The sequence below is a fragment of the Actinocorallia sp. B10E7 genome (genome assembly GCF_039871655.1).
In the GTDB taxonomy this organism is placed as follows: domain Bacteria; phylum Actinomycetota; class Actinomycetes; order Streptosporangiales; family Streptosporangiaceae; genus Actinocorallia.
In genome coordinates this window covers 1-55,993 of sequence record NZ_JBDPLZ010000007.1, presented here as the reverse complement: position 1 = coordinate 55,993, position 55,993 = coordinate 1, and the positions used below count along the sequence as shown (strand labels likewise).

At 70.4% G+C, this 55,993-nt stretch carries 53 protein-coding genes and 1 pseudogene (1 of these 54 cut by a window edge); 26 read left to right on the top strand and 28 right to left on the bottom strand.

From position 1 onward, the window contains the following. Positions 1–422, top strand: partial view of an FAD-dependent oxidoreductase gene (locus ABGB12_RS24025; RefSeq protein WP_347681612.1) — the end only. Its footprint begins 982 nt before the window's first position; 422 of the gene's 1,404 nt are visible here — the last part of the coding sequence; its start codon lies off the left edge, out of view; its stop codon occupies positions 420–422. Positions 423–470: 48 nt separating this feature from the next. On the opposite strand, the gene ABGB12_RS24020 is transcribed toward ABGB12_RS24025, so the two are convergent. Further along, complete coding sequence (locus ABGB12_RS24020) at positions 471–1,289, bottom strand: NAD-dependent epimerase/dehydratase family protein (RefSeq protein WP_347681610.1); 819 nt, start codon at positions 1,287–1,289, stop codon at positions 471–473. A gap of 100 nt (positions 1,290–1,389) precedes the next feature. Beyond that, a complete protein-coding gene (locus ABGB12_RS24015) occupies positions 1,390–2,199 on the bottom strand; it encodes a helix-turn-helix domain-containing protein (protein WP_347681608.1) in 810 nt (269 codons plus the stop codon). Positions 2,200–2,234: 35 nt separating this feature from the next. Here ABGB12_RS24015 and ABGB12_RS24010 point away from each other — a divergent pair, with 35 nt between their 5' ends. After that, on the top strand, positions 2,235–2,816 hold the full coding sequence (locus tag ABGB12_RS24010) for a TIGR03086 family metal-binding protein (RefSeq protein WP_347681606.1): 582 nt from the start codon (positions 2,235–2,237) through the stop codon (positions 2,814–2,816). Between the two features lie 32 nt (positions 2,817–2,848). On the opposite strand, the gene ABGB12_RS24005 is transcribed toward ABGB12_RS24010, so the two are convergent. The 3 genes from ABGB12_RS24005 to ABGB12_RS23995 all read right to left on the bottom strand — a co-directional run bounded on the left by ABGB12_RS24005 (position 2,849) and on the right by ABGB12_RS23995 (position 6,117). Then, entirely contained in the window at positions 2,849–3,856 is a 1,008-nt protein-coding gene (locus ABGB12_RS24005) for a polyprenyl synthetase family protein (RefSeq protein WP_347681604.1), read from the bottom strand. Between the two features lie 98 nt (positions 3,857–3,954). Next, complete coding sequence (locus ABGB12_RS24000; RefSeq protein ID WP_347681603.1) at positions 3,955–5,277, bottom strand: site-2 protease family protein; 1,323 nt, start codon at positions 5,275–5,277, stop codon at positions 3,955–3,957. A 3-nt stretch (positions 5,278–5,280) separates the two neighbouring features. Continuing rightward, a complete protein-coding gene (locus ABGB12_RS23995; protein WP_347681602.1) occupies positions 5,281–6,117 on the bottom strand; it encodes a hypothetical protein in 837 nt (278 codons plus the stop codon). A gap of 80 nt (positions 6,118–6,197) precedes the next feature. Here ABGB12_RS23995 and ABGB12_RS23990 point away from each other — a divergent pair, with 80 nt between their 5' ends. Next, positions 6,198–7,268: a PLP-dependent cysteine synthase family protein gene (locus ABGB12_RS23990; protein ID WP_347681601.1), complete on the top strand. Its 1,071-nt coding sequence runs from the start codon at positions 6,198–6,200 to the stop codon at positions 7,266–7,268. A 130-nt stretch (positions 7,269–7,398) separates the two neighbouring features. Next, positions 7,399–8,688, top strand: coding sequence for a site-2 protease family protein (locus ABGB12_RS23985; RefSeq protein WP_347681599.1), 1,290 nt, complete (start codon positions 7,399–7,401; stop codon positions 8,686–8,688). 7 nt (positions 8,689–8,695) lie between these two features. On the opposite strand, the gene ABGB12_RS23980 is transcribed toward ABGB12_RS23985, so the two are convergent. Continuing rightward, complete coding sequence (locus tag ABGB12_RS23980) at positions 8,696–10,201, bottom strand: ATP-dependent DNA ligase (protein WP_347681597.1); 1,506 nt, start codon at positions 10,199–10,201, stop codon at positions 8,696–8,698. Positions 10,202–10,259: 58 nt separating this feature from the next. Here ABGB12_RS23980 and ABGB12_RS23975 point away from each other — a divergent pair, with 58 nt between their 5' ends. Beyond that, positions 10,260–11,069, top strand: a complete 810-nt coding sequence (locus ABGB12_RS23975; protein ID WP_347681595.1) for a hypothetical protein — start codon at positions 10,260–10,262, stop codon at positions 11,067–11,069. A gap of 317 nt (positions 11,070–11,386) precedes the next feature. On the opposite strand, the gene ABGB12_RS23970 is transcribed toward ABGB12_RS23975, so the two are convergent. The 3 genes from ABGB12_RS23970 to ABGB12_RS23960 are packed head-to-tail and all read right to left on the bottom strand — an operon-like array spanning position 11,387 to position 15,614. Next, the gene (locus tag ABGB12_RS23970; RefSeq protein WP_347681593.1) at positions 11,387–12,550 is read right to left on the bottom strand and encodes a PQQ-dependent sugar dehydrogenase; all 1,164 of its coding nucleotides are present in this window, start codon (positions 12,548–12,550) and stop codon (positions 11,387–11,389) included. Positions 12,551–12,567: 17 nt separating this feature from the next. Further along, positions 12,568–14,025 carry an FG-GAP repeat protein gene (locus ABGB12_RS23965; protein ID WP_347681591.1) on the bottom strand — a complete coding sequence of 486 codons (1,458 nt, stop codon included), beginning with the start codon at positions 14,023–14,025 and terminating at the stop codon, positions 12,568–12,570. Then, positions 14,022–15,614 (bottom strand): serine/threonine-protein kinase, encoded by a 1,593-nt coding sequence (locus ABGB12_RS23960; RefSeq protein ID WP_347681589.1) that lies wholly within the window; start codon positions 15,612–15,614, stop codon positions 14,022–14,024. Before ABGB12_RS23960 ends, ABGB12_RS23965 begins: the two co-directional genes overlap by 4 nt. A 70-nt stretch (positions 15,615–15,684) precedes the next feature. Here ABGB12_RS23960 and ABGB12_RS23955 point away from each other — a divergent pair, with 70 nt between their 5' ends. Then, on the top strand, positions 15,685–16,305 hold the full coding sequence (locus tag ABGB12_RS23955) for a 4'-phosphopantetheinyl transferase superfamily protein (protein ID WP_347681587.1): 621 nt from the start codon (positions 15,685–15,687) through the stop codon (positions 16,303–16,305). Between the two features lie 15 nt (positions 16,306–16,320). Here the strand turns inward: ABGB12_RS23955 and ABGB12_RS23950 are convergent, their stop codons facing one another. Both ABGB12_RS23950 and ABGB12_RS23945 read right to left on the bottom strand, forming a co-directional pair. Further along, entirely contained in the window at positions 16,321–17,166 is an 846-nt protein-coding gene (locus ABGB12_RS23950; protein ID WP_347681585.1) for an SDR family NAD(P)-dependent oxidoreductase, read from the bottom strand. A gap of 28 nt (positions 17,167–17,194) precedes the next feature. Beyond that, on the bottom strand, positions 17,195–17,842 hold the full coding sequence (locus ABGB12_RS23945) for a TetR/AcrR family transcriptional regulator (protein ID WP_347681583.1): 648 nt from the start codon (positions 17,840–17,842) through the stop codon (positions 17,195–17,197). Between the two features lie 86 nt (positions 17,843–17,928). Here ABGB12_RS23945 and ABGB12_RS23940 point away from each other — a divergent pair, with 86 nt between their 5' ends. Genes ABGB12_RS23940 through ABGB12_RS23930 form a run of 3 tightly spaced genes read left to right on the top strand, consistent with a single transcriptional unit; the run spans position 17,929 to position 20,986 of the window. Continuing rightward, a complete protein-coding gene (locus tag ABGB12_RS23940; protein ID WP_347681581.1) occupies positions 17,929–19,359 on the top strand; it encodes an NAD(P)/FAD-dependent oxidoreductase in 1,431 nt (476 codons plus the stop codon). A 32-nt stretch (positions 19,360–19,391) separates the two neighbouring features. Beyond that, positions 19,392–20,069: a dienelactone hydrolase family protein gene (locus ABGB12_RS23935; RefSeq protein ID WP_347681579.1), complete on the top strand. Its 678-nt coding sequence runs from the start codon at positions 19,392–19,394 to the stop codon at positions 20,067–20,069. After that, a complete protein-coding gene (locus ABGB12_RS23930; RefSeq protein ID WP_347681577.1) occupies positions 20,066–20,986 on the top strand; it encodes an MBL fold metallo-hydrolase in 921 nt (306 codons plus the stop codon). Before ABGB12_RS23935 ends, ABGB12_RS23930 begins: the two co-directional genes overlap by 4 nt. On the opposite strand, the gene ABGB12_RS23925 is transcribed toward ABGB12_RS23930, so the two are convergent. Then, positions 20,983–21,936: a chlorophyllase gene (locus tag ABGB12_RS23925; RefSeq protein ID WP_347681575.1), complete on the bottom strand. Its 954-nt coding sequence runs from the start codon at positions 21,934–21,936 to the stop codon at positions 20,983–20,985. The genes ABGB12_RS23930 and ABGB12_RS23925 overlap by 4 nt on opposite strands. Positions 21,937–22,077: 141 nt before the next feature. Here ABGB12_RS23925 and ABGB12_RS23920 point away from each other — a divergent pair, with 141 nt between their 5' ends. Next, positions 22,078–22,668 (top strand): helix-turn-helix domain-containing protein, encoded by a 591-nt coding sequence (locus tag ABGB12_RS23920; RefSeq protein WP_347681573.1) that lies wholly within the window; start codon positions 22,078–22,080, stop codon positions 22,666–22,668. Positions 22,669–22,757: 89 nt separating this feature from the next. Here ABGB12_RS23920 and ABGB12_RS23915 read toward each other — a convergent pair whose 3' ends face one another. Further along, a complete protein-coding gene (locus tag ABGB12_RS23915; protein WP_347681571.1) occupies positions 22,758–23,378 on the bottom strand; it encodes a helix-turn-helix domain-containing protein in 621 nt (206 codons plus the stop codon). A 98-nt stretch (positions 23,379–23,476) separates the two neighbouring features. On the opposite strand from ABGB12_RS23915, the gene ABGB12_RS23910 reads away from it, so the two are divergent. Further along, complete coding sequence (locus ABGB12_RS23910; RefSeq protein ID WP_347681569.1) at positions 23,477–24,124, top strand: TetR/AcrR family transcriptional regulator; 648 nt, start codon at positions 23,477–23,479, stop codon at positions 24,122–24,124. 43 nt (positions 24,125–24,167) lie between these two features. Here the strand turns inward: ABGB12_RS23910 and ABGB12_RS23905 are convergent, their stop codons facing one another. Together ABGB12_RS23905 and ABGB12_RS23900 are read right to left on the bottom strand one after the other, a co-directional pair. Beyond that, the gene (locus tag ABGB12_RS23905) at positions 24,168–24,521 is read right to left on the bottom strand and encodes a hypothetical protein (RefSeq protein ID WP_347681567.1); all 354 of its coding nucleotides are present in this window, start codon (positions 24,519–24,521) and stop codon (positions 24,168–24,170) included. Beyond that, entirely contained in the window at positions 24,521–25,528 is a 1,008-nt protein-coding gene (locus tag ABGB12_RS23900) for a carboxymuconolactone decarboxylase family protein (RefSeq protein ID WP_347681565.1), read from the bottom strand. The genes ABGB12_RS23905 and ABGB12_RS23900 overlap by 1 nt, the downstream gene beginning before the upstream one ends. Before the next feature lie 132 nt (positions 25,529–25,660). On the opposite strand from ABGB12_RS23900, the gene ABGB12_RS23895 reads away from it, so the two are divergent. Beyond that, positions 25,661–26,254, top strand: a complete 594-nt coding sequence (locus ABGB12_RS23895) for a TetR/AcrR family transcriptional regulator (protein WP_347681563.1) — start codon at positions 25,661–25,663, stop codon at positions 26,252–26,254. Between the two features lie 41 nt (positions 26,255–26,295). On the opposite strand, the gene ABGB12_RS23890 is transcribed toward ABGB12_RS23895, so the two are convergent. After that, positions 26,296–26,688 carry a hypothetical protein gene (locus tag ABGB12_RS23890; RefSeq protein ID WP_347681561.1) on the bottom strand — a complete coding sequence of 131 codons (393 nt, stop codon included), beginning with the start codon at positions 26,686–26,688 and terminating at the stop codon, positions 26,296–26,298. Positions 26,689–26,707: 19 nt separating this feature from the next. After that, entirely contained in the window at positions 26,708–28,174 is a 1,467-nt protein-coding gene (locus tag ABGB12_RS23885) for an AarF/UbiB family protein (RefSeq protein WP_347681559.1), read from the bottom strand. A 105-nt stretch (positions 28,175–28,279) separates the two neighbouring features. On the opposite strand from ABGB12_RS23885, the gene ABGB12_RS23880 reads away from it, so the two are divergent. Next, positions 28,280–29,680: an AarF/UbiB family protein gene (locus ABGB12_RS23880; RefSeq protein ID WP_347681557.1), complete on the top strand. Its 1,401-nt coding sequence runs from the start codon at positions 28,280–28,282 to the stop codon at positions 29,678–29,680. A 4-nt stretch (positions 29,681–29,684) separates the two neighbouring features. Here the strand turns inward: ABGB12_RS23880 and ABGB12_RS23875 are convergent, their stop codons facing one another. Both ABGB12_RS23875 and ABGB12_RS23870 read right to left on the bottom strand, forming a co-directional pair. After that, a complete protein-coding gene (locus ABGB12_RS23875) occupies positions 29,685–30,341 on the bottom strand; it encodes a lytic transglycosylase domain-containing protein (protein ID WP_347681556.1) in 657 nt (218 codons plus the stop codon). Positions 30,342–30,394: 53 nt separating this feature from the next. Next, entirely contained in the window at positions 30,395–31,588 is a 1,194-nt protein-coding gene (locus tag ABGB12_RS23870; RefSeq protein WP_347681554.1) for a M20 family metallopeptidase, read from the bottom strand. 226 nt (positions 31,589–31,814) lie between these two features. On the opposite strand from ABGB12_RS23870, the gene ABGB12_RS23865 reads away from it, so the two are divergent. From ABGB12_RS23865 to ABGB12_RS23820, 10 genes are all read left to right on the top strand, one after another. Continuing rightward, positions 31,815–32,618, top strand: coding sequence for an ABC transporter permease (locus ABGB12_RS23865; RefSeq protein WP_347681552.1), 804 nt, complete (start codon positions 31,815–31,817; stop codon positions 32,616–32,618). A 19-nt stretch (positions 32,619–32,637) separates the two neighbouring features. Further along, a complete protein-coding gene (locus tag ABGB12_RS23860; protein WP_347681550.1) occupies positions 32,638–33,492 on the top strand; it encodes an ABC transporter permease in 855 nt (284 codons plus the stop codon). Then, the gene (locus ABGB12_RS23855) at positions 33,489–34,565 is read left to right on the top strand and encodes an MlaD family protein (RefSeq protein WP_347681548.1); all 1,077 of its coding nucleotides are present in this window, start codon (positions 33,489–33,491) and stop codon (positions 34,563–34,565) included. Before ABGB12_RS23860 ends, ABGB12_RS23855 begins: the two co-directional genes overlap by 4 nt. Continuing rightward, entirely contained in the window at positions 34,565–35,662 is a 1,098-nt protein-coding gene (locus ABGB12_RS23850) for an MlaD family protein (protein ID WP_347681546.1), read from the top strand. The genes ABGB12_RS23855 and ABGB12_RS23850 overlap by 1 nt, the downstream gene beginning before the upstream one ends. Continuing rightward, positions 35,662–36,720 (top strand): MlaD family protein, encoded by a 1,059-nt coding sequence (locus ABGB12_RS23845; RefSeq protein ID WP_347681544.1) that lies wholly within the window; start codon positions 35,662–35,664, stop codon positions 36,718–36,720. Before ABGB12_RS23850 ends, ABGB12_RS23845 begins: the two co-directional genes overlap by 1 nt. Beyond that, positions 36,717–37,736 carry an MlaD family protein gene (locus ABGB12_RS23840; protein WP_347681542.1) on the top strand — a complete coding sequence of 340 codons (1,020 nt, stop codon included), beginning with the start codon at positions 36,717–36,719 and terminating at the stop codon, positions 37,734–37,736. The genes ABGB12_RS23845 and ABGB12_RS23840 overlap by 4 nt, the downstream gene beginning before the upstream one ends. Further along, on the top strand, positions 37,737–38,750 hold the full coding sequence (locus ABGB12_RS23835) for an MCE family protein (protein WP_347681540.1): 1,014 nt from the start codon (positions 37,737–37,739) through the stop codon (positions 38,748–38,750). Beyond that, entirely contained in the window at positions 38,747–40,072 is a 1,326-nt protein-coding gene (locus ABGB12_RS23830) for an MlaD family protein (RefSeq protein WP_347681538.1), read from the top strand. Before ABGB12_RS23835 ends, ABGB12_RS23830 begins: the two co-directional genes overlap by 4 nt. A gap of 19 nt (positions 40,073–40,091) precedes the next feature. Further along, positions 40,092–40,946, top strand: a complete 855-nt coding sequence (locus ABGB12_RS23825; protein ID WP_347681536.1) for a hypothetical protein — start codon at positions 40,092–40,094, stop codon at positions 40,944–40,946. A 96-nt stretch (positions 40,947–41,042) separates the two neighbouring features. Beyond that, positions 41,043–41,513, top strand: a complete 471-nt coding sequence (locus tag ABGB12_RS23820) for a MarR family transcriptional regulator (protein WP_347681534.1) — start codon at positions 41,043–41,045, stop codon at positions 41,511–41,513. 3 nt (positions 41,514–41,516) lie between these two features. Here ABGB12_RS23820 and ABGB12_RS23815 read toward each other — a convergent pair whose 3' ends face one another. Next, entirely contained in the window at positions 41,517–43,319 is a 1,803-nt protein-coding gene (locus ABGB12_RS23815) for a serine/threonine-protein kinase (protein WP_347681532.1), read from the bottom strand. 30 nt (positions 43,320–43,349) lie between these two features. Further along, on the bottom strand, positions 43,350–43,958 hold the full coding sequence (rpsD, locus tag ABGB12_RS23810; protein WP_347681530.1) for a 30S ribosomal protein S4: 609 nt from the start codon (positions 43,956–43,958) through the stop codon (positions 43,350–43,352). An 87-nt stretch (positions 43,959–44,045) separates the two neighbouring features. Here rpsD and ABGB12_RS23805 point away from each other — a divergent pair, with 87 nt between their 5' ends. After that, complete coding sequence (locus ABGB12_RS23805) at positions 44,046–44,825, top strand: DUF2470 domain-containing protein (RefSeq protein WP_347681528.1); 780 nt, start codon at positions 44,046–44,048, stop codon at positions 44,823–44,825. 32 nt (positions 44,826–44,857) lie between these two features. Here ABGB12_RS23805 and ABGB12_RS23800 read toward each other — a convergent pair whose 3' ends face one another. The 4 genes from ABGB12_RS23800 to ABGB12_RS23785 all read right to left on the bottom strand — a co-directional run bounded on the left by ABGB12_RS23800 (position 44,858) and on the right by ABGB12_RS23785 (position 52,169). Continuing rightward, complete coding sequence (locus tag ABGB12_RS23800; RefSeq protein WP_347681526.1) at positions 44,858–46,564, bottom strand: thiamine pyrophosphate-binding protein; 1,707 nt, start codon at positions 46,562–46,564, stop codon at positions 44,858–44,860. A 26-nt stretch (positions 46,565–46,590) separates the two neighbouring features. Beyond that, the gene (locus ABGB12_RS23795; RefSeq protein WP_347681524.1) at positions 46,591–47,967 is read right to left on the bottom strand and encodes a hypothetical protein; all 1,377 of its coding nucleotides are present in this window, start codon (positions 47,965–47,967) and stop codon (positions 46,591–46,593) included. 14 nt (positions 47,968–47,981) lie between these two features. After that, the gene (locus tag ABGB12_RS23790) at positions 47,982–50,909 is read right to left on the bottom strand and encodes a peroxidase family protein (protein WP_347681522.1); all 2,928 of its coding nucleotides are present in this window, start codon (positions 50,907–50,909) and stop codon (positions 47,982–47,984) included. A 189-nt stretch (positions 50,910–51,098) separates the two neighbouring features. Next, a complete protein-coding gene (locus ABGB12_RS23785) occupies positions 51,099–52,169 on the bottom strand; it encodes a lipase family protein (RefSeq protein ID WP_347681520.1) in 1,071 nt (356 codons plus the stop codon). 257 nt (positions 52,170–52,426) lie between these two features. On the opposite strand from ABGB12_RS23785, the gene ABGB12_RS23780 reads away from it, so the two are divergent. Further along, positions 52,427–52,942: a DUF3592 domain-containing protein gene (locus tag ABGB12_RS23780; protein ID WP_347681518.1), complete on the top strand. Its 516-nt coding sequence runs from the start codon at positions 52,427–52,429 to the stop codon at positions 52,940–52,942. A gap of 34 nt (positions 52,943–52,976) precedes the next feature. On the opposite strand, the gene ABGB12_RS23775 is transcribed toward ABGB12_RS23780, so the two are convergent. After that, positions 52,977–53,291 (bottom strand): chorismate mutase, encoded by a 315-nt coding sequence (locus ABGB12_RS23775; RefSeq protein ID WP_347681516.1) that lies wholly within the window; start codon positions 53,289–53,291, stop codon positions 52,977–52,979. Positions 53,292–53,395: 104 nt separating this feature from the next. On the opposite strand from ABGB12_RS23775, the pseudogene ABGB12_RS23770 reads away from it, so the two are divergent. Further along, positions 53,396–54,574 (top strand): annotated as a pseudogene (locus ABGB12_RS23770) (RNA-guided endonuclease TnpB family protein); the annotation flags it as partial. A 191-nt stretch (positions 54,575–54,765) separates the two neighbouring features. Here ABGB12_RS23770 and ABGB12_RS23765 read toward each other — a convergent pair. After that, a complete protein-coding gene (locus ABGB12_RS23765; protein WP_347681514.1) occupies positions 54,766–54,960 on the bottom strand; it encodes a DUF397 domain-containing protein in 195 nt (64 codons plus the stop codon). Then, positions 54,957–55,760: a helix-turn-helix transcriptional regulator gene (locus ABGB12_RS23760; RefSeq protein ID WP_347681512.1), complete on the bottom strand. Its 804-nt coding sequence runs from the start codon at positions 55,758–55,760 to the stop codon at positions 54,957–54,959. Before ABGB12_RS23760 ends, ABGB12_RS23765 begins: the two co-directional genes overlap by 4 nt. Between the last annotated feature and the right edge of the window lie 233 nt (positions 55,761–55,993).

The following is a 55,993-nucleotide window of genomic DNA, read 5'->3' as shown; positions in this document are numbered from 1 at the left end:
AACTGGACGCCAGGTGCGGAGCGCGGCGCGGCGTCCACAAGGCCGACGACCTGGCGTCGCTGGCGGCCCTGGCGGGGATCTCGCCGGAGGGCCTGGCCGAGGGCGTGGAGAGGTACAACAAGGCGGTGGCCGCCGGCCGCGACGACGACTTCGGGCGCACCCACCTGCCCGCCCCGATCGTCGAGGCGCCCTTCTACGCGATCGAGAACCACCCCGTCACGCTCATCACCTTCGCCGGGCTGGACGTGGACGAGCGGCTGCGCGTCCGGCGCGAGGACGGGCGGGTCATCCCCGGCCTGTACGCGGTCGGCGAGGTCATCGGTTCGGCCGCGGTGAACGGCAACGCGTTCTGCTCGGGGATGTGCCTCACCCCCGCCATGGCGTTCGGCAGGATCGTCGGCAGGAGCCTGGCGGGGGCGTGACCACCCCGCCTGGCCCCCGGTGGGGGTTCGGCGGGGGCGGCTCGGGCTTCAGTGGGCGAACTTGAAGCCCGCCGCGCGCAGCTTGGCCGAGGAGACCGGCATGGTCGGGGTCTTGATCTCGCCGCGGAAGGACAGCGGCGGCAGGCCCTCGGCGGCGCAGATCTCACCGAACGCCTGCTCGTTGGTCGGGGGGACCGTCTCGTCCGGGACGGCGTTGTAGACGCCGGTGAGCTCGTTCTCCACGACGAAGGCCAGTGCGGCGGCGGCGTCGCGGTAATCGATGCGGTACAGCAGCGACTCGGCCGAGAACGGGACGCTGCCGCCCAGCATCTCGTGGGCCATCTTCACGCGGCTCGGGTAGTCGATGTCGCGGGGGTGCCCGTAGACGTCCGGGATGCGCACGACGGCGCCGCGGGCGGTGGACAGGACGGCCTCCTCCCCGGAGGCGAAGTTGCGCGGGGAGGCGTCGTCGTCGTCGGTCGGCGGCGTCGACTCGTCCACGACGTCGCCCGTACCGGCCCCGTACACCGACACGGAGCTGGTGAACACGACCCGCGGGTGCACGGCCGCCGCGGTGGCGGCGCTGGCGGTGAGGGTGTCGGCGTACTCGGCGATCCGCGACTCGGCGTCGAAGGACCGGGAGATCCGCGGGCTCACCGTCAGCACGACGGCGTCGGCGCCCCGCGTGGCCTTCTCCACCGCCTCCCGGTCGCTGCCGCGCAGCACCGCGACATCGGAGCAGACCTCCTGGAGCTCACCCACCCGATCCGGGGTGGTCGTGGTCCCGGTGACCCGGTGCCCGGCCGCCTTCCAGCGCCGGGCCAGCTCCATGCCGACATTTCCACAGCCGATGATCACGTAGTGCACGACCAGAACCCTTCAGATGGAAACAGTGTTTCCACTGTGGCGTACCCGGGGTGCTTCTGCCAAGACCGCGCGGCCTCTGGCCTGCGCGGAGACGGGCCGTTCAGGAACCGGAGTAGCGGCCCGGGGGTTCACCCACGGCCGCGGTGAAGTCGCGGATGAGATGGGACTGGTCGCAGTAGCCGAGCTCCGCGGCGAGGGCCGGCCAGTCGATCCGGTCCCGCGCCTCGGCGCGGGCGGCGACCTCGTGGAGGCGGGCGCGGCGCAGGACCCACTTGGGGGAGGCGCCCACGTACTCGGCGAACAGGCGCTGCAGGGCGCGCACGGACAGGCCCGCGGCGAAGGCGGCCTCGCCGACGCGGAAGAGGGAGGACCCGGTGGTGAACCGGTCGACGATCTCGGCGGCCCGCAGGGCGTCGGGGTCGGGGCGCGGAGGGATTCGGGCGAGGAGGAACGCGTCGGCCAGCGCCGCCATCTCGGCCGGCTCGGCGGCGGCCTGGACCGCCCTGCCGAGGCCGTCGGCCTCGGGGCCGAAGCACTCGGAGGCGGGGACGCGGCGGTCGAGGAGCCCGGCGACGGGCGAGCCGTGGAAGGCGCGGAACGCCCCGGCGCGGAACTTCACGCCCAGGGCGTGGGCGCGGCCCTCCAGCCTGCGGACGAACAGGCCGCGGGGGACGCCGTAGACGAACGTGCCCTCCGGCTCCATCGTCAGGTGGATGTTGGGGTGGCTGAGGACCTTCGCCTCGTAGACCTCGTCGACCCGCCAGCGGACGCACCAGTAGTGCTCGACGTACGGCGCGAGGGGCGCGCTCGGCGCGTGCTGGGTCAGATCGACGTAACGGGCCTGTTCGGCGAGGTGCAGGACGCCCCGGGCCTTCACCGCCGTGTCCGCGTCGCCGTCGCGTTTCTCCAAGACCGTCCCCCGTGTGGAAGGCTAGTTTCGAATGTATGAACGAAACATACAAGGCCATGACCGAGTGCGCAGGGGAAGCGGCGCGGATCGCCGGGAAGGTGCCCGGCCACAGCCTGGACGGGCCCACGACCTGCTCGGACTTCGACCTGCGGACCCTGGTGAACCACTGGGTGCTCTACACCTCCTACGGGCTGGAGCACCGGGCGCTGAAGAAGCAGCTCCCCCAGGAGCTGGTCGAGCGCGACTTCGCCGCCGAGGAGGACTGGCCCGCCGCTTACGCCGCCCAGCTCGACCGCGCCCTGGAGGCCTGGTCGGACCCCGCGGCCTGGGAGGGGGAGGTCTCCTTCGGCGGCGGCCACGCGGCGCCCGCCTCGCAGGTCGCCGAAATGATCGTCAAGGAGATGGCCGTCCACGGCTGGGACGTCGCCCGCTCCATCGGCGAGGACTTCCGCATCGGCGACGAGTCCGCCGCGCTCGTCCTGCGCGTGGTGGAGGAGCACGGTGACCTGTACCGCAGCTATCAGGGCTTCGCCGACCCGGTCGCGCTCCCGGCCTCCGCCTCCCTCTTCGACCGGGCCCTGGCTGCCTCGGGCCGCGACCCTCGCTGGAGCCGCTGACCCGGCCGGCCCAAAGGCCGGTGCGCCGGCGGTCAGCGGGCGTGCTCGACGACGAGGTCCGCGAGGGCGGCGAGTTCGGCGAGGGCGGAGGGGTCGGGGGCGACCGCCTGAAGGGTGGCCAGGGCCTGGTTGCGGAGCTGGGCCAGGCGCTCCACGCTCCAGGCGCGGCCTCCGGCCGCCTCGACGAGGGCGGCGGCCTCGGCCGGGTCGAAGGGGCCGGGGCCGCGGTACAGGTCGTGCAGGGCGCGGGCCTCGGGGGTGCCGGCGGTGAGGGCGGCGACGACCGGGAGGGACTTCTTGCGGTTGATCAGGTCGGAGTAAAGGGGTTTGCCCGTCTCGGCAGGGTCGCCCCAGATGCCCAGGAGGCCGTCCGCGTGTTGGAAGGCCAGGCCCAGATGCTCGCCGAAGAGCGCGAACGCCGCCACCTGCTCGGGGGAGCCGCCGCCCGCGTCGGCGCCCAGGGCGCAGGCGCAGCGCATCAGGGCGCCGGTCTTGCCCACGGCCATCGCGACGCACTCCGACAGGAGCACGTCGTCCCGCGACTCGAAGGACATGTCGAGCTCCTGGCCGTGGAGCAGGTCCAGGACCCCGGTGGTGAGCACCCGGGCGGGGTCGCCGGTGGCGGCCGGCGTCTTCAAGGCCAGGGCCAGCAGCACGTCTCCGGCGAGGATGGCCCGGCCGGTGCCGAAGACCCGCCAGGCGGCGGGCCGGCGCCGCCGGGTCCCGCCTGAGTCCATCACGTCGTCGTGCAGCAGCGAGAAGTCGTGGATCAGCTCGACCGCCACGGCCGCGGGCACCGCGTCCTCGGCCCGCCCGCCGACGGCGCGGGCGGCCAGCAGTGCCAGGGTGGGGCGGAACGCCTCGCCGCCGGAGTCGGCCGGTCTGCCTTCGGCGTCCCACCAGCCCCGGTGGTAGCCGGCGATCAGCCGGACCGTCTCGGGCAGTGAGCCGACGGCCTCGCGGAGCGCGGGTTCGACCAGGGCCCGTCCCCAGTCCAGTGTCGCGGAGGCCGGACGGGATATCTCGTGCAGGACGGTCATGGAGTCTCTCTACGAAAAGTCAGATAATGGCTACGTTGCGTGGCCATCCTAGTTCGCAGAGTCGTTCTCGGGTGCCGAAAGTAATCGGATCGTCTCTCTCAGGTGAACCTGACGGGGTTGATGATGTCGGCGTAGACCAGCAGCGCGCCCATGACGAGCAGGGTGATGCTCATCACGTAGGTGAGGGGCAGCAGCTTGGCCACGTCCACGTAGCCGGGGTCGGGGCGGCGCAGCAGCCGGGCGATGCCGCGCTTGAGGCCCTCCCACAGGGAGCCCGCGATGTGGCCGCCGTCCAGCGGTAGCAGCGGGATCAGGTTGAACATGCCGACCGCGAAGTTGATGGAGGCCAGCAGCGCCACGAACCAGGCGACCTTCTCCATCCCGGGGTTCTCCGAGGCCAGGATCTCGCCGCCCAGGCGGCTGGCGCCGACCACGCCGATCGGCCCCTCCGGGTCGCGTTCCTCGCCGCTGAAGGCGGCGTGCCAGATGCCGACCATCTTCTCCGGCAGGTTGACGAAGGCCTCCAGGGTCCGGGTGGTCATCTCGGACATCTGGGCGGCCACGTCGCCGGGCCCGCCCTGCACCCGGTCGATCAGCGGGCTGATGCCCAGGAAGCCGACCGTGACGATCTTGTCGGAGTCCTTCAGGTCCTGCATCTGGTTGGCGGTGATGTCCAGGGAGACCGGGATCTCCTTGCCGTCCCGCCTGACCACGGCCGGGACCGTCTTGTCGGCCGACTTCCGGATCAGCTGCTGGAGCTGGGGGTAGTCCTCGATCCGCTGCCCGCCGAAGGAGACGAAGGTGTCACCCGGCCGCAGCCCGGCCTTGGCGGCGGGCGTGGAGCGCGCGGTCTCCTCGGGAGTGCACTCGCGCAGGGTGCCGTCGGGGAGGTAGGCCTCCTTGGCCGAGATGGTGCACTTGGAGACGGTGGAGACCGTCGGGGTGGACTGCAGGGTGCCCAGGCCCATGATCAGCACGGCGAAGAACACCACGGCCAGCAGCAGGTTGGCGGCGGGTCCGGCGAACATGATGAGCAGCTTCTGCCACCACTTCTTGGCGTAGAAGACGCGGTCCCCGTCCCCGGGGCCGACCTCTTCGAGCGCGCCCTCCCGGGCGGAGTCGATGAGCATCTGGAAGCGGCCGGTGGAGGAGCTGCGGACCATCCCGTCCGGGTCGCCCTTGCGCGGCGGCAGCATGCCGATCATCCGGATGTAACCGCCGAGCGGGATCCACTTGACGCCGTACTCGGTCTCGCCCCGGCGCCAGGACTTCAGCGTGGGGCCGAACCCCACCATGTACTGGGTGGTGCGGACGCCGAAGAGCTTGGCGAACGACAGATGCCCCAGCTCGTGAAAGGCGATCGAACCCATCAGCAGCACGAAGAACAGCAGCGCGCCACCGAGCACGATCAGTGTTTCCATGTGTCAACGACCCCAGTCCGCCCCTGTGGAGGGCTGCTTCCACCCGTTACCCGGTGCCAGAGTAAGCGATGCGGACGATTCCGGCTCATGATCGAGCAGATCATGTCGCCCCGCGATCAGTTCCTGGAGCCGGATCTTGGCCTGGATCGGCGGGTGGCGCAGCAGGAGTTCCCGGCGGAGCGCCCGGCCCTGCCGGCCCGGGTCGTCCGTGTAGAGCCAGCGGGCCCAGGGCGAGCCGGGCCGGGCGAGCCGGACCGCCCCGACGGCGGGGAGCAGCGGCAGGAACAGCCCGGTCAGCCCGGTCCAGATCTTGCCCTTGAGCAGGCAGACGACGGCCAGGGCCAGGTTGAGGGCCAGGCTCAGCACATACAGCCAGGTCCTGACCTGCTCGGTCCCGGCGAAGACGGCGAGGCCGACCGGCCGCACGCCCAGCAGCAGCAGGCCGGTCAGCGCGATCGCGACGAACACCGCGTCGACGCTGGTCCGGCCCTCCTCCGTCCAGTACACGTCCCGCAGGTGCAGGATCAGCGCGAACTCGTCCAGCACCAGGGCCGCGCCGATGCCGAAGAGGGAGGCGGCGACGGTGTAGGCGGCCCGGTGCTCCTCGGGGATGGAGAAGGAGGCGATGCCCGCGCAGAGCATGAGGACCACGCCGAAGACGACGTGGTGGATGTGCACGTCACCGGCGACGACGTTGCGCAGCCAGCGGCGCCCGTGCTCCGCCCGGATCAGCCTGACGCCGATCCGGGTGAACAAGAAGGTCAGGATGAAGGAGACGAAGAAGCAGAACAGGGGCAGCCTGCCAGGTTCCACCACCCTGCTGTCGAAGAGCTCCCACACGACTCCCCCTGAACCTCACTGGACACTGGCTTAACAGTATTTGCCAGGACATAGCCTTAATTGGACTGAAGGGGGGCGCCATGGATTCCCTGGACCGGTGCGAACCGGCCGGCCGGGCCTGGATCGCCGAGGCGATCCGCAAGGTCGAGGCGGACAGCAACCGGAGCGCGGACACGCACCTGCACGTCTTCCCGCTGCCCCGGGAGTGGGGGATCGACCTCTACCTGAAGGACGAGTCGGTCCACCCGACCGGCTCGCTCAAACACCGGCTTGCCCGCTCCCTCTTCCTCTATGCGCTCTCCAGCGGATGGATCACCGAGGGCACCACGGTCATCGAGGCCTCCAGCGGCTCGACCGCGGTGAGCGAGGCCTACTTCGCCCGGCTGCTGGGGCTGCCGTTCGTCGCGGTCATGCCCAGGACCACCAGCCCCGAGAAGATCGCGCTGATCGAGTTCCAGGGCGGGCGCTGCCACTTCGTGGACGACGGGTCGCAGATCTACGCCGAGGCGGCCCGGCTGGCCGAGCACACCGGCGGCCACTACCTGGACCAGTTCACCTACGCCGAACGCGCCACCGACTGGCGGGCCAACAACAACATCGCCGCCTCGATCTTCGACCAGCTCTCGCTGGAGCCGCACCCCGAGCCGTCCTGGATCGTGGTCAGCGCGGGCACCGGGGGCACCGCCGCGACCATCGGCCGGTACGTGCGCTACCGCAGGCACCAGACGCGGCTGGCGGTCGTCGACCCCGAGGGCTCGGCGTTCTACGACTCCTGGGCGAGCGGCGACACGACGCTGACGGCCCCCGGCTCCCGGATCGAGGGCATCGGACGCCCCCGCGTGGAGCCCTCCTTCCTGCCCTCCGTCATCGACCGCATGTACCGGGTGCCCGACGCGGCCTCGATCGCCTGCATGCGGTGGACGTCCGAGGTGACCGGCCGCAGCGTCGGCGCCTCCACCGGGACCAACGTCTGGGGCGCCCTGCAGGTCATCGAGGAGATGCGGGAACGCGGCGAGAAGGGCAGCGTCGTCACGCTGATCTGCGACGGCGGGGAGCGCTACGCCCACACCTACCTCTGCGACGACTGGGTGGCGGAACAGGGCATGGACCCGGCACCCCACCTGGCCGAGCTGCGGGCCATGCTGGAATAGGCCGCGTCAAAACTTCCGCCCCCGGAACGCCCAAGACCGGCGTCCGGCCGCGTGGCGCGCCGCCGCGGGGGTAGACCCGAGCCCGTCCGCGCCCGTCCACCGCGGTGCCCGGACACCGGGAGGGGGCGGCGTGCTCGCGCTGGGTGTGGTGCTGTTCTTCCTGCTGCTCATGGTCTCGATCGCGCTCCACGAGCTGGGGCACCTGCTGCTGGCCAAGCGGTTCGGGGTGCGCTGCCCGCAGTACATGGTCGGGTTCGGGCCGACGATCAGGTCGTGGCGGCGCGGGGAGACCGAGTACGGGTTCAAGTGGATCCCCTTCGGCGGTTACGTGCGGATGATCGGCATGCTGCCGCCGCGCCCCGAGGACCCCGAGGGGAGGCTCCGGCGCTCCTCGACGGGCAGGTTCGGGCAGCTGATCGACTCGGCGCGCAAGGAGGCGCTGGAGGAGGTCGGACCCGAGGACGGCGACCGCGTCTTCTACGCCAAGAAGTGGTGGCAGAAGGCGCTGATCTCCCTCGCGGGCCCGCTGATGAACCTCTTCCTGGCGCTCGTGCTGCTGGGCGCCGCGCTCATGGGCTTCGGCTCCAAGGAGCCGACCATGACGGTCGCGACGGTCGCGAAGTGCGTCGTCCCCGCCGCCCAGGCGGCCCGGGAGTGCGGCCCGGGCGACCCGCCGACGCCCGCCGCGCGGGCAGGGCTGCGGCCCGGCGACGAGATCGTCTCCTTCGACGGCGTGCCGGTAACCCGGTACGAGAGGTTCCAGCGGCTGGTGCGCGACTCCGCGGGTCGTCAGGTACCGCTGGAGGTCCGCCGTGACGGACGGGAGCTCGTGCTCACCCCCACCCTGATCGCCAGCCGGGTGTCCGCGCTGGACGGGCGTTCCGGGACGGTCACCGCGGGTTTCCTGGGCATCACCCCCGTCCAGGAGTACGTCCGGCAGGGTCCGCTCGACGTGCTGGCGCTCATGGGCGACATGACGACCGGCACGCTGGCGGCGTTCGCGACCCTGCCGGGGAAGATGGCGGGGATCTGGGACGCTTCCTTCCGCGGCGCGGAACGGGAGCTCGACAGCCCTGTCGGCGTCGTCGGGGCGAGCCGGATCGGCGGCGAGGTGATGGCCGCCGACGCCGAGGCCGTCGACAAGATCGTCCTGTTCCTGCTGGTGCTGGGCTCGCTGAACTTCGGCCTCGCCGCCTTCAACCTGATCCCGCTGCTGCCCCTGGACGGCGGAAACATCGCGGGCTCCCTGTGGGAGGGCCTCAAACGCGCCTTCGCCCGGCTGGCGGGCAGGCCCGCCCCCGGCCCCGTGGACGTGGCCAAGGCGCTGCCGCTCACCTACGTGGTGGGGGTGTTGCTGCTGGCCATGGGCCTGCTCATCGCCTACGCGGACCTGGTCAACCCGATCCGGCTGCGCGGCTGAGACCGGATCAGGGCCCGAACCCGGCGAGGGCGCGCACGGTGTCGATGGTGTCGGCCTCCTCGGCGCTCTTGTCGGGGCGGTGGCGCAGCACCCGGGCGAACCTCAGCGCCAGGCCCCCGGGGTAGCGCGGGCTGCGCTGCAGGCCGTCGAAGGCGACCTCCACCACCTGGACGGGCCGGACGGTGACCGTCCAGCCGTCGTCGTCGGTCTTCAGTTCGGTGAAACGCTCGGTCTGCCACTGCAGCATGCGGTCGGTCAGGCCCTTGAACGTCTTGCCGAGCATGATGAACCCGCCGGTGCGCGGGTCGCGGGCGCCGAGGTGGAGGTTGGACAGCCACCCGCTGCGGCGTCCGCTGCCGCGCTCGACGGCCAGGACCACCAGGTCGAGGGTGTGGCGGGGCTTGACCTTGATCCAGCCGGCGCCCCTGCGGCCCGCCGTGTAGGGGGAGTCCAGGGACTTCAGCAGCACTCCCTCGTGGCCGCGGGCGAGCGCGTCGGCGAAGAACGCCTCGGCCTCGCCGAGCGCGGAGGTGACGATCCTGGGCATGCGCAGCGGCTCGGGCAGGGCCCGCGCCAGCGCCTCGTGCCGGACGGCGCCCGGCTCGTCCAGGAGGTCCGCGCCGTCGAGGTGCAGGGCGTCGAAGGCGAACAGCGACAGGCCGCCCCCGCCGGAGCGGGTGGCCGCGCGGGCGGAGGTGGTCTGGAAGGGGTGCGGCCGCCCGTCCTCGCGCAGCGCGATCAGCTCGCCGTCCAGGATCGCCGACCGCAGGCCCAGGCCGCGGACCGTCTCGACCACCTCGGGCACCCGGTAGGTGATCTCCTCCAGGGTGCGGGTGAAGACCCGGACCTCCGGGCCCTCCACGTGCAACTGGGCGCGGATGCCGTCCATCTTCCACTCGACGGCCATCTCGCCTTTCAGCGCCTCCTCCAGGGAGGGGGCGGAGACCGCGAGCATCGGCCGGACCGGCCGCCCGACCCGCGGCGTGAACCGGGAGAGCGCCTCGGCCCCGCCCGACAACGCGGCGACGGCGACGGCGGAGAGCGAGCCGCAGAGCATGGCGGCCCTCCGGACGGCGGCGAGCGGCACCCCGGCGGCCTTGGCGACCGCCTCGGCCATCACCCCTTCGAGCGCGCCCTGGCGGAGGTCTCCGGCGAGCAGACGAACGAGGAACCGCTGCTCGGGCTCGGTCGCCTCGGCCAGCAGGGCGCGCAGCAGGCGTCGTTTCCCGGCCGTCGAGCCGGGCCCGGAGACCGCGCCGATCTCACTGAGGGCGGCGTCCACCCGGCCGACGGTGAGGGAGGGGGAGGGGGCAGGGGGAGGCCGGTCACCGAGGGCGGCGGGGCCGACGCCGATCTGGCGTTGCGGCAGTTCACCGGCGAGGTAGTGCACCACCAGGGGGGCCTCGCCGGGCCCGGCGTCGCGCAGGCAGGCGGCGATGAGCGCGGTCTTCTCCCTCCGCGCGGAGGAGGCGGCCACGGATCGCCAGGCGGCGGCGAGATCGGCGAGCAACACACTTTCATCATCGTTCGAGGTACTGACAAACCACCGTCAGGGTCCGTACTTTCGAGGCGTGCGAGCTGATTTCGACCGGGTCTATTCGCCTCCGGAACCGCCGGAGCCGAGCCGCTGGCGGCCGCGTGGCTGGCAGGTGGCGCTCGTCTCCTTCCTGCTGGCGGCGGGGGCCGTGTTCTTCGCGGTTCCGCTGTTCTTCGACGGCTCCCCGCGGGAGGGCGCGATGCCGACCCTGACCTCGGAGCGGGAGGACCCGGCGTCCGGCCCCGCGGAGCCGGACCCCGGGCCGAGCGAGGGGAGCACGGCCGAGCCGAGTGAGACGGCCGCGCCGGAGCCGTCCGCGTCCTCTCCAACGGCGGACTCCGGCGGGGGGCTGCTGACGGAGCTGCCGAAGAAGGTGTGCGAGAGCGTCCCGAAGGCGGTCTTCCTCAAATGGGTGCCCGGGGGAGAGGCGGAGGAGTACGGCGGCTCCCGCGCCGGTTCGTGCGGGTACAGCGGAGGCGGCGGAGACGATTTCCGTTATCTGAGGCTGGAGACGCGGTTGGGGGAGACGACCGGCGATATGGATCCGATCAGTATCGCCAAATGGTCGTTCAATAAGGACTACGAACAGCAGAAAGAAGACAAGATCACAAAAACGCTGCTTCTCGAAAGGGTTCCGGGGCTTGGCGAGGAGGCGTTTAGGCGGGTGTACTCCGATGTCGGGGAACCGCGTATGACGACGGCCCGCGTCGAGGTGCGGGTACGGAATGTGATCATCACCGTCAGTTACAGCAGGACCTATGACGAGAAACCCCAGGAAGAGCAGAGCGCGTGCCTCGAAGGGGCGCGGAAAGTGGCCGAGGAGGCGCTGCGCTCCTACTCCTGACGAGGTCGACCCGGTCGCGGTTACTTATTGGTAGAAAATCAATCGGCCCGATTGGTCGGTTTTGTGGGTAGTATTGAGCCTTACCCCCCGTGATATTGCCGGGCAATCGCCATGTTATGGGTGTTGACCACGCAATGCATGGGTTTGGTTACGCAAGATACTGGTTAGTACGTGATGACCAGTACGTACGAGGAGGCGAAGGGCATGGCCGTCAATGAGGCCGGGGTGTCCTGGGCTTAGGCGCAGGGGGCGACAGGTGAATTCGGCGGCGGCCGGTGATTTCTCGCCGGCCGCCGCCGTTTTGGAGCCGGGAATGTTCAGGCCGGCTCCATCCGGTAGATCTGGCCGTTCAGGCTGAGCACGTAGAGTTCGCCGGAGCCGTCCTGGCCGAACGCCGACACGTTGCTGAGGCCCTCCAGCAGCGTGCGGTGGTCGCGGGCCTTTCCCCCGACCTGCCCGAAGGACTTCACCCAGCCCGCGCAGAAGTCGGCGTAGACGTAGTTCCCCTTCAGCCCCGTCAGCCTTTCGCCCCGGTACACGTAACCGCCGATGACCGAGCACTCGTTGTTCTGGTGAAGCTTGTACTCGTGAATGGGGACGACCCCGGCCCGCTGCCCGGAACGGAACTCGTGGCTGCCCTCGCGCAGCGGCCAGCCGTAGTTCTCCCCGCCCCGGGACGAGGCCGGCTGGAAGTCGACCTCCTCCCAGTCGTCCTGGCCGACGTCGCCGATCCACAGGTCGCCGGTCTCCCGGTCGAAGGAGAACCGCCACGGGTTGCGCAGCCCGTACGCCCAGATCTCGGGCCTCGCCCCGGCCCTGCCGGCGAACGGGTTGTCCGCGGGGACCTTGTAGGGCTCGCCGCCGCGCGGGTCGATCCGCAGGATCTTGCCCAGCAGACTGCCCAGGTTCTGCCCGTTGTCGTCGGGATCGCCCGCTCCGCCCCCGTCCCCGAGGCTGATGTACAGGTGGCCGTCGGGGCCGAAGGCCAGCTGGCCGCCGTTGTGGTTGCTCCGCGGATGCGGCTGCTCCAGCAGCACCCTCCGGCCCGCCGCGCGCACCGAGCCGTCGCCCTGCACGGGGTACTCCACGACGGTGATGGTGCCGTTCTCGGCCGTGTAGTCGAGGTAGACGTACTTGCCGTCGGGGGAGAAGGCGATGCCGAGCAGGCCCCGCTCGCCTCCGCTGCCGACCATCGAGGTGAGGTCCAGGACGGGCTCGGGGGCGAGCTTCCCGTCGCGGATCGTGCGGACCCGCCCGGGCTGCTCGATGACGTACAGGGCCGGGTCGCCCTTGCGGACGGCCATCCCGGTGGGCTGCTCGACCTCGGCCAGCTCGGCGAGCCTCACCTTGCCGGGCCCGGCCTGCCGGGGGCTCGTGGAGACCTCGGACGAGGGGCTCTCGGTCACACGTTCTTCCCCGGAGCAGGCGGCGAGCAGGACGCCCGCCGCCGCCACCGAGACGAACCAGAAGGATCTGTGCATACTCCGATCATCGGCGCTCAGCCGGGTGCGCCCGCCAGTGCCCCGCCGAAATCGGTCTCGTCATTCTCCGAATCAGGGACGATCTGGACGGCGTCGCCGTCCTTCAACGGGCGGACGATCAGCGAGCCGGAGGGCTCCTGACGGTCGTCGGGGACCCCGATCAGCAGCGCGCCGGTGGTGAACGCGACGGACCAGCCGAAGTGCTCGTAGGCTCCCGGGTCGCCCGGAACGTTGGGATCGGCGTTGAGCACGTCGATGAGCAGGGCCTTGTCGGGCCGGGTGAGCGGCACCAGATGGACCCAGCCGGTCTCCGTGTTGCTCCCCGTGCCGGGGCCGTCGTGGGGCACCCCGACCGCGAGGTGGACGCCGTCCCCCGTCACGTCGTTCCCGGCCAGCGCGAGGGCCCAGCCGTAGCGGTCGCCGGCCTCGATGTAGGGCTTCTTGTCGCGGTTCTGCTCGATGACCCGCGGGGACTTCAGCCTGTCGCCGGTGGAGGTGAGCAGGACGACCCTGCCGGCGCGCTCCTTGCCGTCGACGGTCTGCCCGGGGACGCCGACGGCCACATACGAGGTGCCCCCCTCCTGGAGGTGGGCCAGGCTCCAGCCGATGTTCCCGCCCGGGGTGGGCGCGCCGATCCCCAGATTGTCGTAGTGCCAGTGCTCGCCCTTGGACACGCGGCCGGTGAACACGTCCTCGATCACGCTGAAGGAGCCGGCGTCGGTGCTCTGCCCCGCGACGTCCTCGCCGGGCTCGCTGACGATCAGGTCGTGCCGGTCGGCGTCGCCCCGGATCCGGCCGAGGGCCACCGCCCAGCCGAACAGGTCGCCTGCCTCCGCGATGCCCTCGGCTCGCTCGTCGTCCTGGTCGATGACGCTCTGCCGGGCGATCCCGGTCTGCGCGTCGAGGGCGAACAGGTGCACCGCGCCCGCGGACGGCCTGCCCTTGACCTCCTCGTAGGGCGCGCCGACCGCGATGGTGGCGCCGTCCGGGCCGGTTCCGGCCGCGGTGGCCACCGACCAGCCGAAGGTGCGGGTGGCGCGCGAGGGCTTGAGCACCGCCCCCGGGGTGAGGCCCTTGGGCGAGCCGAGGAACAACTGGACGCGGCCCGTGCCCCCGTCCGCCCAGGGGGAGCCGACGACCAGGTCGAGGCATCCGTCGGCGTTGAGGTGCCCGGTCGTGATCGAGTAGCCGAAGCCCGCGCCCGTCTGGGCCTCGTGGGCCAGGGGGACGAGCTCGCCCCGGCCCGGCTTGTCTCCGCCGTAGAGGACGGTCACCTGGCCCGCGGCGACGGCGTCCCCGATGGTGGCCTTGGCGTCGCCGATCGCGAAGTCGTCACGCCCGTCCCCGTTGAAGTCGGCCCGTGCGGCCTGCCCGCAGGAGGCCGCGCCCGCCGGGCTCGCCGGGATCAGGAACGCGGCGGCCAGCAGCGCGCAGCCGCCCAGGGCCCCCGCTCCGGTCAGCTTCCACTTCTTCACAGCTTCACCTCGATGCCCGGGGAGCCGTCGGCCCCGTAAAGCTTCACGGAGACCGGGTCGGCCCCCTTGGGGACGGCGAACAGCAGCTCACCGGCGATCTGGCCGCCCGGCGGCACCGAGGGCGCGTTGTTGAGGAAGCCCCCGCTGATCTCCGTCGTGTCGACCGTGCCCTTCTCGGTCACCAGCACCTGGCTCTTGCGGAACACCCGCTGGGTGTCGTCCTGGAACGACGGATTGCGTATGGTCAGCGGCACCAGGCACAGTTCGGTGTCCTTCGCGGCGGTCGCGCCCTGGTAGGACTCGCCGCCGCAGCGGGGCACGCCGACGGTGAACTCCGCGCCCGCGTCGGTGACGCCGCGGCCCACATCGGTCTCGTCGTCGAGGTCGATCTTCTTGAAACCGGCCTTGTCCAGGGGGTTGGTGATCTTCGGGGGGGCGAAGCCGAGGTCCTTGTCCCCGCCGAGGTCGTCGAGGTCGAACAGGAAGACCAGGGCGGTCGCGACCAGCAGCGTGCCCAGCACCCCCGACAGCGCGACGACCGTGCGGGGGCCCTTCCGGTTCTCGGCCAGGGCGGGCGGCTTCGTCTGCTGGGCTTCCGGATACGGGACCACCGGCGGACCGGGCCGGAACAGGTCCGGCCGCATCTGCTCCTGGAGGCCCGGACCGCCGGACGGGTGGGTCACCGGGGCGGGGCCGGGCGGAGGGGCCTGCCAGTTCTGCTCCACCACCCGGGTGGCCTGGTCGTCCAGGCTCTGGGGGGATCCGCCGGTCAGCGCCAGCAGGAGCTGCTGGGCGGTGGGCCGCTGGAGCGGGTCCTTGTTCAGGGCGGCGCGGACCAGCCCGAGCAGCGGCTCGGGCACCCCGTCGAGCTCCGGCTCACCGTGCAGCATCCGGGAGGCCATCGCGATCGGCTCTCCGCCGCCGAACGGGTGCCGTCCGCGGGCCGCGAAGGCGACGAGGCAGCCCCAGGTGTAGATGTCCACGGCGGTGGTGGTCCGATCGGCCATGAGCTGTTCCGGCGCGATCCAGCCGGGGCTGCCGATGAGCTGGTTGGTGCGGGTGATGCCGGTGCCGGAGTCCTGGGCCCTGGCGATGCCGAAGTCGATGACCCGGGGGCCGGAGACCGACAGGATCACGTTGGAGGGCTTGAGGTCGCGGTGCACCAGCCCCGCCCCGTGGATGGCGTTCAGCGCCATGGCGACGCCGACCGCGAAGCCCTGCAGGGTGCCCGCCGACAGCGGGCCGCGCTCCAGCACCTGGGCGAGCAGCGTGGGGCCCTCGATGTACTCGGTGACGAGGTACGGCTGCCCCTCGTGCGTCCCGTGGTCGAGCACCGCCGCGGTGCAGAACGAGGCGACGCGCTCGGCCGAGGCGACCTCCCGCTCGAAGCGGGCCCGGAATCCCGGGTCCACGCCCAGCTCGTCGCGGATCATCTTGACCGCCACGGGCGCACCGCCGGGGCCGCGGCCCAGGTAGACGGCGCCCATCCCGCCCGCGCCGAGCTTACCGATGATCGTGTACGCGCCCACGGAGCGCGGGTCGGAGGCCGCAAGCGGCTGCGTCCCGCCCGGCGGCTGATCGTTGTGCAACCCGGACTCCCAGAGATAAGTCCCCGATGCGCCGACCTTCGGCATCACGTTATCTCGTATTTTGATGGCCATGGGTGATCCGGAGTTCGGAAACAGTGTCAGGTGGGGGCGCATCGATTCCGCGGAGGCCGCGGCGCTGGAGCTGCTGGACGGGACGGAGCTGGCCCGGCGGGAGCGCTACCTGAGGGAGGACGACCGCAGGCGGTTCACCCTGGGAGTGAACCTCACCAAGGGGGAGGTGGCGCGGCGGACGGGGCTGCCGCCGGAGCGCGTCGTCCTGGACCGCACCTGCCCGGACTGCGGGGCTCCGCACGGGCGGCCGCTCTACCCGGGCCTTCATCTGTCGGTCAGCCACTCGGGCGCGCTGGTGGGGGTGGCCGTCGCCGAGGTCCCGGTCGGGCTGGACGTGGAGGAGCGGGGACGGCCGATGGACGAGCTGGACTCCCATGTGCGTTCGGCGGGGGAGCCGCCCGGCGACCTGCACGTCTACTGGACGCGCAAGGAGGCGCTGCTCAAGGCGACGGGGGACGGCCTGCGGGTGCCCATGACCGACCTGACCGTCTCGGGGGCCGACGAGCCCGCCGCGCTGCTGGACTGGCGCGGCAGGCCGGATCTCGCGGGCCGGGTGAGGCTCCGTGACCTGGAGCCCGACCCGGCCTACGCCGCGGCGATCGCGTTGATCCTGCCCTGAGGGCCGGTCGGACGGTCAGAACGGGGCGGGGGCGCGGGCGATGAGCCGGCCCAGCGAAGGCGACACCCGGGACACCAGGTGGGACAGGTGCCCCTCGAAGTTGATGGAGACCACCGCCTCGTTGCGCTCGATCGCCTTGACGATGCGGGCGGCGACCTTCTCCGGCGGGTAGCGGCGCAGCCGGAGCCCGACCTCGCTCCACCTCTTGATCCTGGCAGCCTTCTCCTCGGAGAGGCCAGAGGCCATCCGGGTGTTCTTCGCGATGTTCGTGCCGCTGAAGCCGGGGCAGATGCAGCTCACCCCGATGCCGTCCCGGGCCAGGTCGGCGCGCATGCACTCGCTGAGCATCCGCACCGCCGCCTTGGTGGTGCAGTAGGAGGGCAGGGAGCGGACCGGCTGGTAGGAGGCGGCCGAGGCGATGTTGACGATGTGCCCGGTGCGCCGGGCCTTGGGCAGGGACCGGTTGCGTTCGGCCATCTGCCGGCCGAAGATCCGGGAGCCGTTGACCACGCCCGTCAGGTTCACCCCGATGATCGCGTCCCAGTCCTCGGCGGTGGTCTCCAGGAACGGGCCCATCACCGCGATGCCCGCGTTGTTGACCACCAGGTCGGGCACGCCGTGGGCCTCGGCGACCGCCGCGGCGAACTCCTCCATGGCGGCGGTGTCGGCCACGTCCACCCGGTAGGCGGACCCGCCTCCGCCCAGCGCCTTGGCCCGGACGGCGGTCCGCTCGGCGCCTTCGAGGTCGATGTCCGCGGCGATGACGTTCATCCCGCGTTCGGCCAGGGCCAGCGACGTCACCAGGCCGAAGCCGCTCGCGGCCCCGGTCACCACCGCGGTCCTGTTCCGGAAGTCCTTCACGCCCGTGCCTCCTCGATGACGGTGTGGGTCAGGAGCCGGAAATGTCATTTTCCGGGTTGATTGTTCCGCTGAGTCCGCTCCAGCAGAGGTCCAGGGTGTACCGGGTCGCCTCTTCGGGGGTGATCTCGGGGCGGCGGGTGCACCACAACGAGATGCGCTCGCACGCGCCGATGATGATCTCGGTGTAGGCCTCGACCTGGACGGGGTCGAGGTGCGGGGCTTGAGAGGCCAGGACCGGGGCGATGAGGCCGTGCTGCTGGCGGCGCACGTCCTCGATCGCCTCGATGGTGGCGTCGGGCAGCGCCATGGGCTCGTGCATGAGCAGGGCGAACGACCGGCTGTGGTCGCGGGTGAAGGAGTAGTAGGCGACCAGGCCGCGGTACAGGACGTCGAGCGGGTCGCGGCCCAAGGCCATCGCCTCGCTGGTGACATGGTGCAGTTCGGCCCTGGCTCGGGCCAGGATGGCCAGGATGGCCAGCAGCAGCCCGTCCTTGGAGCCGAAGTGCTCGTACAGCATCGGCTTGGAGACGCCGCAGCGCTCGGCGATCTCCTCCATGGAGGTGGCGCGGTAGCCCTGCTCGGCGAAGACCTCCTCGGCCACCTCGAGCATCTGGCTCTCCCGCTCGGCGCGGGACATGCGCTTGCGGCGGACGGGGGCCTTGGTGTTCGGCGTCACAGGACCGTACTCTACCATCGGTAACTTACCCGGGGTAACTTACTCGCGGTAACATACGGCGGAGCCAATAAGAGGAGAGCGGGTTCATGAGCCAGATCGTCATCATCGGAGCGGGCTTCGCCGGCCTGTGCATGGGCATCCAGCTCCGCAAGGCCGGATACGACGACTTCGTGATCCTGGAGAAGGACGAGGACCTCGGCGGCACCTGGTGGGAGAACACCTACCCCGGGTGCGCCTGCGACGTGCCGTCCCCGCTGTACTCCTACTCCTTCGAACTCAACAGCAAGTGGACGCGGCTGTTCGCGCCGCAGCCGGAGATCCAGCACTACCTCGTGCACTGCGCCGAGAAGTACGGGATCATGAAGCACATCCGCTTCGGGGTGAAGGTCGAGTCCAGCGAGTACGACGAGAAGACCGAGCGCTGGGCCGTCACCACCTCCGAGGGCGTGCTGCGGCCCCGCGCCGTGGTCTCAGGAGTGGGCGCGCTGCACGTGCCGAGCTTCCCCGAGATCCCCGGCATGGAGACGTTCGAGGGCAGGGCCTTCCACTCCGCGCGGTGGGACCACTCCTACGACCTGAAGGGCAAGCGCGTCGCGGTCATCGGCACCGGCGCCTCGGCGATCCAGTTCGTGCCCGAGGTCGCCAAGGAGGCCGCCCACCTGACGGTCTTCCAGCGCACCCCCGCCTGGATCCAGTCCAAGCCCGACATCGAGATGCCCGCCGCCTACCGGCTGCCGGGCATGCCGCGGCTCGTGCGCGACTTCGTCTACTGGCTGCTGGAGGCCAGGGCCGTCGGCTTCGCGCTCGACCCCCGGCTGTCCGGGCCGCAGAAGTGGCTGGCCATGCGCAACATCAAGCGCCAGATCAAGGACCCGGAGCTGCGCGCCAAGGTCACGCCCGACTACACCATCGGCTGCAAGCGCATCCTGCTGTCCAACGACTGGTACCCGGCGCTGACCCGCGACAACGTCGACCTGGTCACCGACGGCGTCGCCGAGATCCGCCCGCACTCGGTCGTCACCTCCACCGGCGAGGAGATCGAGGTCGACGCGATCATCTACGGCACCGGCTTCCAGGTCGTGGACGCCATGGAGCACTGGAACGTCACGGGACGCGGCGGCCAGAAGATCCAGGAGGCCTGGGCGGACGGCATCGAGGCCCACCACGGCGTCACCGTGCCGGGATTCCCCAACTACTTCATCCTGGTCGGCCCCAACACCGGCCTGGGCCACAGCTCCATCGTCTTCATGATCGAGGTGCAGGTCGCGCACATCCTCAGCTGCCTGCGGCTGCTGTCGGAGAACAAGGCCACCACGATCGAGCCGAGGCCCGAGGCGATGCGCGCCTTCAACGACCGCCTCCAGAAGCGGCTGCGCAAGGCCGTGTGGAACGAGGGCGGCTGCAACTCCTGGTACCTGGACTCCCAGGGCGTCAACCGCACCCTGTGGCCCGGATTCACCTTCGAGTACTGGGCGAGCAGCCGCAAGGCGAACCCGGAGGAGTACATTCTGCGCTAGTCGTCGGCGGCCCGTCCCTCGCAGGAGGCTCCATGCACGAAGGTCATCTGTCGGTCCCGCAGGGGAAGGGCCCCTTCCCGGGCGTGGTCGTCCTCCAGGACGCCTTCGGGCTCACCGCCGAGCTGCGCCGGGTCTGCGACCACCTGGCGGAGAACGGGTACCTGGCCCACGCCCCTTCCCTGTACCGGCGGGGCAGGTGCGTCCAGCAGGTCTTCCGCGGGCTGATGCGCGACGAGGGGCCGGTCTACGACCGGATCCGGCAGGCGCGCGACGAGCTGACGGCCCGTCCGGACTGCACCGGGCGGGTCGGCGTGATGGGCTTCTGCATGGGCGGCAGGTTCGCCCTCGTGGCCGGCGGGCGCGGCGTGTTCGACGCCGCGTCCGTCAACTACGGGGTCCTGCGGGGGATCGAGGAGTTCGAGGATCTCCTCGACGCCCCGTGCCCGGTCGTGGCGAGCTTCGGCGGCAAGGACAAGCTCGTCCCACTCCCGGACGTGGAGAGGTACCGGGAGGCGCTGGAGCGCAAGGGGGCGCCCGTCGACCTCAAGGTCTACCCGGAGGTGTCGCACTCCTTCTTCCAGAACTACACCGGTGTGCGCGGCGCCTACATGAAGGTCTCGGGCATGACCCACGACCCCGAGGCCTCCGCCGACGGCTGGTCCCGGATCCTCGCCTTCTTCGGCGAGCACCTGGCTCCGGCGGCCTCGTGAACCCGCTGACCCCGGCCCGGCACCTGGCCCGGACGCTGGGCTACTACGCGCGGCGGGGCAGCCGGGACCGCGCCGACCACGAGACCGTGGCGAACCTCGTCTGGGAGGGCGAGGGGCTGCCGCACGGGCTGGACGTCTCCTGGCTGGGCACCGCCGGGTTCGTGCTGTCGTACCAGGGGTTCGACCTGCTCATCGACCCGTACGTCACCCGGATGCCCCTGCGCGAGATGCTCTCCCGCCAGGTGGTGCGGCCCTCCGAGGCGGCGCTGGACGCCTGGATCAGGCGGGCGGACGCGGTGCTCGTCGGGCACACGCACTTCGACCACGCCCTGGACGTCCCGGAGATCGCCCGCCGGACGGGCGCGACGGTCTACGGCTCGCGGTCCATGCACCATCTGATGGGCCTGCACGGGCTGGCCGGGCAGTCGGTCGACGCCGAGCCGTACCGCCTCTACGAGGCCGGGCCGTTCCGGTTCTCACTGATCCCCAGCCTGCACTCGAAGATCACGCTGGGCGTGAAGGTGCCGATGGGCGGCGAGCTCACCTGCGAGCACCTGGACGGGTTGTTCCCCCGCGCCTACCGGTGCGGGCGGACCTGGGCCTTCCACATCGAGGTCGCGGGGGTCTCCTTCTACCACCAGGGCTCGGCCGAGATGATCGACGAGGCGGTACGCCACCGCGACGTCGACGTGTTCCTGTGCGGGATCGCCGGCCGCCAGTTCTCCGACCGGTACACGGAGCGGGCACTGACCCTGCTCTCCCCGAAGTGGGTGGTCCCCACCCACTTCGACGACTTCTTCCGCCCGCTGGAGGCGCCCCAGGGCTTCGCCCCGGACGTCGACCTCACCGGGTTCGTCGAGGAGGTGGCCCGGGTGTCGGGGGAGTTCCAGGTGCGCACGCCCCGGCTCGGCGGCTAACTCCGCGACTTGCTCCGCACCCGTCCCAGCGGGTGGGGGTCCTCCTCCAGCGCGGAGCACGCCGCGGGCCAGCTCGGGTCCCCGGGGTAGAGGGCGCTGCGAAGGAAGGCCCAGGTGAGCCGCTGGATCAGAGCGACCCGTTCGGGGCTCTCGTCGGTCGTCTCCGCGACCTCGTATCCGGGGATCCCGCCGAACGCGTGCTCCGCCCCGAACAGGGTCAGCAGGCTCTTGTCCCCCGGGCTCAGGAAGTACGGGTCGGTGAACCAGTCCGGCCCCCGAACGGACAGCATGGACTGGTCCCGGTCCCCCGCGACCACGAGAGCCGGCGTGGTCATGCCGTCGAAGGACGGGTGCATGAAGGGGAGGTGCTCGGCCGCGAACGGGGTCAGGTCGTCTCCGCCCCGGCCGGGCAAGGCGAACAGCACACCCGCCTTGACCCGCGGGTCGGACATGTCCTCCCCCGGTACGCCCTCGGGATCGAGGACCCGCGCGCCCAGCAGCATGCTCGCCGTCTGGGCTCCCCAGGAGTGCCCGGCCACGGCGACGCGGTTCCGGTCGAGGCGCCCGCCGAGGCCCGGCACGGCGGCTTCCAGGAGGTCGACGTGGTCGAGGACGCGCTTCAGGTCGTCGACCCGCCAACGCCAGATCAGCGGCGTGCGGGGATCGTCGGCGGGGAGGCCGAGCGTCCTGGAGTCGAGATGGGTGGGCTGCAGGACCGCGAAGCCGTGAGCGGCCCAGAAGTCCGCCAGCGGGGCGTAGCCGTCCATCGACCAGCCGTGGCCGTGTGAGAAGACGATGACGGGCAGGTCGTGTCCGGTCGCGGGCGCGGACACCCGGACCTGAAGATCCTCGCCGCGGCCCGGGGCGGACAGCACGACCGGCTTCACGGATACGACCGGAGCGGGCGCGCTCGTGATCGACCGGGCGGTCGCCGTGCTCGATTCAGACATACGGGTGCCTCCATCACAGGTGAAGCGTGGCTGGTCATCGTGGTCGCGCTCTGCCATCATGGAGAAGCGGAACCTTGTCCCGTTTCGACGATACGGAACGTTGTCCCGTTTAGCAAGCGTGATCACGGAGGGAACGGCGCGGTGAACGACGGTGACCCGGACGCGGGGCGTACGGCCCGGCCCAGACGGGCTGACGCCCGGCGCAACCAGGAGGCGCTGCTCGACGCGGCCGCAGCGGTCTTCGTCGAGTCGGGCGTGGAGGCGCCGGTGCGCGACATCGCGGCCAGGGCCGGTGTCGGGACGGCGACGATCTACCGCCACTTCCCGACGCGGGCGGATCTCATCATCGCCGTCTACCGGCACCAGATCGAGGCCTGCGCCGAGGCCGGCCCGGCCCTGCTGGAGGCCGGCCCGACCCCTCACGCGGCACTGGGGCGGTGGATCGGCCTCTTCGTGGACTTCCTCGTCACCAAGCACGGGCTCGCCGCCGTGCTGCGGTCCGACGACACCGCCTTCGAGGCGTTGCACGCCTACTTCCTCGACCGGCTCCTGCCCGTGTGCGCCCGGCTCCTCGACGCCGCGGCCGCCTCCGGCGAGATCCGGTCCGATCTGGAGGCCTACGAGCTCATGCGCGGCGTCGGGAACCTCTGCATAGGCGCGGACGACGACCCCCGCTACGACGCGCGCCGGCTGGTCGAGCTCCTCATCGCAGGACTACGCCGACCGCACTGACCCGCAGCGCCGGCGCGGGCCGCGGCGCCTCGGGGCGGACGGCGACGACGCGAGTGGCGACGGCGTCGGACGGCCGAGCGCCGCGCCGGTCAGCGGGCCAGGCGGCCGAGGATGCCGGCGACCTCGTCGATGAGGGCGGCGGCCTCGGCGTCGGACTCGGCGACGGCGACCTCGCGGCCGGCCTCGCCCATGACCGTGGTGAGGATCAGCGCGAGCATGCTGGACTCCTGCTCGCCGAGGAGCTTGGTGTTCTGCTGGATCCACTGGCGGACCCGGCGGCGGCGCATCAGCCCGAACCCGGCCGGGCCCTCGCCGCCGGAGAACAGCCTGCTGGTGTGGCGCTGCTCCCAGCAGACCTCGAGGAAGGCGCGGGCGCCCAGGATGAACAGGGCGATCGGGTCTCCGACCCCCTCGGACCTGGCCCGCTTGACCGCCCGGGTGGCGCGGCGCTCCTGCTCGGCGGTGTAGTCCTCCCACAGCGCCAGGTAGAGCCCGGCCTTGCCGCCGTAGTGGTGGTAGAGGCTGCCGACGCTGATGCCGGACCGCTCGACGATCTCGGCGATGCCCGCCGCCTCGTAACCGCGCTCGGCGAAGACCTCGCGGGCGGCCGTCAGCAGGGCCTGCCGGGTGGCGTCGGCCCTGGCCCACTGGGCGCCCACCCTGGCCCGGCTCGGCGGGGAGGGCGGTGACGCCGCCGATGAATCGGTCATGGAGAAATTCTAGAGCAAGATTCTAGAATCCGGTCCGGTAGTCTGGCGCCTCCGCCCCGGGACCGTCCGGGCCGGGCGGCCACTAAGATGACCGTCAAATGCCTACGTCAACCTGGTTCCGGCTCAACCCGGTCAAGCGCGAGCGCATCCTCGAGGCCGCCCAGCGGGAGTTCGGCACGCACGGGTACTCGACCGGCAGCCTCAACACCATCGCGCGCGAGGCCGACATCGCCAAGGGCTCGCTGTTCCAGTACTTCGAGGACAAGCTGGAGTTCTTCACCTACGTGGCGGAGGAGACCGCGCGCCGGATCCACGACGAGATGGAACGCCGGATCGCGACCAGCGACTTCGACCAGTCCTTCACCCACTGGCTGGGCGACGTGTGCTGCATGTGGGCCGACTACTTCGCCGAGCACCCCCTGGAGCGGGGGGTGACCGCCGCGATCAATCTGGAGATCGACAACGCGGTGCGCGCGCTGGTGCGCAAACCGTCCAACCACTACTACATGCGGACGATACCGCCGCTCACCAAGGTCTGGCGGGAGCGCGGCGAAGTCCGGTCCGACCTCGACGACGACGCGGCGACCGCGCTGCTCATGCTGGTGCTGCCCCATCTGGCGCTCGCCCCCTACTACGACGGGGTCGACCCGATCCTCGGGCTGCGCGGCATGCCGCCCCAGGAGCAGTACCCGATCATCCGTGCGTTCGTGGCCAACCTCGCGCCGCTGTTCGAGCCCAAGCACTGAGCTCTCGCGGGGGTCCGGGGGTCGTCCCCCGGGATTCAAGAACTCAGTCGAAGGTGTTCGACACCATCGAGAGGGTGGCCCTGTTGCCCACGATGAAGCACAGCACGGACAACTGCCGGGGGCTGTAGAAGTCCGAGAGCGCCGACCAGGTGTCGTCGGAGATCATCCGGTCGGCGCACAGCTCGTCCACGGCGGCCAGCAGCAGCCGCTGCCGGTCGTCCAGCCCCTCCTCCTCCCGGAGACCGGCGTACAGGTCGGTGTGGCGTGCGGTGCGCCGCAGGACGAGCGCGACGTCCTCCCGGGGGAGGCCGCCGCGCCGGTAGGTCGGCACCCAGAAGGACAGCCACGGCCACAGCAGCCGGGGGTGCCGGCCGATGACCTCGATGGCGTGGGGCATCAGGACTCCTCGAACTCGGCGACGAGTATCTTCGTCAGGCCCAGGACGCGGCGGGCGCGGCGCGGCACGATCTCCCCCGCGGTGGGGACGTCGGTGACGCGGATCCGGGAGACGCGGTGCAGCCGGCCGAGCCGCTCGACTCCGCCCCTGCCCGTGGCGAGCAGGTTGCGCACCCAGTCCGTCCGGTCGCCGTACGGCAGGGCGACGAAGAGGAAGCGGCCCGAGCGAACGGCCACGACGGGCGTGCGGTACTCCCGGCCGGAGACGCGCCCCCGGTGCACGATCACCGCGTACGGGGGCAGGTAGGGGGCCCACAGTCCCTGGACGCGGTTGGTGAGGCGCTTGTTGAGCGCGGGGAGCCACGGCGGGGCGAGCCGGTCGGAGTCGTCGGGGGAGCGCAGCCAGGAGAACGGCCCGCGCTCCCAGGCGCCCGGCTCGGGCACGGCGCCGGCGGTCTTGAGGAACATGCCGAGCATGTCGTAGTGGCCGACGAGCATGCACAGCTCCACCAGCCGCGACTGGTCGAGGAAGGTGCGCAGTTCGGCGAGGGTGGGCTCGCTGATCGCCCGCCGGGCGTGGAGCTCGTCGGCGGCGCGCAGCAGGGCGACCTGGCGCGGGTTCCAGCCGTCCGCCTCGGGGCCGTCGGCGACCCGCTCCACCGAGTCGATCGACAGGCCGCTCAGCCGGGAGAGCACGATGTGGTGGGAGAACTCGTACCAGGCGCCGATGTTCCAGGCGGTCCGCAGCGTGACGAGTTCGACGTCCGCGCGCTCCAGCCTGCCCAGGAGCACGATCGAGGAGGCGAAGCGCAGGTACCGGCGCATCAGCCGGGGGTCGCGTCCGGGCAGGTCGAACAGCCGGGCCCCCTCGGTTCCGGCGGCCAGCGACATCGCCCTGGCCATCAGCCAGGTGCGCGGGCCGAGTTCGGCGAGGCCGCCGGGAGGGATCCGGGGCGGGACGGCGTGCCGCCAGCGGGGGGAAGCCGCCAGCCGTTCTCCAGCGTTCATCGGCGCTCCTGGCGTCGGGTCCTCCGGGGGTCCGGCGGAGACCGTTACGGGCCACTCAGATCACACACGGTACAACGCAGCAGGTTGCAACAAAGATGTAGCATTGTTGCACTTTGGGAGGGAGTGCTAGGCATGGTGAAGTCAGGGCAGGCGAACCGGACCCCGGGACTTCCGCCCCGACCCTCCCCCGCGCTCGACCCCTACCTGGACGCGGCGGCCCGCTGCTTCACCCGCTACGGCATCGGCCGCACCTCCGTCCAGGACATCGCGCGGGAACTGGGCGTCAACCGCACCACGGTCTACCGGCAGGTCGGCAACGTCGAGCAGGCCACGCGGCTGCTGGTCTCCCGCGAGATGTACCGCATCCTCGCCGGGCTGCCCGCGCGGGTGGTCGGGCTGAGCGGTCCGGAAGCGGCCATCGAGCTGCTGGCGACCGTCGTGGAGGAGGCGCTGGCCCACCCGGTGGTGCACAAGATGCTCACCGACGAGCGCGAACTGCTCGGCGACCTGCTGGCCGACGGCATCCCCCAGTTCTTCCAGGAGATCTCCGACCGCATCGCCCCGCTCATCGGGCTGACCGTCCGGGCCGGGGTCATCGCCGACCGGGATCCGGCGATCCTCGCCGACTGGCTGGCCCGGATCGCCATCACGGTGATGGTCTCCCCGCCCCGCATGCCGCTGCGCGGCTTCCTGGCGGAGCTGCTCGTCCCGGCCCTCACTCCCTGAGCGGGGCGGAGGTCCGGGGGGTGCCCCCCGGACCGGTCGGCTCAGGCGGTGATGGCCTGGATCTTCTTCTGGAAGGCCAGCTGCTCGGGGGTGGGCTCGCCCTGCACGTTGATCATCGACATGACCTGGGCGGAGTCGCCCTCGATGGTGAGCTCGCCGGACATGATCGAGCTCATCACCAGCGACGGGTCGTTCTGGACGTAGAGGCGCTCGGCCACCGGGTAGGGCACCGTCACGGTCGTGGCGGCGTCCGGGTGCAGGCCGCGCTCGACGATGCCGGAGTCGGCGTGCACCCGCACGTCCCCGTCGGGGCCACCGGTGATGATCAGGTTGATCAGAAGGCCCTTGACCTCGGCCGGGGACTCGGGCCATTCAGGCCGCAGGGCCTCCACGGCGTCGAGCCAACCGTTGGACAGGAACACGTGCTTGGCCACTGGGCCTCCTTGAGGGATGTCAGACGACGGTGTCTCGGCGAAGACGTTTGTTGATCTCGCCCAGGCGGGGCAGCAACGGAAGAAGTGCCTGGGCGAACGGCATATCTGGGACAAGATGCCGAGTCAGGGCCCGGTAGGTCAAGAGGGCCCGGAACCATTGCAGCAACCCCGTCGGAACCTGGAGCCCGTGCCGCGCCGCGATGGACAGCAGGACCGGCCCGGCGGCCCCGCCGTCGCGCATCAGCCGCAGCGGGGACAGCTCCGGGGCCGCGCGCAGGTCCTCCTCCAGCTCGGCCAGCGCGACCGGGTCCATGGACCCGGGCACCGCGCCCAGCCGGACCATGGCGTCGACCTGCCCGGCGAAGTCGCCGCCGAACAGGGCGGTGACGTAGTCGAGGAAGGCCAGGCGCAGTTGCCGGTCCAGCCGCCCGGCCGCGCTGCAGCCGACCAGGGACAACGAGCCGTCGGGCAGCACCAGCAGGTGCTCCGGCCGCAGGTCGGCGTGGAAGACGCCGTCGGCCAGCGCGCTCTCCACGATGAGCTTCATCAGGGCGGGGACCGCGGTCCTGCCCTCGATCCGGTCGAGCCCCTCGGCGAGGGGGACGGCGCCCTCGGCGTGCTCGAAGGCGACGGCCTGCTCGGCGGCGAACTCCGGGACCGGGCGGGCGAGCGTGAGCCCCGCGGCCGGCCCGGTCTCCAGCAGCAGGCCGAGTTCGACGGTGTTCAGGGCGTCGTTGCGCAGGTCGGTGTGCTCGATGGTCTGCCGGGCGGTGGAGCGCAGGACGGAGAGCGGGCGGACCGCGCGCAGCCGCGGGACCAGCTCGGCCGGCCCCAGCAGGGTCGCGGCCAGCCGCAGATCGTGCAGGAGGCCCTCGCGCACGCCGGGACGGGCGACGCGGAAGAGCACCTCGCGCCCGTCGTCCAGGGTCGCCTTGTGGAGCTGGCTGAGCGGCGAGACGGCGAACGGCTCGTCCTCCACCGCGTGCACCCGGCCGGGGAAGGCGCGGCCCAGCAGGCGCCACACCTGCGCGGCCGGGATCGGCTGCGGGAGGAGGGGCTCCTTGCGCAGCCGGTCGACCAGGAGGGAGGGGGCGATGCCCTCGCTCTGCTCCACCAGCCGGGCCAGCTCCGCGCCGGAGGGGCCGAGGGACTCGAACTGGTCCCGGACCCAGGCGGTGGCGGCGGCCCTGAGCAGCTCCTCCGGGGGGTCGCGGTACAGCAGCCCGTCCAGCACCATGCCGGGCAGCCGGCGTACCGCCCAGCGCGCCTGCCCGGCCGGGACGGCCAGGGCGTGCCGGGCGAGCCGGGTCAGCGACGGGGGGCCGGGACTGGCCCAGGCGCGGGCGTGCTCGTCGAGGGCGGCGTCGCGGAAGCGCCGGGCGCGGGCCCAGCGTTCGACCTCCTCGACGAGGCCGGGCTGCCCGTTCACCCACGCGGAGCTTCGCGCGGCCGTCACCAGGCTGGGGGCGGGAGTCTCAGAGGCCATGCCATGGACACTAGCCAACGCGCGGAGTGACGTGCAACATATCGACGGTTTTGTCGCAATGAGCTAGCTTTCCAGTGACTTCTCTTACATCTCGTGGAGGCAGGCATGACATTTCGTGGCCCGTACGCAGACGGACCTTCCGCGGCGGACCTACGTGTCGAATCGCCTCCGCTGAAGAAACTCACCTGGCGGGATCCGGGCCGGATGGTGGTGGTCCTGGCGACGCTGACGTTCCATGTGCTCCTGCAGCTGGCGAAATGGCTGGTGCGCCGGGGCGAGAAGAACTGGAAGGCGGCGGCCTCCCGCGGGGTCGTCGACGCCTTCGAGCGGCTCGGCCCCACCTTCGTGAAGCTCGGCCAGGTCATCGCGTCCTCGCCCGGCCTCTTCCCCAAGCCGCTGGCCGACGCCGCCATGCGCTGCCTGTACGCGGTCAAGCCGATCGGCATCGAGCAGGTCCGCCAGGTCATCGTCGAGAGCCTCGGCGCGCCGCCCGAGCAGATCTTCAAGAGCTTCGACCCCGAGCCGCTGTCGGCGGCCTCCATCGGCCAGGTGCACGCCTGCGTGCTGCCCGACGGCCGGGAGGCGGTGCTCAAGGTGCAACGCCCGAACATCAGCCGCACCATGGCGACCGACCTGCGGGTGGCCTACGCCACCATCCGGCTGCTGGAGCGGCTCTTCGAGAACATCCGGGTGATGAAGCCCTCCGCCGCCGTCGCCGATCTGCACTCCGTCACCTTCCAGGAGCTCAACAGCGCGCTGGAGGCCAAGCGCCAGCACGAGTTCCGCGAGCACCTGCACGACTTCGGCGACAACCACGACGTGGCGGTCCCGGAGATCTACTGGGACTACTGCGGACCGCAGGTCATCTGCATGGAGCGCATGTACGGCATCCCGCTGGACGAGTTCGCCGAGATCAAGGAACGCGACGTGGACGGCGCGGAGCTGCTGCGCCGGGGCGTCAAGGTCTGGGTGGAGTCGGCGCTGCTGCGCGGCGTCTTCCACGGCGACCTGCACGCCGGCAACCTCTGGCTGCTGGACGACGGCCGGATGTGCTACCTGGACTTCGGCATCATGGGCGAGGTCGAGGGGCCCTGGCGCGAGCTGATGAAGGACATGTTCTACACCGGCATGTTCGACGCGGACTTCGGCCGGATGGTCCCGCACTACCGGGCCCTGGGCATGATCCCCGAGGGCATCGGCACGGACGAGGAGATCGCGATGCGGCTGCAGCTGATCTTCGGCCCCATCCTCCAGTCCGGCATGGCGGGCATCAGCCTCGGCAAGACCATCGGCCTGGTCCTGGACATGGCCAAGCAGTACCAGGTCGACTCGCCCCAGGAGCTCGTCCTGGTCAGCAAGCAGTTCCTGTACTTCGAGCGGTACTCCAAGGAGCTGGCCCCCGACTGGGTCATCTTCGGGGACGTCGCTCTGGCCAAGAACGTCTTCCCCGAGCGGTACCAGGCCGCGATGGCCGAGCTGGAGGCGGCGGAGCCCGCCTCCCCCTGAGGGGTCAGTACCAGTTGTTGCGCTGCCAGAACGACCAGGCGCCGCACGGGTCCTTGTAGCGGGCCTGGATGTAGGAGAGCCCCCACAACATCTGGGTGGTGGCGTTGGTCTCCCAGTTCGGGCCCGCCGAGGCCATCTTGGAGCCGGGGAGGGCCTGCGGGATGCCGTAGGCGTCACTCCAGGGGTTGTCGGCGCGCTCGTTCCAGTTGCTCTCGTGCTCCCAGAGGGTGAGCAGGGCCGGCCAGCAGTTCTCCCAGCCGCGGGCCGCGTTGAGCTTGCGGCCGGTCTCCTTGTTCTCCGCGGAGCTCGGGTTGGGCATCTTGGCCAGCTTCTCCGCGGCGAGCTTGGCGTCGATCTCCTTCTTGTGCTTCTTGTACCAGGCGGCCTTGCGTCGGGCCTTCTCCTTGGCCGCCTTCTCCTTGAGGAACGCGCGGCGCTTGGCCGCGGCGATGGCGTCGGCGACCACCGGCTCCAGCGGCTGCATGTTGGACTGCTGCACCAGCTGGAGGGCCTCGGCCGCCGAGAGGTCGCCGGTCTCGGCGATGACGGGAGGGTCGGACTCTCCGACGTCGACGTACAGCACGGCGGCGCCGAGACCGAGCATCACGATCAGAACGGTGGCGATGCTGCCGAGGGCGCGGCGGAAGGGGGACTTCTGCATGGACAAGAAGGATGCCTCCTGCGGTGTGTCCACGGAACCGCCGGAGCGGAAAATCACCCGCGGACGAGTCTGCGCAGGGCCAGTTCGGCGTACAGCGCGCTGCCCCGGGCCAGCACCGAGTCGTCGAACTCGGCCTCCGCGGAGTGGTTGCCGGGAGCGGTCAGCGGGTCCCGGCCGGGCGGGCACGCGCCGAGCACCGCCATCGCGCCGGGCACGTCGGCCAGGATGAAGGAGAAGTCCTCGGAGGCCGAGACGGGCTGGGCCACGTTCAGGTACTGGTGCTCGCCGAGCAGGTCGCGGACGGCGTCGCCGAGGAACTCCGCCTCGCCGGGGTCGTTGACCGTCACCGGGTAGTCGACGCGGTATTCGACGTCCACCGACACGTCGTGGGCCGCCGCGACGCCCTCGACGACCCGGCGCAGGCCCGTCTGCACCTTCTTCTGCGACTCGGTGGAGAAGGAGCGGATGGTCGCGGTGAACATCGCGTCGTGGGGGATGACGTTCGGCGCGTCCCCGGCGTGGAAGCTGCCGACCGTCACGACGACGGGGTCGAAGACGTCGAAGGAACGCGTGACGAACGTCTGGAGGGCGGTGACCATCGCGCACGCCGCGGGGATGGGGTCGCGGGTGGTGTAGGGCATGGACGAGTGGCCGCCCTTGCCGCGCACCGTGACCGTGACGGTGTCGGCCGCGGCCATGATGGGCCCGCCCTTGCACAGCACGAACCCGGACGGCAGGAGCGACGACGACACATGGAGCGCGTAGGCGGCCACCGGTTTCTGCCAGGTCGCCTCCAGCACCCCTTCGTCGATCATCATCCGGGCGCCGGCGTAACCCTCCTCGCCCGGCTGGAACATGAAGATGACGCTGCCGGGCAGGTCCTCGCGCCGTGACAGCAGCCGTGCCGCGCCGACCAGCATCGCGGTGTGCAGGTCGTGGCCGCAGGCGTGCATGGCCCCGGTGCGGCGGGAGCGGAACTCGACCCCGGTGTGCTCGTCGAGCGGCAGGGCGTCCATGTCGGCGCGCAGCAGCACGGTGGGGCCGGGGGAGCCGCCGCGCAGGACGGCGGTCACCGAGGAGAGCGCCCTGCCGGTGGTGACCTCCAGGGGGAGCCCTTCCAGGGAGCGCAGCACCTTGTCCTGGGTCGCGGGCAGGTGCAGGCCGAGTTCGGGCTCGGTGTGGATGTCGCGCCGGAGGTCCTGGAGGTCGTCCTGGAGGGCGGCGGCTTCGGCGAGGGTGTGGTTCACGACACGATCCAACCCCCCAGTACCCGGGGGAGCAATTGTGAGTATGTTTCATGTTCAATTCGTGCACGCTCACCAGTGACAACGGGCGGATCGGTTGTTCTCACCAAATCTGGAAACAAGTATTCCCGCGTTGGACCGGATGCCAGTAGAGTCCCCTCATCCGCGATATGTGACCTAGGTCGCCCTCTGTGGTGTAAGTCGCTCTTGGTAATGAAGGGTTCCAGTGATGGCTCTGTTGCTTCAACGGGGACCCGAACTCGTGCTCCGGCAGGCCGGCAAGCTCCTGGACGAGATCGGCGAGCTGTTCGTCACCCTCCTCGAAGGGTTGCGGCGCTCCTGGGACGTCCGGACCTGGTGGGGCGAGTTCATCGAGCAGTGCTGGTTCATGATCCGGGTCACCACCGTGCCGCTGCTGCTCATCGCGATCCCGCTCGGCGCGACGATCTCGCTGCAGGTCGGTGACATCGCGCGCCAGATCGGCGCCCAGTCCAGCACCGGCGCGCTGGTCGTCGCGGGCATGGTGCGCCAGGTCGCGCCGCTGGCCGCGGCCCTGCTGATCGCCGGCTCCGGCGGCAGCGCCATGACCTCCGACATGGGAGCCCGGCGGATCCGCGACGAGCTGTCGGCGCTGGAGGTCATGGGCATCAACCCGACCCACCGGCTGGTCACCCCCCGCCTGTGGGCCGCGAGCATCGTCAGCGTCCTGCTGTGCTCCATGGTGATCCTGTCGGGGACCGCGGGCGGGTTCTACTTCAACGTGATCCAGCAGGGCGTCACCCCCGGGGCGTACTTCGACGGGGCCGCCGCGCTGCTGCAGATCTCCGACCTGCTCGTCACCCTGTTCAAGGCGTGGATGTTCGGGCTCACCGCCGCGGCCGTCGCCTGCATGATGGGCATGAACTGCGAGTACGGGCCGGCCGGCGTGGGGCGCGCGGTCACCCGGGCGACCGTCGCGACCTCCCTGCTGGTCTTCGCCCTGAACTACACCATCGAGACGCTCTACACCGTCCTCGTCCCCCCCAAGTTCTGAAACTGCGAGGAATCCCCCCTTGGCTGCCATCCTTCCCGGGCGCAAACTGGGCGAAGTCGTCCAGAATCGGGTAAAGCGGCTGCCGGAGGCGGCGAATCTGCCCATCTTCCTGGGCAGGGTCGTCTACCACCTGGTGGTCGATCTGATCATTCGCCGTAAGTACGGCAAGGCCGTCGTGCGCCACATGAGCGACATGACCATCGGTGTCAACGCCCTCTTCATCGGCGGCGGCATGGTGTTCGTCATCTTCGCGATGTCGTTCCTCACCGGCGCGCTCGTCGGCGTCCAGGGCTACCCGTCCCTGGAGCGCATCGGCGTCGAGTCCTTCACCGGACTGGTCTCCAGCTTCTCCACGATCCGGGAGATGGGGCCGGTCATCACCGGCATCGCGCTCGTCTCCCAGGTCGGCAGCGCCTGCACAGCCGAGATCGGCGCGATGCGCATCAGCGAGGAGATCGACGCCCTGGAGGTGATGGGCATCAACTCCATCGCCTACCTGGTCTGCACCCGCATCATCGCGACCGTCGTCGCGCTGGTCCCGCTGTACCTGCTGGCGCTGTTCTCCAGCTTCTTCGCGACCAAGTTCATCTCGGTGCAGTTCTTCGGGATGTCCGAAGGCGTCTACGACTACTACTTCCACATCTACCTGCCGCCCCAGGACGTCTTCTACAGCGTCCTGAAGGTGGTCTCCTTCGCGTTCATCATCATGTTCATCCACTGCTACCGCGGCTACTACGCCAGCGGCGGCCCGGTCGGCGTGGGCATCGCCGCGGGCAACGCGATCCGCGAGTCCGGAGTGGCGATCGTCCTGGTGAACCTGCTTCTGTCCTACATCTTCTGGGGCAACGGAGGGACGGTGAGCATCACCGGATGAGCAGCTCAGACCTCTCCCTTTCCAAGGCGTCCAAGACGAGGTTCGCGCTCCTCGGAGGCGGGATCGCGGCCGCGCTCACCGTCGCCGCGGTGGTCGCCGCCACCCCGTCCGACCCGCCGTCGCACTACTTCAACGCCACCTTCAACCGAGCCGGGCAGGGCCTGGACGGGCAGTCGAAGGTCAAGGTCCGCGGCATGACCGTCGGCTCCGTGGTCTCGGTGGCCCTGGACGCCAAGGGCCGGGCCCGGGTGCGGTTCCGGGTCGACGAGGACATCCGGGTGCCCGCCACGGTCTCGGCCGGGGTCGAGCCGACCTCGGTCTTCGGGCCCAAGGACATCACCCTGGACCTCGGCCCGGGCGAGGGCGTCGGCCCCTTCCTGAAGTCGGAGGCCACCATCACCAGGACCGTCGACCCCGCCGAGCTCGCCGACACCGGACGTTCCATCGCCGACCTCACCGAGGCGATCGACCCCGACGACGTCTCCACGGTGGTGCACACCCTCGCCGAGGCGCTGCGCGGCAACGGGGAGAAGCTCCGCCGGACCACCGACAACGGGCAGAAGGTGCTCGACCTCCTGTACCGCAACCGCAAGGGCACCTCGCGGGCGCTGAAGGACGCGACGGCCCTGGCCGAGGTGTTCGGGAGCCGGACCGAGACGATCGACCGGCTGCTGGACGACGCCGACACCCTCAACAAGACCCTCGTCGAGGACCCCGAGGGCTTCGAGAAGACCCTGGACAACGCCGTGGTCCTGGCCGACGCGCTCTCCGGCACGCTCAAGAACAACGGCGACGACCTCGCCCTGCTGATCGACAAGGGCTCGCTGCTCAACAACAGCCTGTACTCCCGGCAGCCGCAGCTGGTCAGCCTGATCAACGGGATCAGCAGCCTCTTCGGCGGGCTGGCCGCGATCATGCAGGTGCCCGGTCCCGAAGGAACCCTGCTGGGCAACACGAACCTGTACGTCTCGCTCAACCTGTGCGACGAGCTGCCCGACCTGTGCCCGCCGGAGTGGACCTACACCGACAAGGACGACCCGAAGAAGAAGACGAAGAAGAAGGGGAACGGCTGATGGCGCGCGGCACTATCGGACGCCACGGGCCCACCCCGGTCGTCCTGGTCAAGGTGGTCGCCTTCACGGTCGTCAGCCTCCTTCTGACCTACTACATCGGCGCGTTGATCGTCGGCAGCAGTTTCAACGAGCGGTACGAGCTGCGCGCCAGCTTCGACGACGTCGGCGGGCTGGTCTCCAACGACCTGGTCAAGGTGTCCGGCGCTCCCGTCGGCAAGGTGACCGAGGTGAAGGTGGTGCGCGGCAGGGCCGAGGTCACCATGCTGGTCGACCGCGAGGTGAAGCTGCCCGACACCAGCACCGCCGAGATCCGCTGGCGCAACCTCATGGGCCAGCGGATGATCTACCTGGTGCCGGGGAGCACGCAGGCCGGCCGGTGGCTGAAGGACGGCTCGCGGATCGAGTCCACCAAGGCCGTGGTCGACCTCGGCGAGATCGTCAACACCCTCGGTCCGCTCACCCGCAACCTCGACCCCGCCCAGCTCAACAAGATCCTCCAGGCGGTCGCCCGGATGCTGGAGGGCAACACCCAGAACATCAACCTGATGACGGTCAACCTGCAGAACGTCGTCCAGACGTTCGCCGACCGCAAGGACCAGCTCACCTCGATCCTGGACAGCTACTCCAGCCTGACCAACGTGGCGGTCCGGCGGGACGGGCAGATCGAGCAGGTCATCGACGACCTGGTGGCCATCAGCGAGGCGTTCGCCGGCAACACCGACCTGCTCGGCTCGGCCAGCGGCGAGCTGGCCCAGGTCAGCCGGACCCTGGACAAGGTGATCAGCGGCAACCAGCGGGAGCTGGACCGCGCGATCTTCAACCTCGACAGGTTCGCCCAGGCCGCGGCGGACGACGTCGAACAGCTGGAAAAGGTCGTCCAGGGCCTGCCGCCGGCGCTGCGCTCCCTGTTCAGCATCATCAACGGCGGCCACTACCTGCGGGTCAACGCGATGTGCCTCAACGTCGTCCAGGGCTCCTGCCCGACCCCGATGCGGCTGCCCGGACCGCAGAACAAGACCACCGACCAGGAGCGGCGCGACGGCACGGCCACGCTCCGGAACCTGCTCGGGCAGCTCTCGGGACAGGGAGGCGACTGATGAAGAACACCCTCTCCCGCCTGGTGACCGTGCGCGGCGGACGGCCGCGCCTGGTCTCCCTGCGCGATCTCGACCGGAAGGTCGTGGCGCTCGTCTCGATGGCGGTCGGTACGGCCATGCTCGCCTTCGCCTTCTTGTACGGGCAGCTCGGCCTGTTCCGCGGCGGCTACGACGTGACCGCCGTGTTCACCGAGACGGGCGGGCTCCAGACGAGGGACGACGTCCGCCTGGCCGGGGTGAAGGTCGGGTCGGTCTCCGGCATCGACCCGAACTTCCAGAAGGGCTATGTCGTCGTCACCATCCGCATGAACAGCGGAGTGGAGCTCGGTCCGCGGACCCGGGCCGACGTGCAGCTGTCCAACCTGCTCGGCGGCCGGTTCCTCAAGCTCACCGGGCCGGTGCAGAAGCCCTACCTGGAGGACCTGCCGGAGGAGAAGCGGCGCATCCCCAAGGAGCGCACCAGCACCCCCTACACGGTCGTGGACGCCCTCAACAAGTCGACGGGCGACCTCGGAACGCTCGACATGGAGTCGCTCACCAAGGTCCTGAAGGAGACCGAGAAGCTCACCCTCCCGTCGCAGAAGAACCTCAACAAGCTGCTCACCAACATCAGCACGCTGAACGCCGCGCTGAACGAGAAGAGCCCGCAGTTCCAGCAGCTCATCGCCGACGCCAACAAGCTGACCGGCACGCTGGCCACCAAGAACGCCGACCTCACCCGGCTGATCGAGGCCTCGCGGACCCTGCTGAAGACGCTCGCCGCGCACAAGGGCGAACTGGCCGACGCGCTCGGCGGCAACAGCCGGACCGTCACGGCGCTGGCGGACGTGGTGGACAAGCGCGGCAAGGAGCTCGACGACCTGCTGGCCAACCTCCACACCATCACCGAGCGGCTGGAGCCGAACATCGGCAACCTGAACACCACCCTGGCCCTGCTCGGCCCGTCCTTCGAGGGGCTGGCCAACGCGGGGGACACCGGCAACCTCGCGTTCATCGCGACGGGCCTGGGCGTGCTCCAGCCCACCAAGACGATCCTTCCCCCGGAGGCGCGGCCGTGATCTCCCGAACGAAACTGGCGGTCCTCGGCCTGGCCGCGGCGCTGGTCCCGGCGGCGGGCTGCTCGGTTCTGGACGACTCGGGGCAGACCCGCCTGACCGTCTACTTCGACCGGGCGACCAGCTTCTACGCCGGCTCGAACGTCAAGGTGATGGGCATCGACGTCGGCACCGTCGAGAAGGTCGAGATCATGGCCGACAAGGTCAGGGTCGAGGCGACCGTGGACGGGGACGTCCCGCTGCCCGCCGAGGTCAAGGCCTCCATCGTGCCGCTGAACCTCGTCGGCGAGCGCAACCTGGTGCTCTACCCCGCCTACACCGGCGGGCCCAAGGCGCCGTCCCGGCACGTCATCGAGCAGAAGGACACCACCCTGCCGATCGAGACGGACGAGGCGCTCGCCTCCTTCACCAAGGTGCTCGACGCCATCGACCCGATGCAGGCCAGGAAGGCCACCCGCAACGCCGCCGAGTCTTTCGAGGGCAACGGGGAGGTCTTCAACCAGGTGCTGCAGGAGAGCGGGCGGCTCACCGAGACCCTCGGCGGGCAGGCCGACTCCCTGGCCGAGCTGGCCGAGAACCTCTCGGTCCTGTCGGACGTGGTGCAGGGCAAGGAGGACGTGCTCGGCGACATGATCGAGCAGCTCTCCGCGGCCACCTCCGTGTTCGCCCAGGAGCGCGACGAGATCGAGAAGCTGGTGAAGTCGCTGGTGCGGCTGGTGCGCAGCGGCGACGTCCTGCTGCAGAAGTACGAGGGCACGCTGGTGGACGACCTGCGCGTCCTCACCCAGGTCACCCTGGTGCTGAAGGGCAACAGCGGGGAGTTGGAGAAGCTGGTCGACTCGCTGCCCAAGGTCGCCAAGGCCTTCCTGGACACCTGGGACCCCAAGTCGCACACCGCCACGCTGAAGGTGTCGCTCGACCCGACGCTGCGCAACCTGGCGCGCGAGCTCGGCATCTCGGACGGGAGCGAGTGCATCCTGCCCCAGCCCGTGTTCGCCAACTGCGAGTGGGAGGAATAGATGAGACGGCTTCTCCCGCTGCTGGCCCTGGTGACGGCGGTCGGGGCCTCCAGCGCCTGCACCCCTTCGACGCTCGGTGCGCCGACCGGGAAACTGACCCTGGTCGCCCGGTTCGGCGACTCGCAGAACCTCGTCGCCGGGCACAGCGTGCAGATGAGCGACATCCAGATCGGCAGCGTCACCGACGTGCGGCTGGTCGGCTACGAGTCCGAGGTCACCATCTCGGTCGAGGACGAGTACCGGATCCCGGCGGGCACGGCGGCGGAGGTCGCGCAGACCTCGCTGCTGGGTGAGAACTACATCAAGCTCACCCTTCCCGAGGGCGGCGACATGACGCGCGGCCCCTACCTGAAGGACGGCGCCCGGATCGAGCGGACCAGCGTCGCCCCGCAGTTCGAGCAGGTGGCCGGCAGCGCCGGCGAGATCCTCAGGGCGATCAGCGGCGACGACGTCGCGACCCTGCTCAACGAGGGCGCGACGGCCCTGGACGGCCAGGGCGACAAGCTCAACGACATGGTCGCCAAGTCCGGTGACCTGGTGTCGCTCTTCGCCGGGCAGCGCGAGGAGCTCGGCGACGCCGTCGACCGGCTCGCCAAGCTCGGCCGGATGCTGGAGAAGCACGAGGACACGTTCGCGTCCGGTGACGTCGAGCGGACCATCGGTCTGATCAACGACAACAAAGAGAAGATCATCAAGACGGTCGACAGGCTGACGGCCACCGCGAAGGAGCTCAACGACAAGGTGTTCGTCGGGCGGGCCGAGAAGATGCGGACGCTGATCGAGCGGCTCGACCCGACGCTGGAGACGATCGGCTCCAGCACCGGGCAGCTGAACCGGCTGGTGGCCAGCCTGGCGGAGTTCCAGGAGGTCGTGCCGAAGGTCGTCTACGACGGGCAGCTGCTGCTGTTCGGCTCGATCCGGGCCGGCTTCCGCAACGACGCCTCCAAGGACGACCCGTCCAGCCTGCTCTTCCCGTTCCTCGACCAGATCATCCAGCAGGAGGGCGGGCGGTGAACGGTCGGCGCATCCTCATCAACGTGGCGGTGTTCGCGGTCCTGTCGATCGTGATGGCGTTCTGGGCCGTGCAGAACGTCGTCAGGTTCGACTTCGTGGACCGGCCTTACACGATCCGCGCGGAGTTCGTCTCCTCCCCGGGGCTGCACGAGGACTTCGAGGTCGCCTACCTCGGCGTCAGCGTCGGCAAGATCAAGTCGATCCGGCTGGACGACAAGGGCCGCAAGGTGGTGACCGAGCTGGCCATCGACCGCGGGGTGAAACTCCCGGCGGCGCTCAAGGCGGCGGCCGGGCGCAAGTCGGCGGTCGGCGAGCCGTACGTCGACCTGTCCCCGCTGCCGGGGGCCGACCTGTCGGAGCCGATGCGGCCCGGCGGGCTGATCCCCAAGGAGAACACCTCGGTCCCGGTGTCCTACGGCGACCTGTTCTCCAAGGTGATCGAAGGGCTCGACGCGGTCGACCCCGAGGCCACGAAGCTCCTGTGGAGCGAGCTGGCCAAGGGCTTCGAGGGCCGTGAGGACTCGCTGCGCCAGATCATCGACGGCGGCGACGAGCTCACCTCGACCTTCGCCGAGCGGACCGAGCTGATCGACGGGCTCACCGAGGACCTCTCGCGGCTGACCCGTTCCCTGGCCGGCCACAAGGACGCGCTGGGCAACACCATCGACGACTCCGCGGCGATCGTCGGGCCGCTGGCCGACCTGCGCGCCGAGATCCGGGAGCTGACGAAGCGCGCGCCCGGATACACCTCCCGGCTGGCCGACTTCGTCGGGCGGACCGACACGATCCTCGGCTGCGGCATCGACGCGCTGGGCGCCGGGACCCTGGGGCCGCTGGGCACGCGGCAGAACCTGCGGGATCTGGAGAGCGCGCTCGGCATGGCCGACCAGCTGATCGTCGCGCTCGACGACATCATCAAGCCGACCGGCGTCGGCGACCAGAAGGCGATCAACCTGGCGGCGATCATCGCGACCAAGAGCGAGGCGCCCAAGGACTTCAAGACGCCGCGGGCGCAGCCCACGGCCCGGGACGTCCCCGCCTGCTCCAACGGCGCCGACCCGTTCCGCGCGCTGCCCGCCCGGAACGCGGACCGTCGGGACGACGGCGGGGAGGGCCGTACGGACGAGCGGGTCGCGGCGCCCGCCGTCTCGCCCGCGGGCACGGCGAGCCCGGTCGTCGCCCGTCCCGTCTCCGCGGAGGAAGCCGGAGGACCGCCCGCCTGGCTGGTCTACCTTCCTCCGGTCCTGGCACTTTTGGTGCTGGCGGGAGTTGCGGTACGTTCTGTCCCCGCCCTGGCCTGGGCTCGGCGCCGTCGCCGGTGAACACCCCGAGGAGAACTGAGTGAGCACCACCACTGGGCCGGACAAGAAGCCCGCACGACGCGTCCGGGTGATCGAGATCCTCGACGACGAGGAGCTCGACGAGACGACCGCGGAACGGGCCGAGGGCGCCGAGGACCCCAAGGGCTCTGAGGATTCCGGGAAGAAGGACGAAGCGGCGGTCACCCTCCTCAAGGCCGAGGACGGCGTCGGGGCGGAAGGCGAGCCGGAGCCGGCGGCGAAGCCGGTCCGGGAGAAGCCCGCGAAGGCGAGGCTTCCGGCGGTGCCGTCCGCCGGGGGCGGCAGGACCACCACCCTGCTGACGGCCGCGGTCGTCGTCCTGGCGCTGCTCGCCGGGTTCGCCCTGTTCCAGTGGCGGTCGGCGGCCGGCGCCGCGGGAGAGCGCAAGGAGCTCATCGCCCGCATCACGGCCTTCGGCAACGTGATGGCCACCTACTCGTATGACGACGTCGAGAGCGCCAACAAGAAGGCGATGACCTATCTGGTCGGCGACGCGCTCGAGGAGCGCAAGAAGGTGGACCTGGGCGCCCTCCGCGAGCAGCTGAAGTCGCAGAAGACCAAGCTGGAGTCCACCACCTACGCCGTCTACGTCGGTTCGGTCGACGGGAACCTGGCGAGCGCCGTCCTGGTGTTCGACCTGCGGGGCGAGTCCTCCGCGCTGAGCGAGCCCCAGACGATCAGCAAGAGCCACCTGACCCTCGGCCTGATCAAGCGGGACGGCGAGTGGATGATCAGCTCGATGGTCCCGGCGGGGAGCGAGAACGCCTCGAACGCGGCCACGGGCGCCGTTCCGAGCGGGGCTACCTCGCCCTCCCCGTCGGAGACGAAGAAGACGGAGAAGGACGAGAAGAACTGACGGCTTTCGATTCCGCTCGGCGAAACCCCCGGATACCTTCTTGTCCGGGGGTTTTTCCATAGGGCGGGACCCGGGTGGACAGAAAGTGGGACCACGGTGGACGCCGACTCGGAGCGCATCCCGGACGAGCAGCTGGTCCGGGAGTTCGGGCTGTTGCTGAGCGCGACGACCCGCCTGGAACGCATCGTGGGCCGGGCGCTGGAGCGGCGCGTGGGCGTCACCCACGTCATGTTCGAGGTGCTGCTGCGGCTGAACGACGGCTGCCGGTCGATGAGCCATCTGGCCCAGGAGATGATCCTCACCAGTGGCGGCATGACCCGCCTGGCCAACCGGATGGAGAAGGCCGGGCTGCTCGTCCGCGAGACCTCTCCCACCGACCGCAGGGTCCAGCACGCCTCCCTCACCGACCGCGGGCGCGAGACGCTGCACCGCGCCATGCTCGTGCACAGCGAGGTGCTGCGGGAGTTCTTCTCCGGGCCGCTCAGCGACGGGCAGCGGGCCGTGCTGAAGGACTCCCTGCTCCTGCTGGAGGCCAGGGGCCGCAGGGAACTGCCCTCCCTGGGGTAGGCGTCAGGAGATCCCCCACAGCAGGAGGGACTGCCCGCTGCCGCCGGTGGCCAGCAGGGAGCCGTCGGGGCTGAAGGCCAGGGCCTCGACCGAGCCGTCGCGGGTGTTCAGGGAGTGCTCCAGCGGGGTGCGGGTCGCCATGTCCCACAGCAGGACCGTTCCCGCCTCGCCGCCTCCGGCCAGGAGCCGCCCGTCGGGGCTGAACGCCAGGGACAGGAGCCAGCCGTCGTGGTCGCGCAGCGGCCTGCCGACGGACGCGAGGGTCGAGGCGTCCCACAGCCGGACGGTCCGGTCGCTGCCGCAGCCGGCGAGCAGCCGCCCGTCGGGGCTGAACGCCACGCAGGCGACCGAGCCCTCGTGGTCGTGGAGGGGGAGGCCGAAGGGGGCGTGGGCGGTCATGTCCCACAGCCGGATGACGCCCTCGCTGCTGCCCGCGGCCAGGAGCCGTCCGTCGGGGCTGAACGCCACCGACAGGACCCAGCCGGAGTGCCGGAACACCGAGACGGGGGTGGGGCTGGTCAGGTCCCACACGCGGACGGTCCCGTCGGTGCCGCCGCTGGCCAGCAGCCGCCCGTCGGGGCTGAAGGCCACCGAGCGGATCGCATGGGTGTGGCCGCGGAGGGGATCGGCGGCGGGGGCGAGGGTCGAGGCGTCCCACAGGCGCACCGCGTCGTCGCCGCTGCTGGCCAGGAGCCGCCCGTCGGGGCTGAAGGCGACCGCGTCGATCACACCGGAGCGGCTGAAGACGGGAGGGGCGGCGGGGCCGCGGCGCTCCACGTCCCACAGGCACATCGTGCCGTCGCTGTCGCCGCTGGCCAGCAGCCGCCCGTTCGGACTGAACGCCACGGCCCGGATCCCGTTGGTGTGGCCTTCCAGCGGAGGCCCGGACGGCTCGGGGGCCAGGACGCAGTGGGCGGTGGGGGCGACGGAGGCCGCGGAGGGGGCGCGGAACACGGTCGGAGAAGAGGCGGGGGAGGGCGTGGCGCTCAGCAGCGCGGCGGCCTCCTGGGCGGTGGGGCGGGCGGCCGGGTCGGGGTTCATCAGGGCCTGCAGCACGGAGGCCAGCGGCCCGGCGTTGCGCGGCGGTTCGGGTTCGGCCCGGCTGATGGCGAAGAGCAGGGCCGCGGTGTTGGGGGCCTGGAAGGGGGCGCGGCCCTCCACGGCGGTGTAGAGGGTGGCGCCCAGCGACCACAGGTCGGAGGCGGGGGTGGCGCCCTCGCCCCTGATCTGCTCGGGCGCGAGGTAGGCGGGGGTGCCCACGATCATGCCGGTGGCGGTCAGCACGGCGGAGGCGTCATCGAGGGTGGCGATGCCGAAGTCGGTGAGGATCGCCTGGCCCTCGTCCAGGAGGATGTTGCCGGGCTTGATGTCGCGGTGGACGACGCCCTCGCGGTGCGCGACGGCCAGGGCCCCGGCGACGTGCGCGCCGATCCGGCCCGCCTCCTCGGGGGAGACGGGCCCGGCGGACTCCAGCACCCCGGCCAGGGACGGGCCGGGCACCAGGTCCATGACGATCCAGGGGAGGTCCTCCTCGTCCCGGAACTGGTCGTAGACCGTGATGATGCCGGGGTGGCGCAGCCTTCCGGCGGCGCGGGCCTCGCGTTCCATGCGGGCGACCAGCACCCCGCGCTGGTGCGCGGCGGCGGCGGGCAGGCGAAGCTGCTTCAGCGCCACGTCACGGCGCATGTACTCGTCGTGGGCGCGCCATGCGGCTCCCATGCTTCCTTCGCCCAGCAGGGCCAGAAGTCGATAGCGTCCCGCGATCAGACGGGCCTTCCCATGCTCCACACCAGTACATAAGCACATGAAGGGGGACTCTGTGGTCGTTGCGGTCCCTCAACGGCTGTAGAACTCCACGACCTGCTGCTCGTCGCAGACGACCGGGATCTCCCGCCGCTCGGGCAGCCGCTCCAGCCGGGCGAGCAGCGCCTCGGTCCGCACGTCCAGATAGGGCGCCGGAACCGCGGGGGTGTAGCCGCCCTGCGCGGCGGTCTGGAAGGGGAGCAGCGCGCGGCTCTTCTCGGCGACGGAGATGAAGTCGCCCGGCCGCAGCCGGTAGGAGGGGCGGTCCACGCGCCTGCCGTTGACCAGGATGTGGCGGTGCACGACGAACTGGCGGGCCTGGTAGATGGTCCGGGCGAAGCCGGCGCGCAGCACCAGGGCGTCCAGTCGCCGCTCGAGGTCGACCAGCAGTGCCTCGCCGGTCTTGCCGTCCACCTTGCGCGCCCGGTCGAAGGCCAGGCGGAGCTGCGCCTCGCGGATGTTGTACTGCGCGCGCAGGCGCTGCTTCTCCAGGAGTTGCGCCTTGTAGGGGGAGTCCTTCTTGCGGCCCCGGCCGTGCACGCCCGGAGGGTAGGGGCGGGCCTCGAAGTACTTCACGCACTTGGGCGTGAGCGGGATGCCGAGCGCGCGGGAGAGCTTCGCCTTCGGCCGGGGGTTGTTCATGTCGCTCCTTTGTGATGAGGTATGCCTAAGTAAGGCTAGCCTAACCTAATTCACTCCCGTCCTGTCCTGCCTCAGAAGGAGCCGATGGTGACCCGCAGACCTGGACCCGCGGAGCGGGCACGCACCCTCGCCTACGGCGTCGCCGGCGGCTCGCTGACCGCACTCGACCTGCCCGAGGAGCTCGTCGCCGCGCACGCGACGGGCCCCGACGGCTCCCCGCTGCTGCTCATGCCCCGCTCCTCCCAGGTGGTGCGGAGCCTGGAGCACGCCCGCGACCTGCCCGTCACCCTGCAGATCACGGACCTGGCGCCGACGCCGCTGCCCGACCGGATGCGCGGCACGGCCTGGCTGCACGGCTGGGTGACCGAGGTCCCGGTGGAGTCCCGGCGCGAGGCCGCCGTCCGCATCTCCCGCCTGCACCCCCGCCCCGACCTGCTCGACATCGGGGTGCGCGTCCCCGTGTCGGGAGAGGAACCGGAGTGGACGATCCTGTCCCTGGAGGTCGCCGAAGTGCACTTGGAGGACATGTGGGGCGAATCCATCATCGAACCGGAGGACTACGCGGAGGCGTCCCCCGACCCGTTCGTCGCGATGGAGCCCGGCCTCGTCTCCCACCTGGACTCCCACCACCGGGACGAACTCCAGTCGCTGCTCCGGCACCGGCTCGGCGACATCACCCCCATGCCCTCCGTCCGGGCCGTGGGCCTGGACCGCTTCGGCCTGCGGGTCCGCTGCTCGGCTCCCGGCGCCTCCACCCCTCCGCCCTTCGACCTGCGCTTCGGCTTCCCCGAAGCCGCGACGGACATGGCCTCGCTCCGCCGCGCCTACCACCGCCTCTTCCACACGGCCCGCCACCCCGCCGCCTGACCCCGCCCGGCCGGGCGGGGAACCGCTTCTCCTCAGCCTCGGAGACGGTCTTCGACGGCCTCGACGAGGCCCGCGATGACGCCTTCGGGGGAGGGGCTGTAGTGGGGGACGGCCCAGCGGGTGATGTGGGCGTCGATGACGGTGGGACGGCCCGAGGACAGGGCGGAGCGGAAGGCGTCCTCGAACTCCTCCAGGGTGCGGACGCTGTGGCCGTCGGCGCCGCAGAGGCGGGCGTAGGCGGCGAAGTCGGGGTTCTGGAAGTCCGTCAGGGCCGACTTCCCGTAGGTGGAGAGCTGGTGGAGCTTGATGAGCTTGAACTCGCCGTCGTTGAAGACGACCCAGATGACGGGGATCCGGTGTTCGACGGCGGTCATCAGCTCGAAACCGGACATCGCGTAGCAGCCGTCGCCGCAGCCGACGACGACGGTCCGGTCCGGGTGGGCGATCTTAGCGCCGATGGCGCCGTTGACATGGCCGGCCATCGCGCCGAACGAGCCCGACTTGCGGAAGTTCTGGCCCTCCTCCAGCTCCACGTAGTAGCCGAGCCAGGGGGCGTGCGCGCCGGCGTCGGCCAGGAGGATCGCGCGGGGCGGCAGCATGCGGCCGATCGCCTGCGCCAGCTCGCCCGGATGGATCTGGCCGGTGAGGTGCACGATGCGCCGGGCCTCCCAGTCCCTGCCGCGGACCTCGGCGGGCGGGACCTCGCCGACCTTGCGCTCCAGCGCCTCGACGAGCGCCGCCACCGCCGGGCGGGCGTCGGACAGCAGGGCGTGGTCCGGCTTGTAGGCCTTGTGGAACTCGGTCTCCGAGATGTTGATGTGGATGAGCAGCTTGCCGTCGAAGAGGTCCTCGCGGTAGTCGAACGTGGCGTGCTGGTTGAGCGAGTTGCCGACGCACAGCACGACGTCGGCATCCCGGAAGGCCTTCCACGCGCTCGCGTGGCCGCTGTCGGCGAAGACGCCCAGCGACAGCGGATGCCCCTCCGAGATGATGCCCTTGCCGTCCAGGGTGGTCAGCAGCGGGAACTGGAAACGTTCGACCAGCCGCTTCACCTCGGCGCCGGCCCCGCTGCGGACGGCGCCGAACCCGGCGAGGACCACGACGCGCTCGCGCCGGGCCACGGCCTGGGCCAGCACGGTGGCGATCTCCTCCACCCGCACCGGGTCGGGCAGGACGGGCGCGACGTCGAGCCGGACGGGCCGGATGCCGGAGACCTCCACGCCCCGCTCGCTCAGATCCCCCGGGACATGGATGTGCACCGGTCCCGGCCGCCCCTCGAACGCGATGTTGACGGCCTCCTCGAGCACGTCGAAGGTGTCCGCGGCGTCGCCGAGCAGGTAGGACTTCTTGGTCGTCGCCGCGAACATCGCCTGCGAGTCGGGTGTCCCGCTCATTCCCGACGTCTCGTTCAGCGAGCCCCACCCCTGCCACCTCCGGTTGGCGTACCCCGACACGGCGAGGACGGGAGTGGAGTCGGCCAGCGCCATGGCCAGGCCGGAGAACAGGTTGAACGCCCCGGGCCCCGACGTGGCGAAGCAGAATCCCAGGTTCCCGCTGTACATCGCGTACCCGCACGCCATGAACGAGGCGGCCTGCTCGTGCCTGGTGATGACCGGCCGGATCCGCTCGGAGTCCTCGAGCGCCAGCATCAGCCCGGAGGCGTTCTCCCCCGCCCCGCCGAAGGCGGCTCCCACTCCGATGTCCTCGAGCCCCTTGACGATGGCCTCGTAAACCTTCATGGCGCTGCTCTCCGTTCCGGTGACGGTCAAATGGCGTGCCACTGGGCGGCGTGGCGTTCGTGGGCGTCGGTCATGCCGCTGGTGAAGAAGCGCTCGTAGTACTCCGTCTCGACGTGGTGGGTCTGGAGCCAGACTCCGGGGACGTGGACGGCCTCGGTGTGGGCCGGGAAGCGGCCGTGGGTCTGGTGGATGTAGACGCAGACGTCTTTCGCGCAGGCGATGACGCGGGGGTCGTACTCGCTGGCCTCGGCCAGGTAGCGCCGCCCGTAGTCGCCCTTGTAGATGCGGGAGAAGACCTCGGGATCGGAGTAGACGCCGCCGGGACCGAACTTCTCGCGTACGACGGCGTCCACGGCCTCGGCCATGGACGGGTGGTTGGGCGGGCAGGCGGCCTTGATGAGGTGTTCGCCGCGGAAGCGGAGCCCGACCGGGTGGGAGCGCAGCGAGGCGTACTTCGGCAGCGGGACGTGCCAGCGCAGGAGGTCCGCCGGCCGCCAGCGCGGGGTGACGAAGTCGAAACCCAGCATGCGGCCGTACTTCCGGGAGAACCTGGGATCCCCCAGCATGATCAGCGGATGGATCGTGGCGTGGATCCAGGCGCCCAGGCCCATCGCGTCGGCCGCCAGCATGAGGTTCTGCAGCAGCAGGTCGGCCTCGATCTGGGTGCGCATCGCGCCGAGCGCCCCGAGCGGGACCTTGATGTCCTGGTTCAGGAAGCCGTTCCGGATCCATTTGCGCACCCCGGCGGGGCGGTAGAGGTTCCGGTCGTCGACGAAGACGGGCCGGGCGCCGTCCGGCTGGGTCAGCAGGTACATCAGCGCGTTGATGTACTGGTGCGACAGGTCCACGACCGGCAGGAAGACCGTGCTGCCCGGAAGGTTGGACAGGAACCGGTTGGAGTCCAGGTAGGCGGGGAAGTCCCGCATGCCCTCGGGGACGTCCAGCCGGCGGTCCAGGATCTTCACCTTGGCCTGCCGCGCCCGTTCCAGCAGGGTGTCGGCGGTGAACGGCAGGTCCGGCGCGGGCGGAAGCTTCCGCAGGTAGTAGGTGCCCGCGTCGTTGATCATGAAGAAGTGGGTGCCCTGCGCGTTGTCGGGGCTGCCCGCGGTCCGCCCCGCCATGGTGAGGTTGGGCTTGGCCATGATCGGCTTGCCGTCGCGCGGGTCCTGGAACGGCCGGTCCGGCATGGTCAGCCCGGAGCAGCCGGTGAGCGCGATGAGCACCGCCTCCTCCAGGTCGTCCAGCGGCATCGGCCGGTGCGGCGAGCGGTAGCCCATCGAGCCCGCCGGGACGTTCGCGCCCCGGCTCACCCGGTGGGTGCGCCGCTTCCAGATGCTCTCCAGCAGCGGCCGGGACAGGAGTTCCTCCAGTCCCCGATGCCGGATCTCCCACTTCACGGACATGCTCACCCTCCAGTTCAGGAGAACTTGGGACCGCCGGCCGCGGGCTCCTCGGGCAGCGTCGGCCGCCAGGGCGCGAAGGCGCTCGCCTCCCTGGGCAGGAAGGACGCCAGTTCCGGGCAGTGCCGGAGCAGCACGCTCTTCATGCCGTTGCGGTCGATCCAGTCCATGCCGAGCGGCGTGTAGATCTCGGGCCTGAAGTCGACGGTCAGGAACCGGTCGCTCTGGAGCCGCCGGGTGGCCATGAGGAGGAAGACGCGGAAGGCCGTGTCGCTGAAGCCGAACCCCTCCGGGGGGTTCTCGGCGAACATGCCGACCATCGTGTCGATCTCGTCGACCCTCCGGTAGACGTCCTTGAGCCGCGCCACCGTCTCCGGGTCGGAGCTGAGGTCCTCGAACCGGCGGATGCGCGGCTTGTTCAGGCCGGAGAGGAAGTCGTTGTAGCGGGGCACGCCGCGCCGGCGGGTGCGCACGAGGTCGACCACCGACAGGTCGATGATCTCCCCGTCCCGCTCCAGCCGCTGCAGCGACCTCGGGTAGTTGTACAAGGTGATCGCGCCCGGATGGGCGATGCCGAACGAGTAGAGCGCGCTCGCCAGGCCCGTCTGGCGCAGGAGGGTCTCCGAGGCGGCGCCCTGCAGGTCGTCGAACCCCACGGATCCCAGGGGCCGTCCGGAGCGGTGGTCGGCGAACTCGTAGTCGTCGGGGATCAGCGGGTGCATCCGGTAGACGGTGACGAACTCCTCGGTGAGCGAGTACGGCACGCCGTGGTGGTCGGGCAGCGTCCCGGGGATGCCGGTGAGCGCGTGCTGGTCGGCCAGCCACAGGCCCAGCCGGGTCAGCCAGTTGCGGGGCGGCCCCTGCCAGTTGGCGTGCATGCCGATGTCGAGCATCTCGGTGGCGAGGATCGCCGGGGTCCACTCCACGGTGTGGATCTTGGCGATGAGCGCGGAGATGATGAGCCTCGCCGTGTGGTAGACCCGCTCCTCGTCCATGCGCGGGTACTCGGCGCGCAGCGCCTCGCACACCGTGTTGTGCTCGCGGGCGAAGAGCGTGTGCATGAGGCTGACGCCCAGCCACCAGTTCTCCCGGAAGCCGGTGAGCGGAACGCCGTCGGGGCCGACCGGCAAGTGGCCCTCCTCCAGGTGCAGGTCTGCGCCGCCGTCGGGCTCGCGCAGGGACCTGGCGACGGTCTCGTCGGCTCCGTAGACCTCCGAGCCGTCCCACCAGTGGGAGGCGGTGTTGGCGAACAGGATCGGCGGGTCGCCGGCGGCGGTGGTGACGCCGTGGTTCTCGGCGAAGCGCATCACCCGCTCGGGACGCCCTCCCGGGACGTTGGCCCACGTCATGCCGGGCGGCATCGGGACCTCGACGCTCTTGGTGCCGACGGGGTAGCGCTGGTGGTTGACCCAGTCGTGCACCTGGAACTGGATCCATGAGGCGGCCAGCAGGTTGAGGGTGCGGGCCGGGATGAACTCCCGGCGCTGCAGCAGCTGCCTGCTGACGGTCACGGGGTTGGGGACGTTGGCCAGCTCGGGCCGGTAGACGGGACGCATGTTGCGTCCGAAGGCCGTGCCGAGGGAGCCCATCACCGGTTCGGACAGGTCGTTGTAGGTGCCGTCGAAGCTGCGCCGCACGAGCAGTTCTTCGTCGATGAGCGGGGGCATCAGGCGGGGCGTCGGCGGTGCCTCGCGGACCTCGGTGTCGATGAGGTTGCGGCGGCGCATCCGCTCCCGGAAGGCGACGAGATTGAGCAGACCCAGCCGGGTGGGCAGCCGGTGCCACGGGACGAACCTGTTGACGGCGCGGAACTTCAGGCTCACGGCCTTGACGACGAGGACGTTGCGCCGGGGGACGGGGGTGATGAAGCGGTAGCCCCGCCGGTGGGCGCTGCCGGCCTCGTACACGGCCTTGCGGGCGCGGTTGATGTTGCCGAGGGGACGGAAGTCGGCCGTGGTGTTCCACGGGTCGAAGGCGAGCTTGTCGACGCGCAGGGCGGCGGCTCGGGCCATGGCGGTGCCGGTGTTCTGGCGCGGGATGGTCAGCGTCGCGACCGGGATGGAAGGCGCGTGCTTCTCCTTCCAGGCGGCGGCCCCGTTCTCGACGGGCGTGTGCCTGGGGTCCCGGTACCGCTGGACGCACAGTTCGAAGACGACGTCCCCCCTGGACAGGCGTGCGGCCATCTCGTGGCTCAGGTAGTCGGGGTCGCTCTTGGACGGGGGAGGCGCCTGGGCCGTGCCCGGCGCGGGCCGCAGGTGGAAGCGCACCGGCCCGGCCTCGCCCCAGAGCATCGCGCCGCGGCTCCAGTACTTCTCCAGCGCCAGGCTGCGCACCTCGCGGCGGGTGCCCGCCCTGATGTTGCGCCGCATCCGCGCGGCGGTGGACCAGCCGACCTTCCGGGGAAGCTTGACGAACAGCCCGAACGCCTTGCGCGGGGTGGTGTCGGCGCCCGCCATGGCCTGGGCGAACGCCACGAACTCGACGGCGTTCTTGGCATGGGAGACCGGGTGGTTGGTCATGAGGAGGTCGTGGGTCTCCTCCCGGCCCGCCTGGACCCGCAGGGCCACACCGCGCAGGTCGGGTTCGGAGTCCGGCTGGCGGAGCCCGCTGGCGTTGGAGAACCGCGCGATGACCGGGTAGTCGGCGCCGGGCTGGGCGAAGCCGACCCGCAACTCCTCGGGAAGGTCGGGACGGAAGCGCAGCCTGGCGTTCTCCACGCCGAGGAGCCCCTTGGCATGGAAGGCCCGGTCGACGGAACGCGCGCCGCTCCGCTTCTTGACCTTCAGCTGGACCATCATGAGGTCGCGCGCGAGCCGCTCGAAGAGCCTGCGCTCGAACTCGGGGCTGCCGCCCGCGTAACGCTCGTACCGCTCCGCGGCCCTGGGCGCGGCGGGCGCCGTGGTCGTCTCGCGGGCAGGGCGCACCCGCTGTTCGGTCTCGTGCATCGACTCTCCTACCGGTGCCACCCGTTGTCTCTGGAGACCCGGCGATCGCCGGGTGGAACGCCAGATAGAAGAATTCCCGCCCGTTCTTCCAGCACCCTGGGGAAAGAACAAAATCTAGGAAGAGACCGGGCAATCGGGAGAAGCGTGTTTTTAAGGAGTCGTGTACCGGGATCTGGATTCGCCGGGGAATCAGTCGCCGTATTCGTTCTGCACGCCTTCGGGGGTGAGTGCCGTGACGTAGTGGCGGGGAAAGTGGTCGTCGATCGAATAGACGGCGGGCAGGGCACGGGTCCAGCGGAACTTGCCCGCGACGAACGCCACGCCGGCCAGTGCGATGGCGGGAAGGCCCCACGCCTGGCCTGTGGGGACGGTGTTCTCCCGCCACGCTCCCGGCGGAGGGCCGCACTCGCCGCCGACCGGGGCCGTCGGCCCCGGCAGCAGGTGGCGGAGGCGAGGTATGCGGTACTCGTACTCCCGCCCGAAGTGGCGGTAGTCCCCTGAAGCCGAGGGCGGGAGCCGGGGAACGATGTCGCGGTCGTGGATATAGCGGATGACGCGCTTTCGGAGGAAGTCGTTCTGCTGGCACTTCCCGGCGAATCCCGGATCACCGATCATCGGCTGCCCGAAGGTGTAGACGGCCTTGAGCCGCTTGAAGAGCGCCGTACGGTAATTCTCCTCATGCCTGATCATGACCCCCATCAGCCCGGCCATGGCCCCGCCCAGACTGTGGCCGGTGATGTAGAGCGCCTCCAGGTGCTGCATGTTCTTCAGGGTGTTCATGACCTCATAGCGTGTGGCCCGCGTGTTCCGGTAGAACCCCCCGTGCACCGTGTTGCACGGATCCCCGAACTGGTAGCTCGTCCGTTCGGGCTCGAAGTCGAGGTTCACCATCCAGTTGATGAGGTTCGCCGGCTCCGTGCCCCGGTAGCACAGGATCGCGACCCGCCCGCTGTGGCTCTGCACGATGAACGCGGTCGAGCGGAGGAACATCGCGTCCACCGACATCGCGACCATCCGGCACTTGTTGTCCCTCAGCCCCAGCCTTGCCATGATCATCGAAACCGTGTCGGGCCCCGCGTACGCGTAGGCCGAGCAGACGGCCATGACATGGGCGACCACCGGATCCGGATGGCTCTCGGTGAAGCGCAGCCGCTCCTCCAGCCTCTTGTACACCGGGAAGCCCGGTGTCTCCCATGACCCGAAGGGCCGCATCTCCGGGTAGCCCGGAGCCTGCGCCTCCCACCCGTGAAGTTCCCCCACCCTCGACACCTCCGACCCTCATCCTCCCCCGCTCACCTGGGAGAACACCGGACCGACCCGCCCGGCCCGGACATGGGTGCCGCGCATTTCCCGGAAGGGCGAGCACCGAGGAGACCTCCGCAGGGGCGATCGTCCGATCGGCTCCGGTGTTCGGCCACGAGCCGTTGGAGCCCCGCGCCCTCCGGCCCGATGCTCCCCTCACGTCGAGGTGTCGGCTGACATCTTTTGGGATGAGGTGGCTCAGGTAATTTGCCTAGGTGCCTACTTTCCTTGGCTATTTTCCGCTGGTCTTCGTCGTCATCGGATTCGCCGTCGTGGTGGCCGCGGTGCGCGGGGAGATACGGGACCGTGCTTGGAGGAGGAGGGCTCAGCGGGTCCCCGGCACCGTCACCGACGTCCAGAACCGGTTCTCCGGTTCGGGCCGGCACCTGCGGGCGAGCCCGCGGCCGGTCCTGACCTTCACCACGCTGGAAGGCCGCCAGGTCACCGCGGAATCGAGGCAGACGTCCGGCCACGGAGTCGGCAAGGAGGTCGAGGTTCTCTACGACCCGGCCGATCCGACCGCTGCGGAGATCGACGGAGGATCGTCCCCCCTGTCCGGGCTCGGTTCGGTGGCCGTCGGACTGGTCATCGCCGCCATCGGCTTCGGGATCTTCGTGGAATTCGCCGACTTCGCGGACCCGTGGCAGGACGACGGCGATTCCGGAACGGTGCGGTGTTCTGACGAGCAAGGCGAAGAGATCGACTGCCCACCCGACTTTCTCGAGGAGTAGGAGCGGCGGACGGACGACCGAGAGGCACGACTCCCTAGGCGTCTTCCCGTAGTGAGGCGTCCTCCTCGATTCGCGCGTGCTCCCGCAGCTCCAGCTCGATGAAAGCGCCGATCATCGCCCGCCACACGGCCTCGGCGACCTCGGGGGAAAGGCCGGCCTCAGCGGCGCGGGCACGCACCGAGGAGATCACCCGTTCCACGCGGTCGGGGGCGCGGACGGCCTGCTCGTCCCGCTTGAAGGCGGCGGCCGCTCGTACGAGCCCCTGGCGGTCGGCCAGCAGCCGGACGAGTTCGGCGTCGATGCCGTCGATGCGGGAGCGGACTTCGGAAAGAGACGTCGGTTCGGTCATCGGGTTTGCGGCGTGGAGGCCCCGGCCTTCAGGCGGGGGAGGAAACGCCGCTCCCTCCCTTCACTGTGCGTGTTCTCATCGGTTCTCTTGGTAAAGTGCGGGGCATGGGGCGGCAGGTGAAGCGGGCGTATCGGTACCGCTTCTATCCGACGGAGGCGCAGGCGGCGGAGCTGTCGCGCACGTTCGGCTGTGTCCGTCTGGTCTACAACCGGGCGCTGGAGGAACGCACCCGCGCCTACCGCAACGAGGGCCGCCGGGTCTCCTACGTGGAGTCCTCGGCGATGCTCACCCGGTGGAAGCGCACCGAGGAGCTCGCCTTCCTGGGCGAGGTGTCGTCGGTGCCGCTGCAGCAGGCGTTGCGGCATCTGCAGGCCGGGTTCGTGAACTTCTGGGACAAGCGAGCGAAGTACCCGACGTTCAAGTCCAAGAAGAGGTCCCGCGCGTCCGCCGAGTACACCCGCTCCGCCTTCACGTTCCGCGACGGGCGGCTGACCCTGGCGAAGATGGACGGCCCGCTGGACATCGTGTGGTCGCGTCCTCTTCCCGAGGGTGCGAAGCCGTCCACGGTGACGGTGTCGCGGGACGCGGCCGGGCGCTGGTTCGTGTCCCTGCTGTGCGAGGACCGCATCGCCCGCCTCGGCCCCGTGGAGCAGTCGGTGGGCGTGGACGCCGGGATCACGTCCCTGGTGGTGCTCTCCACCGGGGAGAAGGTCACCAATCCCCGGCATGAGCGCCGGGACCGCCGCCGGCTGGCCCGGGCCCAGCGGGAGTTGTCCCGCAAGGCCAAGGGCAGCCGGAACCGGGAGAAGGCCCGCCTGCGGGTCGCCCGCGTCCACGCCCGGATCACCGACCGCAGGCGGGATTTCCTGCACAAGCTGAGCACTCGGCTCGTCCGTGAGAACCAAACGGTCGTGATCGAGGACCTCACCGTCCGCAACCTGGTCAAGAACCACGCGCTGGCCCGCGCGATCTCGGACGCGGCGTGGCGGGAGCTGCGGGGCATGCTGGAGTACAAGGCCGACTGGTACGGGCGCACCCTGATCGTGGTGGACCGCTGGTTCCCCTCCTCCCAGCTGTGCTCCGCCTGTGGCCACCGGGCGGCGAAGATGCCGCTGAACGTTCGGGAGTGGACCTGCACCCGGTGCGGGGCCTGCCACGACCGGGACGTCAACGCGGCCAGGAACCTTCTCGCCGCCGGGCTGGCGGAGAGCTGAAACGCCTGTGGAGCCGGTGTAAGACCTCAAGGGCGCAAACCCGGCGGGCAACCGGCGGCGAAGCAGGAACACCGACCCGCGAGGGAAGGAATCCCCGCCCTTCAGGGCAGTGGAGGAAGCCAAGCCGAGAGGATGGCACGCCCGCGCAAGCGAATTTCCGGCATCGCTAATGGGCGTCATCGCCGCCACCTCCCTTGTAGGAAGGACTCTGTGAGGGATTGCGGCTGAGGCGTCCCGCGTCGGGCCGCCTCAGCCGGGGATCAAGGGGTCTTGATCTCGTGGAGAAGGCGACCGAAAGCCCGGGGGCTCACGGTCAGCGCGGGACGGTGGGTGTTCTTGCTGTCGCGAATGCCGACGACGCCGGGAAGGGCAGCGACCTCCACACACTGACCGGAGTCACCGCCGCTGTGGGTGCTCTTACGCCAGACGGCAGTGGTGAAGTCGGTGCTTCTCATAGAGCCTCCAAGAGATCACGGACCATTCGTTCGGAGTCTATGCCCGACAAGGCCTTATTGCGGATCATCTCGAACAGCACATCGAGATGCGCGACATGCCGCCGCGTCTCGATGAGATGTCCTTGGCCGCCCACGCTTTCCGCGTAGCCGATGGCCGGGCTCTCTGGAAAGTGCAGGATTTTGAAGGCGCCTTCAGGGCAGAGCCCGGAGTCCGCAGGAACGATGTGCAGGGCGATTCTGGGTTCCTGGGCGAGATGGAGAAGGTGGAGGTACTGCTTTGCCATCACCTCTTGGTCTCCGAACAGCCGACGGACGGCGAATTCGTCCAAAAGGGCGATGATCATGGGGGCTTCTTCTCTGCAGAGCAGTTCTTTCCGCTCCATTCGGGCGGCGACGAGGAACTCCAGCTTGTCCGGCCGTTCGGCGGCTTGGAGTACCGCCCGTGCGTACTCCTCGATCTGGAACAAGCCGGTGACGACGAAGTTCTCGTACAGCTTGATCGTGCTCGCTTCGCCCTCTGCATCAGTGAGTTCGGCGAACCCTACGGGGAGCCCCGTCTCCTCGATGATTCGAGGGTGAAGGGCCTCGAAGAACTGCGGTACCCCGAGAAACCGGTCCAAGGCCTTGGTGATGCTCAGGCTCGGCGTTCGGGTGCAGTTCTCGATGCTGCTGATCAGGCTGGGGGAGGCGTGCACCGCTTTGCCCAGACTCACCTGAGAGAGCTTCCGCTGCTCACGCAGCCGTTTGAGGTGAAAGGCGAAGAACGCCCGCGCTGATTCTTCGGGTGGAGGAGCAGCCATGGAACACCCTCCCCGACCTGACACATCGCGTTGTGTAGGCCGGACGGCGACTGTGGATTCAATTTCGTCGCCAAGCGTAGTCGCGTCGACACAAGATGGCCGGTGACTCAGTGCGTGTTTTAGAGCTGATCGTTGAGGTCTACCGGGTGTATTCCAGGGGCCTTGGTCCGGTGCGGGTGGCGGGGCGGCCGCGGGCGATGCGGCGGCTCATCTGGTCGATGGCGGCCCAGCGG

What these genes read in the sequence shown, in the direction of transcription:
- ABGB12_RS23855 (WP_347681548.1), top strand. Translation starts at nt 33,489, where the DNA reads ATGAGCAGCTCAGACCTCTCCCTTTCCAAGGCGTCCAAGACGAGGTTC.
- ABGB12_RS23955 (WP_347681587.1), top strand. Translation starts at nt 15,685, where the DNA reads ATGGGTGATCCGGAGTTCGGAAACAGTGTCAGGTGGGGGCGCATCGAT.
- ABGB12_RS23915 (WP_347681571.1), bottom strand. Translation starts at nt 23,378, where the DNA reads ATGACCGATTCATCGGCGGCGTCACCGCCCTCCCCGCCGAGCCGGGCC.
- ABGB12_RS23760 (WP_347681512.1), bottom strand. Translation starts at nt 55,760, where the DNA reads ATGGCTGCTCCTCCACCCGAAGAATCAGCGCGGGCGTTCTTCGCCTTT.
- ABGB12_RS23795 (WP_347681524.1), bottom strand. Translation starts at nt 47,967, where the DNA reads ATGTCCGTGAAGTGGGAGATCCGGCATCGGGGACTGGAGGAACTCCTG.
- ABGB12_RS24000 (WP_347681603.1), bottom strand. Translation starts at nt 5,277, where the DNA reads ATGGAAACACTGATCGTGCTCGGTGGCGCGCTGCTGTTCTTCGTGCTG.
- ABGB12_RS23880 (WP_347681557.1), top strand. Translation starts at nt 28,280, where the DNA reads ATGACATTTCGTGGCCCGTACGCAGACGGACCTTCCGCGGCGGACCTA.
- ABGB12_RS23765 (WP_347681514.1), bottom strand. Translation starts at nt 54,960, where the DNA reads ATGAGAAGCACCGACTTCACCACTGCCGTCTGGCGTAAGAGCACCCAC.
- ABGB12_RS23990 (WP_347681601.1), top strand. Translation starts at nt 6,198, where the DNA reads ATGGATTCCCTGGACCGGTGCGAACCGGCCGGCCGGGCCTGGATCGCC.
- ABGB12_RS23885 (WP_347681559.1), bottom strand. Translation starts at nt 28,174, where the DNA reads ATGGCCTCTGAGACTCCCGCCCCCAGCCTGGTGACGGCCGCGCGAAGC.
- ABGB12_RS23790 (WP_347681522.1), bottom strand. Translation starts at nt 50,909, where the DNA reads ATGCACGAGACCGAACAGCGGGTGCGCCCTGCCCGCGAGACGACCACG.
- ABGB12_RS23895 (WP_347681563.1), top strand. Translation starts at nt 25,661, where the DNA reads ATGGTGAAGTCAGGGCAGGCGAACCGGACCCCGGGACTTCCGCCCCGA.
- ABGB12_RS23905 (WP_347681567.1), bottom strand. Translation starts at nt 24,521, where the DNA reads ATGCCCCACGCCATCGAGGTCATCGGCCGGCACCCCCGGCTGCTGTGG.
- ABGB12_RS23925 (WP_347681575.1), bottom strand. Translation starts at nt 21,936, where the DNA reads ATGTCTGAATCGAGCACGGCGACCGCCCGGTCGATCACGAGCGCGCCC.
- ABGB12_RS24010 (WP_347681606.1), top strand. Translation starts at nt 2,235, where the DNA reads ATGAACGAAACATACAAGGCCATGACCGAGTGCGCAGGGGAAGCGGCG.
- ABGB12_RS23850 (WP_347681546.1), top strand. Translation starts at nt 34,565, where the DNA reads ATGGCGCGCGGCACTATCGGACGCCACGGGCCCACCCCGGTCGTCCTG.
- ABGB12_RS23800 (WP_347681526.1), bottom strand. Translation starts at nt 46,564, where the DNA reads ATGAAGGTTTACGAGGCCATCGTCAAGGGGCTCGAGGACATCGGAGTG.
- ABGB12_RS23900 (WP_347681565.1), bottom strand. Translation starts at nt 25,528, where the DNA reads ATGAACGCTGGAGAACGGCTGGCGGCTTCCCCCCGCTGGCGGCACGCC.
- ABGB12_RS23970 (WP_347681593.1), bottom strand. Translation starts at nt 12,550, where the DNA reads ATGCACAGATCCTTCTGGTTCGTCTCGGTGGCGGCGGCGGGCGTCCTG.
- ABGB12_RS23845 (WP_347681544.1), top strand. Translation starts at nt 35,662, where the DNA reads ATGAAGAACACCCTCTCCCGCCTGGTGACCGTGCGCGGCGGACGGCCG.
- ABGB12_RS23815 (WP_347681532.1), bottom strand. Translation starts at nt 43,319, where the DNA reads ATGTGCTTATGTACTGGTGTGGAGCATGGGAAGGCCCGTCTGATCGCG.
- ABGB12_RS23835 (WP_347681540.1), top strand. Translation starts at nt 37,737, where the DNA reads ATGAGACGGCTTCTCCCGCTGCTGGCCCTGGTGACGGCGGTCGGGGCC.
- ABGB12_RS23775 (WP_347681516.1), bottom strand. Translation starts at nt 53,291, where the DNA reads ATGACCGAACCGACGTCTCTTTCCGAAGTCCGCTCCCGCATCGACGGC.
- ABGB12_RS23935 (WP_347681579.1), top strand. Translation starts at nt 19,392, where the DNA reads ATGCACGAAGGTCATCTGTCGGTCCCGCAGGGGAAGGGCCCCTTCCCG.
- ABGB12_RS23910 (WP_347681569.1), top strand. Translation starts at nt 23,477, where the DNA reads ATGCCTACGTCAACCTGGTTCCGGCTCAACCCGGTCAAGCGCGAGCGC.
- ABGB12_RS23865 (WP_347681552.1), top strand. Translation starts at nt 31,815, where the DNA reads ATGGCTCTGTTGCTTCAACGGGGACCCGAACTCGTGCTCCGGCAGGCC.
- ABGB12_RS23940 (WP_347681581.1), top strand. Translation starts at nt 17,929, where the DNA reads ATGAGCCAGATCGTCATCATCGGAGCGGGCTTCGCCGGCCTGTGCATG.
- rpsD (WP_347681530.1), bottom strand. Translation starts at nt 43,958, where the DNA reads ATGAACAACCCCCGGCCGAAGGCGAAGCTCTCCCGCGCGCTCGGCATC.
- ABGB12_RS24005 (WP_347681604.1), bottom strand. Translation starts at nt 3,856, where the DNA reads ATGACCGTCCTGCACGAGATATCCCGTCCGGCCTCCGCGACACTGGAC.
- ABGB12_RS23875 (WP_347681556.1), bottom strand. Translation starts at nt 30,341, where the DNA reads ATGCAGAAGTCCCCCTTCCGCCGCGCCCTCGGCAGCATCGCCACCGTT.